The 55974-nt window shown below is 58.5% G+C and carries 59 protein-coding genes and 1 pseudogene (1 of these 60 only partly in view); 28 read left to right on the forward strand and 32 right to left on the reverse strand.

Going from position 1 to position 55974, the window contains the following annotated elements; all coding sequences use genetic code 11:
* Positions 1-1624, forward strand: a pseudogene (locus tag IBX59_RS05095) (IS66 family transposase); the annotation flags it as partial.
* On the opposite strand, the gene IBX59_RS05100 reads toward IBX59_RS05095, so the two are convergent.
* Complete coding sequence (locus IBX59_RS05100) at positions 1551-2024, reverse strand: hypothetical protein (protein ID WP_296373082.1); 474 nt, start codon at positions 2022-2024, stop codon at positions 1551-1553. The pseudogene IBX59_RS05095 and the gene IBX59_RS05100 overlap by 74 nt on opposite strands.
* Positions 1987-2388, reverse strand: a complete 402-nt coding sequence (locus IBX59_RS05105) for a hypothetical protein (protein ID WP_296373084.1) — start codon at positions 2386-2388, stop codon at positions 1987-1989. The genes IBX59_RS05100 and IBX59_RS05105 overlap by 38 nt, the downstream gene beginning before the upstream one ends.
* Positions 2389-2463: 75 nt before the next feature.
* Between IBX59_RS05105 and dusA the strand changes: the two genes are divergently transcribed.
* Together dusA and IBX59_RS05115 are read left to right on the forward strand one after the other, a co-directional pair.
* Positions 2464-3471 (forward strand): tRNA dihydrouridine(20/20a) synthase DusA, encoded by a 1008-nt coding sequence (dusA, locus tag IBX59_RS05110; protein ID WP_296373086.1) that lies wholly within the window; start codon positions 2464-2466, stop codon positions 3469-3471.
* 8 nt (positions 3472-3479) lie between these two features.
* Positions 3480-4298: a sulfite exporter TauE/SafE family protein gene (locus IBX59_RS05115; RefSeq protein WP_296373088.1), complete on the forward strand. Its 819-nt coding sequence runs from the start codon at positions 3480-3482 to the stop codon at positions 4296-4298.
* Here the strand turns inward: IBX59_RS05115 and IBX59_RS05120 are convergent.
* The gene (locus IBX59_RS05120) at positions 4295-4969 is read right to left on the reverse strand and encodes an HTH domain-containing protein (protein ID WP_296373090.1); all 675 of its coding nucleotides are present in this window, start codon (positions 4967-4969) and stop codon (positions 4295-4297) included. The genes IBX59_RS05115 and IBX59_RS05120 overlap by 4 nt on opposite strands.
* Positions 4970-5174: 205 nt before the next feature.
* Here IBX59_RS05120 and IBX59_RS05125 point away from each other — a divergent pair, with 205 nt between their 5' ends.
* The 4 genes from IBX59_RS05125 to IBX59_RS05140 are packed head-to-tail and all read left to right on the forward strand — an operon-like array spanning position 5175 to position 7554.
* Entirely contained in the window at positions 5175-5387 is a 213-nt protein-coding gene (locus IBX59_RS05125) for a twin-arginine translocase TatA/TatE family subunit (RefSeq protein ID WP_296373092.1), read from the forward strand.
* Between the two features lie 27 nt (positions 5388-5414).
* Positions 5415-5849 carry a Sec-independent protein translocase protein TatB gene (gene tatB, locus IBX59_RS05130; RefSeq protein WP_296373094.1) on the forward strand — a complete coding sequence of 145 codons (435 nt, stop codon included), beginning with the start codon at positions 5415-5417 and terminating at the stop codon, positions 5847-5849.
* On the forward strand, positions 5846-6715 hold the full coding sequence (gene tatC, locus IBX59_RS05135) for a twin-arginine translocase subunit TatC (protein WP_296373096.1): 870 nt from the start codon (positions 5846-5848) through the stop codon (positions 6713-6715). Before tatB ends, tatC begins: the two co-directional genes overlap by 4 nt.
* On the forward strand, positions 6712-7554 hold the full coding sequence (locus IBX59_RS05140) for an ATP-binding protein (protein ID WP_296373098.1): 843 nt from the start codon (positions 6712-6714) through the stop codon (positions 7552-7554). The genes tatC and IBX59_RS05140 overlap by 4 nt, the downstream gene beginning before the upstream one ends.
* Positions 7555-7578: 24 nt before the next feature.
* Here the strand turns inward: IBX59_RS05140 and IBX59_RS05145 are convergent, their stop codons facing one another.
* The 14 genes from IBX59_RS05145 to pyrC form a co-directional block, all read right to left on the reverse strand.
* Entirely contained in the window at positions 7579-8805 is a 1227-nt protein-coding gene (locus tag IBX59_RS05145; RefSeq protein WP_367119361.1) for a peptidoglycan DD-metalloendopeptidase family protein, read from the reverse strand.
* Between the two features lie 12 nt (positions 8806-8817).
* Positions 8818-9459 carry a protein-L-isoaspartate(D-aspartate) O-methyltransferase gene (locus IBX59_RS05150; RefSeq protein WP_296373101.1) on the reverse strand — a complete coding sequence of 214 codons (642 nt, stop codon included), beginning with the start codon at positions 9457-9459 and terminating at the stop codon, positions 8818-8820.
* Positions 9456-10241 (reverse strand): 5'/3'-nucleotidase SurE, encoded by a 786-nt coding sequence (gene surE, locus IBX59_RS05155; protein ID WP_296373103.1) that lies wholly within the window; start codon positions 10239-10241, stop codon positions 9456-9458. Before surE ends, IBX59_RS05150 begins: the two co-directional genes overlap by 4 nt.
* 115 nt (positions 10242-10356) lie before the next feature.
* A complete protein-coding gene (locus IBX59_RS05160) occupies positions 10357-11001 on the reverse strand; it encodes an SDR family oxidoreductase (protein WP_296373104.1) in 645 nt (214 codons plus the stop codon).
* Positions 11002-11047: 46 nt separating this feature from the next.
* Positions 11048-11308, reverse strand: a complete 261-nt coding sequence (locus IBX59_RS05165) for a hypothetical protein (protein WP_296373106.1) — start codon at positions 11306-11308, stop codon at positions 11048-11050.
* 92 nt (positions 11309-11400) lie between these two features.
* The gene (arsC, locus tag IBX59_RS05170; RefSeq protein WP_296373108.1) at positions 11401-11826 is read right to left on the reverse strand and encodes an arsenate reductase (glutaredoxin); all 426 of its coding nucleotides are present in this window, start codon (positions 11824-11826) and stop codon (positions 11401-11403) included.
* 3 nt (positions 11827-11829) lie between these two features.
* Positions 11830-13290, reverse strand: coding sequence for an amidophosphoribosyltransferase (purF, locus tag IBX59_RS05175; RefSeq protein WP_296373239.1), 1461 nt, complete (start codon positions 13288-13290; stop codon positions 11830-11832).
* A gap of 130 nt (positions 13291-13420) precedes the next feature.
* A complete protein-coding gene (locus IBX59_RS05180; protein WP_296373113.1) occupies positions 13421-13999 on the reverse strand; it encodes a CvpA family protein in 579 nt (192 codons plus the stop codon).
* 21 nt (positions 14000-14020) lie between these two features.
* Complete coding sequence (gene radA / locus IBX59_RS05185) at positions 14021-15385, reverse strand: DNA repair protein RadA (RefSeq protein ID WP_296373115.1); 1365 nt, start codon at positions 15383-15385, stop codon at positions 14021-14023.
* A gap of 56 nt (positions 15386-15441) precedes the next feature.
* Positions 15442-15879, reverse strand: a complete 438-nt coding sequence (locus IBX59_RS05190; protein ID WP_296373116.1) for a paraquat-inducible protein A — start codon at positions 15877-15879, stop codon at positions 15442-15444.
* The gene (alr, locus tag IBX59_RS05195) at positions 15880-16917 is read right to left on the reverse strand and encodes an alanine racemase (protein WP_296373118.1); all 1038 of its coding nucleotides are present in this window, start codon (positions 16915-16917) and stop codon (positions 15880-15882) included.
* Positions 16918-17008: 91 nt separating this feature from the next.
* Positions 17009-18496 (reverse strand): replicative DNA helicase, encoded by a 1488-nt coding sequence (locus IBX59_RS05200; RefSeq protein WP_296373120.1) that lies wholly within the window; start codon positions 18494-18496, stop codon positions 17009-17011.
* A 225-nt stretch (positions 18497-18721) separates the two neighbouring features.
* Positions 18722-19390: an orotate phosphoribosyltransferase gene (locus IBX59_RS05205; RefSeq protein WP_296373122.1), complete on the reverse strand. Its 669-nt coding sequence runs from the start codon at positions 19388-19390 to the stop codon at positions 18722-18724.
* A gap of 79 nt (positions 19391-19469) precedes the next feature.
* A complete protein-coding gene (gene pyrC / locus IBX59_RS05210; protein ID WP_296373124.1) occupies positions 19470-20522 on the reverse strand; it encodes a dihydroorotase in 1053 nt (350 codons plus the stop codon).
* A 127-nt stretch (positions 20523-20649) separates the two neighbouring features.
* Between pyrC and IBX59_RS05215 the strand changes: the two genes are divergently transcribed.
* Entirely contained in the window at positions 20650-20937 is a 288-nt protein-coding gene (locus IBX59_RS05215) for a hypothetical protein (RefSeq protein ID WP_296373126.1), read from the forward strand.
* A 96-nt stretch (positions 20938-21033) separates the two neighbouring features.
* Positions 21034-21255: a hypothetical protein gene (locus tag IBX59_RS05220; RefSeq protein ID WP_296373128.1), complete on the forward strand. Its 222-nt coding sequence runs from the start codon at positions 21034-21036 to the stop codon at positions 21253-21255.
* Here the strand turns inward: IBX59_RS05220 and IBX59_RS05225 are convergent.
* Together IBX59_RS05225 and IBX59_RS05230 are read right to left on the reverse strand one after the other, a co-directional pair.
* Positions 21252-22181 carry a phosphoadenosine phosphosulfate reductase gene (locus tag IBX59_RS05225; protein ID WP_296373129.1) on the reverse strand — a complete coding sequence of 310 codons (930 nt, stop codon included), beginning with the start codon at positions 22179-22181 and terminating at the stop codon, positions 21252-21254. The two genes, IBX59_RS05220 and IBX59_RS05225, sit on opposite strands and share 4 nt — an antisense overlap.
* Before the next feature lie 109 nt (positions 22182-22290).
* Positions 22291-23514, reverse strand: coding sequence for an acyl-CoA dehydrogenase (locus tag IBX59_RS05230; protein WP_296373131.1), 1224 nt, complete (start codon positions 23512-23514; stop codon positions 22291-22293).
* A gap of 112 nt (positions 23515-23626) precedes the next feature.
* On the opposite strand from IBX59_RS05230, the gene IBX59_RS05235 reads away from it, so the two are divergent.
* From IBX59_RS05235 to IBX59_RS05265, 7 genes are all read left to right on the forward strand, one after another.
* A complete protein-coding gene (locus IBX59_RS05235) occupies positions 23627-24532 on the forward strand; it encodes a MoxR family ATPase (RefSeq protein ID WP_296373133.1) in 906 nt (301 codons plus the stop codon).
* Between the two features lie 69 nt (positions 24533-24601).
* The gene (locus IBX59_RS05240) at positions 24602-25867 is read left to right on the forward strand and encodes a VWA domain-containing protein (RefSeq protein ID WP_296373135.1); all 1266 of its coding nucleotides are present in this window, start codon (positions 24602-24604) and stop codon (positions 25865-25867) included.
* A complete protein-coding gene (locus IBX59_RS05245) occupies positions 25864-26826 on the forward strand; it encodes an XdhC family protein (RefSeq protein WP_296373137.1) in 963 nt (320 codons plus the stop codon). Before IBX59_RS05240 ends, IBX59_RS05245 begins: the two co-directional genes overlap by 4 nt.
* The gene (locus IBX59_RS05250) at positions 26823-27809 is read left to right on the forward strand and encodes a molybdopterin-binding protein (protein WP_296373139.1); all 987 of its coding nucleotides are present in this window, start codon (positions 26823-26825) and stop codon (positions 27807-27809) included. Before IBX59_RS05245 ends, IBX59_RS05250 begins: the two co-directional genes overlap by 4 nt.
* Before the next feature lie 135 nt (positions 27810-27944).
* Entirely contained in the window at positions 27945-28430 is a 486-nt protein-coding gene (locus tag IBX59_RS05255) for a (2Fe-2S)-binding protein (protein ID WP_296373141.1), read from the forward strand.
* 90 nt (positions 28431-28520) lie between these two features.
* Positions 28521-30887 (forward strand): xanthine dehydrogenase family protein molybdopterin-binding subunit, encoded by a 2367-nt coding sequence (locus IBX59_RS05260; protein ID WP_296373144.1) that lies wholly within the window; start codon positions 28521-28523, stop codon positions 30885-30887.
* Positions 30888-30986: 99 nt separating this feature from the next.
* Positions 30987-31775, forward strand: coding sequence for a xanthine dehydrogenase family protein subunit M (locus IBX59_RS05265; protein ID WP_296373146.1), 789 nt, complete (start codon positions 30987-30989; stop codon positions 31773-31775).
* A gap of 93 nt (positions 31776-31868) precedes the next feature.
* Here the strand turns inward: IBX59_RS05265 and infC are convergent, their stop codons facing one another.
* Positions 31869-32414 carry a translation initiation factor IF-3 gene (gene infC / locus IBX59_RS05270; protein WP_296373240.1) on the reverse strand — a complete coding sequence of 182 codons (546 nt, stop codon included), beginning with the start codon at positions 32412-32414 and terminating at the stop codon, positions 31869-31871.
* A 181-nt stretch (positions 32415-32595) separates the two neighbouring features.
* Between infC and IBX59_RS05275 the strand changes: the two genes are divergently transcribed.
* Positions 32596-33273: a hypothetical protein gene (locus IBX59_RS05275; protein ID WP_296373149.1), complete on the forward strand. Its 678-nt coding sequence runs from the start codon at positions 32596-32598 to the stop codon at positions 33271-33273.
* Positions 33274-33329: 56 nt separating this feature from the next.
* Here IBX59_RS05275 and IBX59_RS05280 read toward each other — a convergent pair whose 3' ends face one another.
* The 6 genes from IBX59_RS05280 to cysG form a co-directional block, all read right to left on the reverse strand.
* Positions 33330-34178 (reverse strand): ferredoxin--NADP reductase, encoded by an 849-nt coding sequence (locus IBX59_RS05280; protein WP_296373151.1) that lies wholly within the window; start codon positions 34176-34178, stop codon positions 33330-33332.
* A 71-nt stretch (positions 34179-34249) separates the two neighbouring features.
* A complete protein-coding gene (locus IBX59_RS05285; RefSeq protein WP_296373153.1) occupies positions 34250-34666 on the reverse strand; it encodes a DUF934 domain-containing protein in 417 nt (138 codons plus the stop codon).
* Positions 34667-34712: 46 nt separating this feature from the next.
* Complete coding sequence (locus IBX59_RS05290; protein ID WP_296373155.1) at positions 34713-35435, reverse strand: phosphoadenylyl-sulfate reductase; 723 nt, start codon at positions 35433-35435, stop codon at positions 34713-34715.
* Positions 35425-37095 carry a nitrite/sulfite reductase gene (locus tag IBX59_RS05295; RefSeq protein WP_296373157.1) on the reverse strand — a complete coding sequence of 557 codons (1671 nt, stop codon included), beginning with the start codon at positions 37093-37095 and terminating at the stop codon, positions 35425-35427. Before IBX59_RS05295 ends, IBX59_RS05290 begins: the two co-directional genes overlap by 11 nt.
* A gap of 2 nt (positions 37096-37097) precedes the next feature.
* Complete coding sequence (locus IBX59_RS05300) at positions 37098-37397, reverse strand: DUF2849 domain-containing protein (protein ID WP_296373159.1); 300 nt, start codon at positions 37395-37397, stop codon at positions 37098-37100.
* Positions 37397-38788 (reverse strand): siroheme synthase CysG, encoded by a 1392-nt coding sequence (gene cysG, locus IBX59_RS05305; RefSeq protein ID WP_296373162.1) that lies wholly within the window; start codon positions 38786-38788, stop codon positions 37397-37399. Before cysG ends, IBX59_RS05300 begins: the two co-directional genes overlap by 1 nt.
* A 135-nt stretch (positions 38789-38923) precedes the next feature.
* Here cysG and IBX59_RS05310 point away from each other — a divergent pair, with 135 nt between their 5' ends.
* The gene (locus IBX59_RS05310; RefSeq protein WP_296373164.1) at positions 38924-39385 is read left to right on the forward strand and encodes an Lrp/AsnC family transcriptional regulator; all 462 of its coding nucleotides are present in this window, start codon (positions 38924-38926) and stop codon (positions 39383-39385) included.
* Positions 39386-39424: 39 nt separating this feature from the next.
* The gene (locus IBX59_RS05315; RefSeq protein WP_296373166.1) at positions 39425-40333 is read left to right on the forward strand and encodes an AEC family transporter; all 909 of its coding nucleotides are present in this window, start codon (positions 39425-39427) and stop codon (positions 40331-40333) included.
* On the opposite strand, the gene IBX59_RS05320 is transcribed toward IBX59_RS05315, so the two are convergent.
* On the reverse strand, positions 40317-41486 hold the full coding sequence (locus IBX59_RS05320) for a cytochrome P450 (protein WP_296373168.1): 1170 nt from the start codon (positions 41484-41486) through the stop codon (positions 40317-40319). The two genes, IBX59_RS05315 and IBX59_RS05320, sit on opposite strands and share 17 nt — an antisense overlap.
* 58 nt (positions 41487-41544) lie before the next feature.
* Here IBX59_RS05320 and IBX59_RS05325 point away from each other — a divergent pair, with 58 nt between their 5' ends.
* The 6 genes from IBX59_RS05325 (at position 41545) to IBX59_RS05350 (ending at position 48949) form a co-directional block, all read left to right on the forward strand.
* On the forward strand, positions 41545-43302 hold the full coding sequence (locus IBX59_RS05325; protein ID WP_296373170.1) for an ATP-binding protein: 1758 nt from the start codon (positions 41545-41547) through the stop codon (positions 43300-43302).
* Positions 43299-44525 (forward strand): sigma-54 dependent transcriptional regulator, encoded by a 1227-nt coding sequence (locus tag IBX59_RS05330; RefSeq protein ID WP_296373172.1) that lies wholly within the window; start codon positions 43299-43301, stop codon positions 44523-44525. Before IBX59_RS05325 ends, IBX59_RS05330 begins: the two co-directional genes overlap by 4 nt.
* Before the next feature lie 133 nt (positions 44526-44658).
* A complete protein-coding gene (locus tag IBX59_RS05335) occupies positions 44659-45483 on the forward strand; it encodes a cobalamin-dependent protein (RefSeq protein ID WP_296373174.1) in 825 nt (274 codons plus the stop codon).
* 221 nt (positions 45484-45704) lie between these two features.
* Positions 45705-46715 (forward strand): DctP family TRAP transporter solute-binding subunit, encoded by a 1011-nt coding sequence (locus IBX59_RS05340; protein WP_296373176.1) that lies wholly within the window; start codon positions 45705-45707, stop codon positions 46713-46715.
* Positions 46716-46782: 67 nt separating this feature from the next.
* Positions 46783-47466, forward strand: coding sequence for a TRAP transporter small permease (locus tag IBX59_RS05345; RefSeq protein WP_296373178.1), 684 nt, complete (start codon positions 46783-46785; stop codon positions 47464-47466).
* A gap of 4 nt (positions 47467-47470) precedes the next feature.
* A complete protein-coding gene (locus tag IBX59_RS05350; RefSeq protein ID WP_296373180.1) occupies positions 47471-48949 on the forward strand; it encodes a TRAP transporter large permease in 1479 nt (492 codons plus the stop codon).
* A 29-nt stretch (positions 48950-48978) separates the two neighbouring features.
* On the opposite strand, the gene tpiA is transcribed toward IBX59_RS05350, so the two are convergent.
* The 5 genes from tpiA to rimK all read right to left on the reverse strand — a co-directional run bounded on the left by tpiA (position 48979) and on the right by rimK (position 52968).
* Positions 48979-49716 (reverse strand): triose-phosphate isomerase, encoded by a 738-nt coding sequence (tpiA, locus tag IBX59_RS05355; protein WP_296373182.1) that lies wholly within the window; start codon positions 49714-49716, stop codon positions 48979-48981.
* A gap of 404 nt (positions 49717-50120) precedes the next feature.
* A complete protein-coding gene (locus tag IBX59_RS05360; protein ID WP_296373184.1) occupies positions 50121-50486 on the reverse strand; it encodes an iron-sulfur cluster assembly accessory protein in 366 nt (121 codons plus the stop codon).
* Between the two features lie 75 nt (positions 50487-50561).
* Positions 50562-51083, reverse strand: a complete 522-nt coding sequence (locus tag IBX59_RS05365; protein ID WP_296373241.1) for a sugar O-acetyltransferase — start codon at positions 51081-51083, stop codon at positions 50562-50564.
* Positions 51084-51115: 32 nt separating this feature from the next.
* Positions 51116-51478 carry an SUF system Fe-S cluster assembly protein gene (locus tag IBX59_RS05370; protein ID WP_296373186.1) on the reverse strand — a complete coding sequence of 121 codons (363 nt, stop codon included), beginning with the start codon at positions 51476-51478 and terminating at the stop codon, positions 51116-51118.
* An 89-nt stretch (positions 51479-51567) separates the two neighbouring features.
* The gene (gene rimK, locus IBX59_RS05375; protein WP_296373188.1) at positions 51568-52968 is read right to left on the reverse strand and encodes a 30S ribosomal protein S6--L-glutamate ligase; all 1401 of its coding nucleotides are present in this window, start codon (positions 52966-52968) and stop codon (positions 51568-51570) included.
* A 52-nt stretch (positions 52969-53020) separates the two neighbouring features.
* Between rimK and tgt the strand changes: the two genes are divergently transcribed.
* The 3 genes from tgt to lon form a co-directional block, all read left to right on the forward strand.
* Positions 53021-54154, forward strand: a complete 1134-nt coding sequence (tgt, locus tag IBX59_RS05380; protein ID WP_296373191.1) for a tRNA guanosine(34) transglycosylase Tgt — start codon at positions 53021-53023, stop codon at positions 54152-54154.
* A 55-nt stretch (positions 54155-54209) separates the two neighbouring features.
* Positions 54210-54989: a WcbI family polysaccharide biosynthesis putative acetyltransferase gene (locus tag IBX59_RS05385; protein ID WP_296373193.1), complete on the forward strand. Its 780-nt coding sequence runs from the start codon at positions 54210-54212 to the stop codon at positions 54987-54989.
* 250 nt (positions 54990-55239) lie between these two features.
* Positions 55240-55974, forward strand: the start of a protein-coding gene (lon, locus tag IBX59_RS05390) for an endopeptidase La (RefSeq protein WP_296373195.1). The gene runs 1671 nt beyond the window's last position; 735 of the gene's 2406 nt are visible here — the first part of the coding sequence; it begins with the start codon at positions 55240-55242; its stop codon lies off the right edge, out of view.

Below are 55974 nucleotides of genomic sequence, written 5' to 3' on the forward strand. Positions count from 1 at the left end.
CTGCCGTTCTGAAGGCAATGATCGCGATATTGCAGGCAGAAAACGCCAAGATATCTGCCACGCTGCGGGTTCATGACCAGTTGGTGCAGGCTCTGCGCCTACGGATCGCCAAGCTCCAAAAACTGGCCTTCGGCAAATCCTCGGAAAAAATCGAGCGCGAGATCGAGCAGCTGGAACTGGCGCTGGAAGACCTGTTGGTCGCGGTGGCCGAGGAAGATGACGCACCCATCAACGAAGGGCAGGAAGAACCGTCACCAGATGCTGCCGATGCGCCCGCTTTGCGTCGCAGGCCGCGTGTCGTGGATACGACCCCGCGCGAGCGCCGTGAACTGGACCCCGGTGCCTGCTGCCCGGACTGTGGCGGCGATCTGCGTGTGGTGGGCGAGGATGTCAGCGAACTGCTGGATATGATCGCTGCGCAGATGAAGGTGATCTGTTATCTGGCAGGTGATTGCGCAGCAATCTGCCGAGAAGACAGATCGCTCGGATCAAGAAGTCCTGTCGCCGCTGCGAGCGGATGGTGCAGGAGCCGGCCCCCAGCCGTCCGATCCCGGGCAGCATGGCGGGACCGAACCTGCTGGCGCATGTGTTGGTCTCGAAGTTCGACGATCATTTGCCTTTGTATCGCCAGCATGAGATCTTCGCCCGCATGGGGGCGGACATTCCCGAAAGCACGCTTGTTGGCTGGTGCGGGCGGGCCATGAAGACCCTGCAGCCGCTGATCGAACGGATCGAGGCCGATATTATGGGCAGCGACCTGCTGCACGCGGATGATACACCCATTCGGGTGCTGGATCGCAGCCTGCGCGACAAGGGGCTTGGCAAGGGTGTCAAGCAAGGCCGGATCTGGGCCTATGTGCGCGACCAGCGACCATGGGCGGGGGCATCGCCACCCGGTGCTGTCTATCGCTTTGCGCCAGACTGGAAGGAAGAGCACGTCCTTAGCCATCTGGCCGATGCGCGCGGCATCCTCCAAGCGGATGGTTACAAAGGCTATGCCAAGCTCTATGCGCCTGAACCCGGTGGCAAACCGCGCTTGCGCGAGGCGGCTTGTTGGGCGCATTTGCGGCGCGACTTCCACGACTTTTGGTCCTCAACCAAATCCGAGATCGCCCGCGAGGCGCTCGACCGGATCGGCAAGTTCTATGATATCGAGCGCGATATCAACGGCCAGTCCGCCGACATCCGCTATACGGCGCGCCAAAAGCTCAGCCAGCCCAAGGTGATGGCCTTCTTTGCCTGGTCTGAACAGCAGTTTCTGCGCATCCCCGGAAAAAGCGATCTGGCAAAAGCCTTCCGCTATGGCCTCGCCCGGCAGGAGGCCTTCAGCCTGTTTCTATCCGACGGGCGTGTGGCCATCGACAACAACCCGGCAGAACGTGCCCTGCGCCCGATTGGTATAGGACGGAAAAACTGGCTCTTCGCCGGCACAGATACCGGCGCGGAAACCCTCGCACGTGCGATGACCGTCATTGAAACCGCAAAGCTGAACGGCCTCGACCCGTTGGCCTACCTCGCTGACATCATCGACCGCATCCAAGATCACAAGATCAACAGGTTGGACGAATTACTGCCTTGGAACTGGTCGCAGCTGGCCACTGCAAAGGAAAATCAAGCCGCGTAAACTGCGGTATCAACGGGGCGGTTACCATTTGTCGCATTTTGACCGCGTTGAAATCTTCCCATGTGGTAAGGGTAATCTCTTCCTGTCGGCGGGTCGAAAAGATTGCAAATGCCATGATCTTGTGTATTGGCAAGGTGCGGGAGTCGCGGGCGCTGGCCTCTGCGAAATGGGTCATCAGGGCGTCCATTTCGGCAAGGCTGGGGCGTCGGTCGCGGCTGTTGGATTTGCCAGCCAGATCAAGTTGACGTGCCGCCGTCACACCGTCCGCGACCACATTGAGATCCAGATCATAGCCCCAAGCCGTGCGCCCCATCGACAGGGCGGCACTGAGGTGGCTGAGATAGTTCTGCACTGTTGACGGGCTACGCCCGCCACGGCGAAGGCCGCGGGCAAAGTCCACGATGTGTTTTGGCTGCAAATCTGATGTGTGGATGTCCGAGATCAATCGACCGGAGCACCTGTGTCTTCGTCCGGCTCATCCCACCTTCTTTCTCGCGGATGTAATCCTTGATGACGTCGCCCACCGTACCCACCTTGCGCTTTGCGGCCTCCAGCCCGCCCGGGGAATTCAGTTCTTTCTCACGGCGCTTCATCCATGATTCGGCTGTACTGCGGCGTTCAAAGGTTTCCGAGCTGCGATGGACGATCCGGCCTTTTGACTTTATAATGATCTGAACACGGTAAGCGGTCGTGACATCTGCCCGTTTGCGTTCGATGATTGTGCCCATTTTCGGTATTCCAAACGTGGTTTTTTGGTATTCCATGGCGTACCAGGGTGGATGTATCCGTCCAAATATGCCATTTCAGCCCCAAATGCGACGATGTGAGATCTAGTATATATGCTTGAAAAGCCAATAAAAAAATGGTTTGTCCACAACTCTCGCCTGAGCGTTGCACCGATGATGGATTGGACCGACAGGCATTGCCGATACTTTCATCGCCTGATGTCACAACATACGTTGCTTTACACCGAAATGGTGACAGCGCCGGCGGTGCTGCATGGCGACCGTGATAGGCTTTTGCATTTTGATCCTGCCGAACAGCCCGTGGCGTTGCAGCTTGGCGGATCTGACCCTGCGCAGTTGGCGCAGGCCACGCGCATTGCCGCAGATTTGGGCTATGCCGAGGTGAACCTGAACTGTGGTTGCCCGTCTGATCGGGTGCAATCGGGCAGTTTTGGGGCCGTGTTGATGGAAAACGCGCCATTGGTCGCGGATTGCGTGGCCGCGATGCGGGCCGCAACGGATGTGCCGGTGACGGTGAAATGCCGCATTGGCGTTGATGATCAGGATCCCGCGGTGGTCTTGCCCGATTTCATCGCGCGGGTGTCATCGGCAGGGGTGGACCGGTTATCCATTCATGCCCGCAAGGCGTGGCTGCAAGGGCTCAGCCCCAAGGAAAACCGCGATGTTCCGCCGCTGGATTACGATCTGGTGCTGGCGATGAAGGGGTTGTTTCCGCATCTGCATCTTTCTGTGAACGGCGGGATCACGACGCTGGATCAGGCGGTGGCGTTTCTGGATCGCGGGATGGATGGGGTCATGATTGGCCGCGCCGCCTATCACACGCCTGCCGATATCCTGCTGGATGCGGATGCGCGTATCTTTGGCGGTGGTTTGTCCCGCACGGCCGAAGATGTCGTGCATCTGATGATCCCCTATATCGAAAGCCATCTTGCCGAGGGCGGCAGGTTGGGCCAGATAACGCGGCATATGTTGGGGCTGTTTCAAGGGCGTCCCGGTGCGCGCGGCTGGCGGCGGCACCTGTCCGAACAGGCCCATGCCGATGGTGCAGGCCCGCAAGTGGTGCTGGATGCGCTGGATCACGTGACGCGGCTGGCCGCATAGGAGACTTTATGGATAACCTGTCGATGTTGGTCGCCATGGCGGCAATGCTGCTGGCTGTGGGGGCCTTTTCGGGTGTTCTGGCCGGGCTGCTGGGGGTCGGTGGCGGTATCATTCTTGTGCCTGCGTTTTTCCATGTTTTCAGCACGTTGGGCCATGACGGGCCGCAACTTATGCAGCTTTGCCTTGGCACCTCGCTGGCGACGATCATTGTGACATCGGTCCGGTCGGTGCTGGCGCATCACCGCAAGGGGGCGGTGGAATGGGATATCCTGAAAACATGGGCACCGGGGATCGTGATTGGTGCAGGGCTGGGTGTGTTGACCGCCGCTGCCCTGCGGTCAGAGGTGTTGCAGGTCATTTTCGCGGGGCTGGCGTTTGCGATCGGCATCTATATCACCTTTGGCCGGGCGGATTGGCGGTTGGGTGTGCAAATGCCACGTGGGGGCGTGCGGGCCACTGTGGCGCCGGTCATCGGCTTTCTGTCGGTTTTGCTGGGAATTGGTGGCGGGTCATTCGGGGTGCCGTTGATGACGCTTTACAATGTGCCCATTCACCGGGCCGTCGCCACTGCAGCCGGGTTTGGTGTGACAATTGCCGTGCCGTCGGTGATTGGTTTCATGCTGATTTCAGTCGAAAACGCCCCGCCGTTCAGCATTGGTGCGGTTAATCTGGTGGCCTTTGGGCTGGTGATTGCCATGACACTGATCACAGCCCCTTGGGGGGCTGCACTGGCGCACCGGTTGGACCCAAAGCCGCTCAAGCGGATATTCGGGGTGTTCCTGATCGTTGTGGCGTTGAACATGTTGCGCAAGGTCTTGGGGTATTAACGACCAGCCTGACCCTGCTGACGCGCGTTGAAATCTGTTAGGGATTTTCCTGCCTCGTTCACGAAAAGACTGGGCAGGATCCGCAGAGTGCTGATTGTATCCACGCGGATTTCATCAAAATCGCGGGATTTTTCGCACCAGACAACGCAGGTCCACAGCCGCCCCCAATAATCCAGTTGCAGCGGGCGCACCGTGCGTTCTGCACTGTTCATCGTCAGCGCCAGTTTCTGACGGGTGCGGATCGCCTGCCGCAGGCTGGGCAAGTGCTGAAACCCGCGCGCGGCATCGGCAAAGGGATAGACGGCCAGCCCGTAACCCTGCGGCGCGCGGCTGCGGTTTTCGGGCATCACGGCATCCAGTTTCGCCGACAGGCGCGCTGCGGCGGCTGACAATTCCGCGTCGGCGCCTTCACGCACGGCCAAAAGGCCCAGATGCAGCGCCTCGACCTCTGTCATGGTCAGGTTCAGCGGTGGCAGGGTGATCGCGGCGGTGACACGATAGCCAACGCCGCGTTCGCCTTCGATCGGGACGCCAGACGCGGCCAGCGTTTCCATATCGCGGTAGATTGTGCGCAAGGACACATCGGTCGCCGCGGCAAGGTTGGCTGCCTTGTGCAATGTCCCGTCGCGCAGGATCTGGATCAGTTGCATCAATCGGTCGGCGCGGCGCATATGATTCCTTTCAGGTTGTGACAAGTTTTGCCAATTTTCTGACAACTGACAAGTTATTGACATTTACTATCATAAACCCTTGCAAAAAAGGGTGATTTGAACATGTGTGACTGTGTTTTATATCTTCCCTTGGGGGGGCGGCAGGACTATTTGTCAAAACACAGAATGATAGATGGCGGGCCAATCCCCATCAGAGGAGATAGAAATGCTCAACAATATCGGTCTTCCCGGCCTTCTCTTGATTGCAGTCGTGGTGCTTGTCCTGTTCGGGCGCGGCAAGATTTCCAGCCTGATGGGCGAAGTCGGCAAAGGCATTACCGCGTTCAAAAAAGGCGTGGATGACGGCAAGAAAGAATTGGACGACAGCATGGCTGACGCCCGTGACGTGACACCCGAAAACGAAAAAGACAAAGCCTGAACCGGCGTTTTATAAGGTAATCTGCGGATGTTCGGCCTTGGCATGAGCGAAATGGTGCTGATCGGCATCGTGGCCCTGATCGTGATCGGGCCAAAAGATTTGCCGGGCATGTTCCGCACGATGGGGCAGTTCACTGGCAAGGCCCGTGGCATGGCGCGTGAATTTTCCCGCGCAATGGAATCCGCCGCCGACGAAGCGGGCGTCAAGGATATGGCCAAGACGCTGAAATCAGCAGCGAACCCGCAGAAATTTGGCGTTGATAAGCTGAAAGAGGCCACGGGCATGACCAAAGGCCCGGCGACCCAAGCTCTGTCCGAGGAACGCGAGGCGGCTAAAAAGAAGATGAGCGAAGGCATGGCCAAGGCCGCAACTGACCGCAAGGCCCGCGAGGCCGCCGCCGAAACGGCTGCTTCCGTCCCGGCCGAGGCAACCCCCGAAACGCCGCCCAAAGGTGACGCATGAGTGCCTCTGACGATCTGGAAGACAGCGCCGCGCCGCTGATCGAACATCTGACCGAACTGCGCAGCCGGCTGATCAAGGCCGTGCTGGCATTCATCATCGGGATGGTGATCTGTTTCACCATCTGGAACCCGGTTTTCAACTTTCTGACTTATCCGTTGTGCGATGCGCTGGCGTCGCGCGGGCAAAGCTGTGATTTGCAGTTTATCGCATTGGAAGAAGGTTTCTTTGTCGCGATTTCCATCTCGCTTTTGGGTGGATTGGCGCTGGGTTTTCCGTTTATTTCCTATCAATTGTGGCGTTTCGTGGCACCGGGGCTTTACAAGTCCGAAAAGGGCGCGTTCCTGCCGTTTCTGGTGGCGTCGCCCTTTATGTTCTTTCTGGGCGCGGCATTTGCCTATTACATCATTACGCCGCTGGCCTTTGGGTTCTTCCTTGGGTTCCAACAACCCGGATCGTTGTTTGAGGGCACAGACAGCAGCACGCAGGCGGCGGGGATCCTGTTTCAGGGGTCGGCCAAGGCCTATCTGAATTTGACGATCAAATTCATCGTGGCCTTTGGGCTGTGCTTCCAACTGCCAGTTCTGCTGACCCTGATGGGCAAGGCAGGGCTGGTTTCGGCACGTGGCCTGCGCGGCACGCGTAAATATGCGATGGTCGGCATCCTGATCGTGGCCGCCCTTGCCACGCCGCCCGATGTCATTAGCCAGGTGATCCTGTTCGTTGTGGTTTACGGCCTTTACGAGGTGTCGATCCAACTGGTCGCCCGTGTGGAACGGATCCGCGAGGCAAAACTGCGCGCAGAGGGCCTGTGGGATGATGACCTGCACGGCGACGGCGCGATGGATGACGAGGACCACAAGGCGTGACCAGGAAAACCCTGCGCCGCATCGCCGAGGCGTTAGAGCGGATGAACCCAGCGCCGGCAAAAGCCCCGGATCTTACGGCAGCTTCTGCCTTTATCTGGCATCCTGATCCGGATCGTCTGGTGCCGGTGCAACGGGTCAACCGCGTGAACGTCGATCTGTTGGTGGGCGTGGACCGGTCGCGCGACACGCTGATGGGCAATACCGCACAATTCGCGCGCGGCCTGCCTGCCAATAACGCCCTGCTCTGGGGCGCGCGGGGCATGGGAAAATCAAGCCTTGTCAAGGCAGTGCACGGCGCTTTGCAGGTGGAATATCCGGGCCTGAAAATGGTCGAGGTCCAGCGCGAGGATTTGCCAACTATTGGCCGTTGCCTGAACCTGCTGCGCGGTGCGCCTGAACGCTTTATCCTGTTCTGCGATGATCTGTCTTTCGGCCATGACGATGCGCATTACAAATCGCTCAAGGCCGTGCTGGATGGCGGGATCGAAGGGCGGCCGGATAATGTGGTGCTTTATGCAACGTCGAACCGCCGCCACCTGATGCCCCGTGACATGATCGAAAACGAACGCTCCAACGCCATTTCCCCCGCCGAAGCGGTCGAGGAAAAAGTATCGCTGTCGGATCGTTTCGGGCTTTGGCTTGGCTTTCATCCCTGCGATCAGGATCAGTATCTGGCGATGATCCGCGGGTATTGCGATGCGCACGGCGTGAATATCGACGACGCCACCCTGCGGGCCGAGGCGATCGAATGGCAGGCCACGCGTGGCAGCCGGTCAGGCCGCGTGGCGTGGCAATATTTTACCGATCTGGCAGGCAGGCGGGGAGTGTCGATCGGGTAAGGTGGGTCATGATCCACCCTACATTCAGGGCAGGAAATCCGTCGGATCGACGCTTTGCAGCCCACGGCGCACTTCGAAATGCAGGAATGACGGATCGCTGGCGCGGATCTTGCCAATCGTCTGGCCACGCGAAACCGTGTCACCCCTGTTTACCGTCAACCTGTCGATATTGGTATAGACTGTCAGCAATCCGTCGCTGTGTTTGACCACTACAATCGCCACGCCGCTGGTGTTGGTTGTGACGGCAGCGACTTCGCCTGCATCGGCGGCTTTGACATCGGTGCCGGCAGGGGCCGCGATATCAATTCCTTCGTTCGTGCCGGGGGCGTAACCGCGGAAAATGCTGCCCTGCACCGGTTGGCTGAACCTTGCTGATGATGCGGCACTGGGCGCGCCAAGATCGGGCGCTGGCGGGGTGGCGCTGGCGGGTAGGGGGGCTGACGGCGTTTCATTGGGAAGTGGCGTTGCCGCGCTGGGGGGCACGGGCGTGACCGACCCCGCGCCGGGAGCCTCGATGGGGCGGGGGGGCGGCGCGCCTGTCTGACCCTGCGGGATCAGCAGGAACTGCCCTGTCCGCACTGTGAATTCGCTGTCCAGCCCGTTCCATTCGGCAATCGTGCGCACCGGCACGTTATAAAGCCGCGACAGGGCGAAAACGGTTTCACCGCGCTGCACCTGATGGCGGATCGGCTCTGGTTGTGCCGGTGTTGCGGCGATGGGGGCCGCCGTTGCCGCAATCGGATCAAGCGGCGTGGCTGTGACGACCGTATTGCTGGCACCGGCACGATCAAGGGCACCCGTCGCAACTGCCGCGATATCAAGCGGCTGACCTGTCACGGTGTTTGCAGTCGCAGCGGGGTCGCTCAGCCGGGTTGGCAGGGCAATCACCTCATCCCGCCGCAAGATCACATCGGGTTCGATCCCGTTGTAGGCGGCCAGTTCGTTCACATCCAGCCCAAGCCGAATGGCAATGCCTCGGATCGTGTCATTCTGACGGGCGACGACGACCTGATAGGTTGGATAGGAAATGACACCGCGCGCATCGGGGCGCGGACGGTTGGGCATGTCGCGCACCGCCCCGCTGGTGTCAAAACCGTTGCTTATCCCGCGCAGGTCTGGATCGAAATCCGCACAAGCGCCAAGCGCGATCAGCGCCACACTGGCCAGAAACACTGTCTTTGTCGGTGTCTTTTGCCCTTGGGCCATCTTGCCGCTCCTCTTTTGTAGCCGCCCCTTGTTGGCCGGGGTCATGCTTTTGCCTGTCTAGTCTTGCCCTAACCCTTCTAGCAAGGGCACAAAACGCACCGGGCGTAATTCGTCATAGTCAAAGCCGCCTTCGTGTCGGGTGACGCGGATCAGGCTTTGCACTGTATCCGACTGACCGACTGGCAGCACCATGATACCCCCGATCCGCAATTGCGCCAAGAGGGGGCCTGGCGGGTCTTCTGCGGCGGCGGTCAGCAAAATCCGGTCAAACGGGGCCTGTTCGGCAAACCCATAGCTGCCGTCGGCGGTAAATGCGGTGATATTGGCAATGTTGTCCGCCTCAAAGATCGCGCGTGCCGCATGCACAAGCCTTCGGTAACGGTCCACCGTATAGACGCGGCGGGCCAGTTTACTGAGGATCGCCGCCTGATAGCCTGATCCGGTGCCAATTTCCAGAACCTTGTCGCGCGGCGTGATCTGAAGCGCCTGTGTCATGATCCCGACGATCGAAGGCTGGCTGATCGTCTGCCCGCAGGCGATTGGCAGCGGCATGTCCTCATATGCGCGGTCGGCGAATGTGCCGCGCACGTAATCGGCGCGGTCCACCTGTTCCATCGCAGTCAACACGCGGGCGTCAGTCACGCCCTTGCTGCGCAGCGCGTAAAGGAACTGCATTTTGGTGGCCGCATCATAGGTCAATTCAGTGCATCCTGCAGGATGGCAACCATGTCGTAATCGGTCAGGTCCACGCGCATCGGCGTGATCGAGATATATCCATCCAGATTGGCCGCTGCATCGGTGCCGGGGGCAGTGGGTTCGTGCTGGGGGCCGCCACGCAGCCACAGGAACTTGCGCCCCGTGGGTGATGTCTGTGCCTCGGCGCGGAACCTTGTGTTCAGCCGGAAACCTTGGGTCGTTGCGGCCATACCCTTGACCTGTGCGGCCGGAACCGGCGGAAAATTGACGTTATAGAAAATCTGGTAATCTGCATCATCCCATAATTGATCTTGCAACAAGGCCCGCACAGTGGCCGCACCGTGGATCGTGGCTGCCTCGAACGGGTCATCAAGATCCTTGTTGTCATCGCCAAAGAACTGCGACAACGCAATCGACCGCACGCCTTGCAGCGCGCCTTCGATGCAGGCGCCGACAGTCCCGGAATACAGCGTGTTTTCCGCAGCATTATTGCCCCGGTTCACGCCAGACAGGATCAGGTCGGGGGGCGCATCCTTCATCACGTCATAGATGCCGGCCATCACGCAATCGGCGGGTGATCCTTCGGCAGCAAAGCGCCGCGCGCCCAGTTCGGCGATCATCGTCGGGCGGGCGTAGCTGATGCAGTGGCCAACGCCGGATTGTTCGAACGCGGGGGCCACTGTCCACACTTCGCCATAGGGCCCCGCAATATCCTGTGCGATTGCCGTCAGCACCTTTAGCCCCGGTGCATTGATCCCGTCGTCATTGGTGATGAGAATGCGCATGAAATGCCCTTTTTTGCTAGTTTGTAACTAGGCGAGCTGGCCGTTTGCGGCAAGCCGGCGTGCGCTGGTTCCTGTGGCCTTTTTGCCAATGTGGCGCAAAGGACTCAGAACCGGGCTAGGCCTGCAGGATTTGTGGCAGCAGGCGCGCCGCCTCGGTGGCTGGGTCGGTCAGGGCGCTGCGGTCTTCGCCGGGGTAGAACCGCGCGCGGGTGGCTGTGGGCATCGGGGCCGGTTCCAGAATTGTGACCTTGGGCCCGGTTCGCTGGCTTTCGGCCTGCCAGCTGCGCGCGAGCGCGATCTGCGCGGCTTTGGTGGCCCCATAGGCCCCGAAAAACTGCGCCCCGCCCCGCGGGTCATCAAAAAAGACGGCGTGCCCGCCTTGCCCCAGTAACGGGCCGACATAAGAAATCAGCCGTGCCGTGGCTTCGACATTGATTGCGATAGATTTGGCAAGGTCTTTGGGGCCGATATGTCCGGCAGGGGCCAGGGGGGCCGCATGGACGGCGGTATGCAGCCACAGATCAAGCTTGCCCCAGCGGTCAAAAATCCCCCGGCACAACTGTTGCATTGCGGCATCGACGGTGATGTCCATCGGCGCCAGTGTCGCCTGACCGCCAAGCCCCTGAATGGCGTCATCAAGTTCTTCCAGCGCGCCGACCGTTTTGCCAACAGCGACGATGTGATGCGTCGGCACCAGCGCCTTAGCCAAAGCCGCGCCCAAGCCCCGAGAGGCACCCGTGATCAATGCAATCTGTGTCATACGCGCGCTGATGTGCCGAACCGGAGACAAGGTCAAGAGGGTGTTGTCACTGCCCCGGCACCGCAAGCGCGTGGCTGGTTCCCGTCTGGTCCACCAGCATCACGGTCGCCGCGCTGATCGCTGTGACCGTCACCCCCAGCACCGCAGTCCCCGGTGTGGCACGTGCGATCTGGCCGTTTGATGACCGCAGCAATGCCGCAGGTCCGTCTTGCAAGGTAAAAATCCCGATCAAAGTCAGGCCATTGAGGGGCAGGGCCCCGGGCAAGGTTGCACGTTCGGCGACGCAGGCGGGTGTTGTTTGTGACATGAAATTTAACTGCTCTGCACTGTTCTCAGCGCCTTTGCCAGACCTGACGGCGAAACAAAACCCGCCTTGAATCACCGGGACGTCGATCGGCGTTAATACGCCGGTGGCGCACCGTTGACGTCCAGTATCAGCGTGCCGTCTTCTTCAAAAAGCGGAAGGGTCGGTGGGGTTTCCAAAAGGGCTAGCACGGCCTCGGACGGGCGGCACAGGGCCACGCCTTTGGGGCTACAGACAATGGGGCGGTTTACCAGCACGGGATGGGCCACCATGGCATCCAGCAGCGCATCATCGCTGACCGCGGGGTCCAGCAGGCCCAAATCGGCGGCGGGTGATTTTGATGTCCGCAGGGCGGTCCGCGGTGTCAGTCCGGCTGCGGCGAACAGGCCCAGCAATTGCGGCCGGCTCCAGCCGGTTTGCAGATAGTCAATCACAGTGGGTGCAGCGCCCGTCGATTGGATGATCGCCAAGACATTGCGCGAGGTGCCGCATGCAGGATTATGATAGATGACGGTCGTCAAGGGTTATTCCGCCGCCGTTTTTGCTTGAAACCCTTTTTCGATCATATCCGATGGCGCGACGGGGTATTCACCCGAAAAACACGCATCACAATAGGCCGGTGACTTATTGTTGCGCCCTTCGGCCACGCCGACAGCACGGTAGAGCCCATCGAGCGAGATGAATTTCAGGCTGTCCACCTGCAAGTGATCGCGCATTTCGTCTTCTGTCATGGTTGCGGCCAAAAGCTTTTCACGCTGGGGCGTATCTACCCCGTAAAAACAGGGCCATGCGGTTGGTGGGGACGCGATGCGAAAATGCACCTCTGCGGCACCGGCATCAAGGATCATTTCCTTGATCTTGCGGCTGGTCGTGCCACGCACCACGCTATCGTCAACCAGGATGACGCGCTTGCCCTTGATCAAGGCGCGGTTCACGTTCAGTTTCAGCCGCACACCCATGTTGCGAATGCTTTCCGACGGTTCGATAAAAGTGCGCCCCATATATTGGTTGCGGATGATCCCCATGGCATAAGGAATGCCCGATTGCAGCGAATATCCGATTGCGGCAGGTGTGCCACTATCGGGGACGGGGCACACCAAATCGGCGTCAACCGGCGCTTCCTTTGCCAGTTCCCGGCCGATGTTTTCGCGAGTTTCGTAAACCGACCGCCCACCCAGAATACTGTCAGGGCGACTGAAATAGACGTGTTCAAAGATGCAGAACCGCGAGTTGGCCTTTCGGAACGGAAAGTGGCTTTCGACGCCATCGGCGTTGATCACCACCAGTTCACCGGGTTCGATTTCGCGGATCAGTTCCGCGCCGATGATATCCAGCGCGCAGGTTTCCGAAGCCAGCACCCACCCATCGCCCAAACGGCCCAGCACCAGCGGGCGCACGCCCAGCGGGTCGCGGCAGCCGATCAGTTTCGTGCGGGTCATGGCGACGATGGAAAACGCGCCCTCGACCTTGCGCAATGCCTCTTCCATGCGGTCAACGATGGACCGTCCCATGGACCGCGCCATCAGGTGGATGATGCATTCACTGTCGGATGAAGACTGAAAGATCGACCCGCGCTCGATCAATTCGCGGCGCAACCGCAGGGCGTTGGTCAGATTACCGTTATGCGCAATCGCTGCGCCGCCCATTGAAAATTCGCCAAAAAAAGGCTGCACATCGCGGATTGCGGTTTGCTGGCTTTTGTCGCCGGCCGTGGAATAACGCACATGCCCGATACCGATCGGGCCGGGCAGGCGGGCCATCATGCTGGCTGATGTAAAGTTGTCGCGCACAAGACCCATGCGGCGGGCCTGATGGAACCCGGTCTCCGGGTCATGTGTGACGATGCCGCCCGCCTCTTGCCCGCGATGTTGCAAGGCATGCAGGCCAAGGGCTACAAAGTTCGACGCGTCGGTCACGCCAACCACGCCAAAGACGCCACATTCCTCCCGCAGTTTATCATCGTCGAATGGATGGGCAGGGGGCATGTCTGGGAACAAGGGAAAGCTCCGAATCCGAGGGGTTAAGCTGCCCCCTCCTTAATCCGTCAGAAGCGGCGAGTCACGAAAGGATCAACCCAACCTGGCCAAAACAGGCCCATCGCGCCCGTGACGGGGGTTATTGCAGCACGGGTTGGGCGGCAGGTTCTCCACAGGTGTCAACCAACTGCTGATATTGCTGCGTAATCCAGCCGAGCGCCTGTTCGGGGTCTTGAGCTTCGATCCGCGCTGTCAGTTCGGCAAAAACACTCGCCGAGCGGCTGTTGTCGATCTGCGCCAAAGCCTGACCAGAAAAGACGGTATCATAAACGAAGAAAGCCAAGGCAATTAAAAGGATGCCGCGCAATACGCCGAACATGAAGCCTGCCGCCTGATCCACCCCGCCAAGCGCAGAGCGTTGCACCACCGTCGAAAACAATGGTGTAAAGATCGACACCACGACAAGTGCCACCGCAAAAACAGCAGCAAAGGCAGCGATAATGGCCAATTCGCAGCTATCACCAATAAAATCGCCCAGCACAGGGATCTGGCGCACCAGCGGTTCCACTTGATCAGCTAACAAAAAGGCCACAACCGTCGCGCCGATCCACCCCAGAATGGCCATGGTTTCGCGCACAAAACCCCGACTATAGGCCAGCACGCCCGATATAACGATAATGACCGCGACGCCTGCGTCAACCAGTGTGAAACCGTCCATGGTCTGTCTCCTGCGATGGCGCTAACGGGCGCCAAATAAATCTTCTACAAAACCGGACAGATCCTGCGATTCTCGCAAGTTGATGCCGGTCGCCGCAGGTTTTTTCGCCTGCCGGGGTAACAACGCCGATGTAAAACCAAGTTTTTGGGCTTCTTTCAATCTATTTTCCGTTTGCACCACCGGACGCAACGCCCCCGACAGGCTGATTTCCCCAAATACCACCGCCTCTGACGGCAAGGCTGCGTCTTCGCGCGCTGACACAAGTGCCGCGGCAACGGCGAGGTCGGCTCCGGGTTCACTGATGCGCAACCCCCCTGCAACGTTAAGATAAACATCCAATCCGGTGAAGGGCACACCGCAGCGGGATTCCAGCACCGCAAGGATCATGGCCAACCGCCCACCGTCCCACCCGACGACCGAACGGCGCGGTTGGCTGTGTGGCGAAGGTGCCACAAGTGCCTGTATCTCGCAGAGCATGGGGCGGGTGCCTTCGATGCCGGCGAACACCACTGAACCGGGGGCAGGGGCGCCGCGTTCCGACAAAAACAAGGCCGAGGGATTCTTGACCTCTGCCAGTCCCTTGCCCGTCATTTCAAACACGCCGATTTCATCGGCGGGGCCAAAGCGGTTCTTGACCGATCGCAGGATGCGAAACTGATGCCCGCGTTCGCCTTCGAAATACAGCACCGTATCGACCATATGTTCAACAACGCGGGGGCCAGCGATGGTGCCATCCTTGGTGACATGGCCCACCATGATTACCGACATTCCGTTGCGTTTTGCAAAGGTGGTCAGTTCATGTGCGGATGATCGCACCTGACTGACGCTGCCCGGCGCGCTGTCCACGTTGTCGGCCCACATGGTCTGGATCGAATCGATAATCGCCAGATCTGGTTGTTCCGCCTCTAGCGTGGTCAGGATATCGCGCAGGTTGGTTTCCGCGGCCAGCCGCACCGGGCTTTTCTCCAGCCCCAGACGCCGGGCGCGCATTTGCACCTGTGCGTTTGATTCCTCGCCTGAAATATAGATGACCTTTAGGCCGTTACGGGCGAATCTTGCAGCGGCCTGCAACAGCAAGGTGGATTTTCCGATGCCCGGATCACCCCCCACCAGCAGCGCCGATGCCTTGACCAGCCCGCCCCCCAGCACGCGGTCCAGTTCGCCTACACCGGCCTGCGTGCGGGGTGGTTCGGGTTCTTGCGTGTCAAGGTCGGTCAGGGGGATGGTCTTGCCGCGCATGCCACCCAGCGTCTTGCCTTTGGGGCCGCGCGACAGCGCCTTGTCTTCGGTGATGGAATTCCACGCGCCGCAGGCATCGCACCGCCCCGACCATTTGCCAAACGACGCACCACATTCATTGCAGGAAAAGGAAAGATCTTTCGCCATGTTCACCTTTTGGACCAAATTGTGATCTTGCGCAATGGTGCGTGCAAGCGCGCACCCTACGTCCGCTTTGCCGTCAGGGTTGAAATGACGATGGATGCAAGGATGCACCCCGTGAACAAATAAAGCCCCCAGGCTGTTTCGATCTTCCCCACGCCAATCCCTTTGACAGCCACGATATAAAGCGCGACCAGAAACACATCGGCCATCGCCAGCTTGCCCAGCCACGCCAGCACCGGCAGCACCTTGCGCCGCATCATGTTAAAGTGGATTAACGCCAGACCGATGGTTTTCAGATAAGGCGCAAATAGCGCAAAGAATGTTACGAGAAGCGCAAGCGCCACATCGCTGTCCCACAAGGTCTGAATACCGGAAATCACGCTGATTTCGCGCAGCCCGAACAGCGGCAGAAACCCCGCGCGCAACAAGGGGGCAAACCAGGCGATGGGAAACAGGATCAACAACATCAAGTTGGCGACCCGCAGAACCCGCAGCATCTATTTGCCGTAGGTCTTGCGGGTGTAGCGCGCGCCAAGCTGGGTCAGCACTTCGTAACCAATGGTCTTGGCGGCACTGGCCAGATCGTCCACGCTTTGCTGCGGTCCGATCAAGGTCAGCTTGTCCGGGGTTTCGTCAAGGTCGGTGATGTCGATTGTCAGCAAATCCATCGACACCCGCCCAACCAGCGGACAAGGGGTGTTGCCATGGAATAACGTCGCCTTATCCGACAGGATGCGGAAAATGCCATCGGCATAACCGCCCGACACCGTGGCCAGCCGTGTGGCGCGTTCGGCCTGCCAGCTGTTGGCATAGCCCACCACCTCGCCCGCAGCGACATCGCGAACCTGCACAATAGGCAGGTCGAGTTCGACCACGGGTGTTGCATCGGTAAACGGCAATCCGCCATAAAGCCCGATACCGGGGCGGGTCAGATCGAAATGATATTCCGATCCCAGCAGAATACCGCCCGTCGCGGCCAGCGAACGCGGCACGCTGATCCCGTCTGTCAGTTGTTTGAAAATATCCAGCTGATGCGGATTCATCGGGTGGTCGGGTTCATCGGCGCAGGCCAGATGCGACATCACCAGCGTGGGGTTTTGCGACAACACCAGTTCGGCCACGGCGGCCCATTCCTGCGGTTCCATCCCCAGCCGGTTCATGCCGGTATCAAGCTGGATGCCAAAGGGGTGGCCGGGAAGGGTTTCAAAATGCCGCGTCATCTGTTCGACCGAATTCAGCATCGGTGTCAGGCGTAATTCGCGGATCAGGTCGGTGTCGCCCTTCATATGCCCCGAAAACACATTGATATCCGGTTTGTCGCCCAATTCCGCACGGATCGGCGCCGCTTCTTCCGCGACGGCGATAAAGAACTGCCGCACGCCCGCCTTGAACAGGGCCTTGGCGACATTGGCCGACCCGAGGCCATAGCCATTGGCCTTGACCACGGCTGCCGTCTTGCATGTGGTCATGCCGTCAAGTGCGCGCCAATTGGCGACGACGGCGTCAAGGTCGATGTTCAGGCGTCCGGTGCTCATGGCGCATCTTTTGGCAGGCCGCGCGCATTGCGGCAAGTGCTGAAAACCAACATCGGTCAAATCCGGCAGATCGCGGCCTCGGGCAGCGCCGTCAGAACTGTGAATCTTCGCCTTGCTGCCACGGTTTGATCAGATTGCCAAAGCGGGTAAATTCGGATGTAAACGACAGTTCGACCGTGCCGATCGGGCCGTGGCGCTGTTTGCCGATGATGACCTCGGCCTTGCCATGCAGGCTCGACATCTTGTCTTGCCATGCAGCCATGGCTTCGATGTTGGAATCGTCCGGCTTTTCGCGCTCGACGTAATATTCGCCCCGATAAACGAACATCACGACATCGGAATCCTGCTCGATTGAACCGGATTCGCGCAGGTCCGACAATTGCGGGCGCTTGTCTTCGCGGCTTTCGACCTGCCGTGACAACTGTGACAAGGCAATCACAGGAATGTTGAGTTCTTTGGCAATGGCCTTCAACCCCATCGAAATTTCGCCAATTTCCTGGACCCGGTTGTCGGATGTGCCGCGCACCAGTTGCAGGTAATCCACGATCAGCAGATCCAGCCCATGCGTCCGTTTCAGCCGCCTTGCCCTTGCAGCAAGCTGCGAAATCGGGATCGCTGCGGTGTCATCGATGAACAGCGGACATGATTCCAACTTTTTGGCGGCATCGACAAAACGGCGGAATTCGCCTTCGGTCATATCGCCCTGCCGGATCTTGTGCGAGGAAATTTCAGAGGCTTCCGCCAAAATCCGCCCGGCCAGCTGTTCGGCGCTCATTTCCAGTGAAAAGAACCCTACCACGCCACCGTCTACAGCACCTTCGGTGCCATCAGCCAGCCTCCCGCGCTGATACGCCTTGGCGACATTATACGCAATATTGGTGGCCAGCGATGTTTTCCCCATTGAGGGCCGCCCGGCCAGAATCAACAGATCGGATTTGTGCAAACCACCCAGTTTCTTGTCGATGTCGACAAGGCCGGTGGAAATACCCGCCAGCCCCCCCTCACGCTGATAAGCAGAGTTGGCAACATTCACCGCTTCTGTCACAGCGCGCAGAAAGCTTTGAAAGCCCTGATCGGTGGTGCCCTGTTCGGCCAGCGCATAAAGCGCCTGTTCCGCCTCGACGATCTGTTCCTTTGGTTCGCTGTCGATGTCGACTTTTGCGGCCTTGTCTGCGATATTTCGCCCCAGCTGGATCAACTCGCGGCGCGTCGCCAGATCATAAATCATCTGCGCATAGTCGCGTGCGGCAAACGCAGAAATCGCAGCCCCCGCCAGACGCGCCAGATAGGGCGGTCCGCCCAGTTCCTTCAGCCCCTCGTCGTCTTCCAAAAAGGTCTTGAGCGTCACCGGGCTGGCCAGCATGTTTTTGGCAATGCGGCTGGCGGCGGTTTCAAAGATGCGTGCATGCACCGGGTCATAAAAATGCTTGGGGCCAATGATGCTGGCCACCCTGTCGAAAATGTCATTGTTGGTCAGGATTGCGCCCAAAAGCTGCTGTTCCGCCTCGATGGAATGCGGCATCAGGTCCGCTGCGTCCTGCTCAACCCCGGTCGCGTTGAATGTCGTGACTTCGTTCATCATTCTACCTCAACTGCTCTGCCGCGGCTCATAACAGGATCTGCCCGAACAGCACATCTGGAAATGATCGGGGATAACCTGCGGGATAACCGTGTGGATAACATCAGATCATGGAAAACCCTACTGTATTGAGTAGTCGTTTCAGACCGTTCTGCCATATTTAGGCAGGTTATCTGATTCTACCTGAGCTGCCTTCGCAGACCTGTGAAAAAGATTTGTCCGCTCTTACCCCGGTGTCCAGCCTGCCGGATCGCGCAGATAGGTTTCGACCGTGTCCAGCGTGCCCGCATCGAACGCGCCGCGCGCCTTGGCCTCGGCCAGCACATCCCACCATGTGCACAGGTGGATCAGTTGCACGCCGTGATCGGCCAGCGTCTGTTCCACACCGTCGAAAATACCATAGAAAAAGATCACAGCGGTGGCGGAACAGGTCGCCCCTGTCTCGCGGATCGCATCGACAAACGACAGCTTTGATCCCCCGTCGGTGGTCAGATCCTCGACCAGCAGCACCCGCTGCCCTTCGGTCATCACACCCTCGATCCGGGCGTTGCGGCCATAACCCTTGGGCTTTTTGCGCACATAGGTCATGGGCAGCGCCAGACGTTCGGCCACAAGCGCGGCAAAGGGAATGCCTGCCGTTTCACCGCCCGCGACATTGTCAAAGGCTTCGAATCCGGCTTCGCGCATGATGCTGACGGCCATGAAATCCATCAGCGTGGCACGGATACGCGGATAGGAAATCAGCTTGCGGCAATCCACATAGGTGGGCGCCTGCTTGCCCGATGCATGGGTGAATGGCTGGGCTGCGTTGAAATCAATTGCGCCGATCTCGATCAACATGCCAGCGGTCAGACGGGCCATTTCGGCCTTGTCTGGAAAAGAGGTGGGGATCATCGTGCTTACCTATTTCTTATTTGTCGTTCAAATATTCCCGCCGGCGGCCAGATCAAATTTTGCAAAATTTGATCGCCCGTCACGACACCACACGCCAGTGCAGGTCGAAACCGGGGTCAAAGACCGTGACCGGGCCGTCATCGGTGGCGATTTGCGCGGGGTAAACGACAGGGGTGCCTTTTTCCAGTGTGATTGTCGCTTCATTCGGGGGCAAGCCGTAAAATTCCGGCCCGTTCAAAGATGCAAAAGCTTCCAGCTTTTTCAACTTTCCCGCGACTTCGAATACTTCAGCCAGACAGGACATAGTATTGGGCGCAGTAAAAATTCCCGCACAACCGCAGCGTTGCAGCTTGGCCGGGTCGGTGTGCGGCGCGCTGTCGGTGCCAAGAAAAAACCGCTTATCCCCCGATATGGCCGCCTGCACCAGCGCGATGCGGTGGGTTTCGCGTTTGGCGACCGGCAGGCAGTAATAATGCGGTTTGATCCCGCCGGCCAGAATATGATTCCGGTTGATGATCAGGTGATGGGTCGTGATCGTCGCGGCAAGGTTCTTGTGACTGTCGCGAACATAATCCACTGCATTCTGCGTGGTGACATGTTCCATCACGATCTTCAGATCAGGCACTTTTTTGCGAAGTGGTTTCAGCACCTTGTCAATAAAAACGGCCTCGCGGTCAAAAATGTCGATGCTGCTGTCTGTGACCTCGCCATGCACACATAGCGGCATGCCGATCTCTGCCATTGCCTCTAGCACCGGGCGCACCTTGTCAAAGTCGCGCACACCGGATGCCGAATTTGTCGTCGCCCCCGCCGGATAAAGTTTCACCGCCGTGGCAATGCCATCGGCATGGGCACGCCGCACATCGGCAGGGTCGGTGTCTTCGGTCAAATACAGCGTCATGAGTGGGGTGAAATCCGCGCCCGCTGGCAATGCGGCCAGAATCCGGTTGCGATAGGCCCGCGCATGTTCGGCGGTCACCACGGGTGGCACGAGGTTTGGCATGATGATGGCGCGCCCGAAATGCCGGGTGGTTTCAGGCAAGACCGCTCGTAACATTGCGCCATCGCGCAGATGCAAGTGCCAGTCATCGGGGCGCCGGAGTGTCAGGCTGGTGATATCTTTGTCGATCATGCACGATGAATTACACTGTCGGGCGCTGCGTGGCCATAGTGTCTTGGCATTGTCCTTGCAGATCGTTGGTTCAGCACCAATATCATCGGCAGAACCACTGCTTGTCCCTTTGAACCGGAGCCAGCCGATGCTTGGATTTTTCGTTGCCGTCATCGCGGGTTATATGACGCCCCAGATCACTGAAAAACTGGCCGATCCGGTCATCAGGACAGTGGCGCGCTACATCACCATCGCGCCAGCCGAACGCCCGTTGGTGGGTTGGTTTCTTGCCCTGCTGGCGGCCGGGGTTGCGGCCGAACTGTTGGAAAGCGGGTCGCCCTTCTGGGTGGTTTTTGGCGGTGTGCTGGGCTATTTTGGCAAACGCATCGTTGCGGCTGCGCAGAAGTTTATCAACACAGGATCCAATAAATATTAGCCATGCATTCGCCGCATCGCGGGAATGCAGCATTGGCGGTTTTTAGGTCAGTTTATATGACTTATCCTGCGGATACAGGATTACAGGAGTTGACCCATGGCCATCGTCACCACGCCGACCACAACAACAGCACTGACTGGTATTCTATCCGCTTTCGCCACGCGTCTGATCGGGTGGTGCGATCGTGTGATGGCGGCGCAATGCCGAACAGATATTGTGACACGACTGCAAAACAGCAGCGATGCGGACCTGGCCCGTTTGGGTATTACGCGTTCGGATATCGTTCGAGACGTTTATCGCGACAGATTTTACATTTAGAGGGGCGGAATATCCGATAAATCCCGTAACTTTTGTGCGAAAAACGGGTTCTGCCCGCGTTGGAGCATATATTCGCAGAGCAATCGTGCCAGATCGTGATGATTGGTGTTGATCAACTGCGTGACCAGCGCCCGCGCATAGGTCTGATCATAGCGGCGCGCACGCAGCAATTGGCTAAAACGTCGGGGGTCCAGCCCGCCCTGCATCGCAAGTTTGATGATGACGTCATGAATGCCGAACCGGTCGAGCGCGACATCCGGCTGCGCGCCCAAAAGCGGAGCTGGCAGCATGGCCACATGCGGCTTTCTGAATAAAGCGGCATGTGCGGCATCCAACCGTTGAAGCGGGTCAAAAATCACGAAAACAGCCTTGGCGGCATCAATCATCTCGGGGGCATAACCGAAACGGTCGTTGAAATCGGTCATCCGCTGCGCCTTATAGCGCGGATCCCACCCGGCGACCTGCGCGTCCAGCGTGGCTTGGGGGCGAATTGCAATCACCGATGCACCGGGGGCAGCCACACTATAGGCTGCGGCCGCATAGCCGCCGCCATCGGCCCCATGAAAGATGACATTTTCGAAATCCTCAAAAAAGGCGTCATCAATCATGCGGTCAAAAAAGTCATAGATGGCCCGATCCCGGAACCAGCTTTCTTCAAGAGAGATCAACGCGAGATGCGACCACCCTTCTTCGCGGGCATAGGAAAAGCCGCGCGGCTCGGCATTGGCGTTGTGTGCACGAATGCGCTGCGCGTTTTCAAATGTCACCAGCAATTTGTTGCCAGATTCAATGAAACCCGCAAAATGCGTGGTGCCTAATTGTTCAAAAAAACCAAGTTCGTCGCACAGCTCGTCGATTTCGCCAAGCCAAGCGTTCGTTTCAAGGTCAATCAGATTCGACTTAATCGCTAACAGCAGATCTTGCATAACTCGTTACTCCGGCCGGAAAAACACACACTTCCGGATTTTTAACGTAGATAGACAAGATTTATGGCAAAATTTGGGTCATTTAGCCCTGTATTGTTACATTATACGATCAAAAGAACGCCTGAAGCCCGGTTTGTGCACGCCCAAGAATAAGTGCATGTACATCATGCGTGCCTTCATAGGTATTCACCGTTTCCAGATTAACCATGTGCCGCATGATCTGGAAATCTTCGCTGATTCCATTGCCGCCGTGCATGTCGCGCGATGCGCGCGCAATGTCCAGCGCCTTGCCACAATTGTTACGCTTGAGCAGGCTGATCATTTCAGGGGCGGCGCGCCCTGCCTCCATCAGGCGGCCAAGCTGCAAAACGCTTTGGGTGCCAAGCGCAATCTCTGTCTGCATATCTGCCAGTTTTTTCTGGAATAACTGCGTTTGCGCCAAGGGCTTGCCAAATTGCTTGCGGTCCAGTCCATAGGTGCGCGCGGCGTGCCAGCACGCCTCTGCCGCGCCCATGACCCCCCATGCAATGCCGTAACGTGCCCGGTTCAAACAACCAAACGGCCCTTTCAGCCCCTGCACGCCGGGCAGCAGCGCGTCTTCGCCCACGGCGACACCATCCATGACGATTTCACCGGTGACCGAGGCGCGCAACGACAGTTTTCCACCGATTTTCGGCGCGCTTAGCCCCGCCATGCCTTTTTCCAGCACAAAGCCGCGGATCTTGCCGCCGTGCGCTTCGGATTTGGCCCAGACCACAAAGACATCGGCGATGGGCGCATTGCTGATCCACATTTTCGATCCGTTCAGCACATAGCCGTCAGTGGTCTTTTTCGCGGTGGTTTTCATGCCGGCGGGGTCACTGCCTGCATCCGGCTCGGTCAATCCGAAACAGCCGATCAACTTGCCCGCCGCCAGCCCGGGCAGATATTTCGCACGCTGCGCGTCAGATCCGTAAGCATTGATCGGATACATTACCAGCGACGATTGCACCGACATCATCGACCGGTATCCACTGTCAACGCGCTCGATCTCGCGCGCGACAAGGCCGTAGGTGACATAACCGGCCCCCAGCCCGCCGAATTTTTCAGGTACCGTGATGCCAAGCAACCCGGCTTCGCCCATTTGTGCAAAAATTGAAGGGTCAACGATGGCGTCGCGGTATGCATCCTTGATCTTGGGTTGCAACACATCTTGTGCGAATGTGCGTGCCGCATCGCGCAGCATGCGTTCATCTTCGGTCAGCTGGTCCTCTAAGCGCAGGGGATCGGCCCAATCGAATGGCCCCAGATCAGGACCAAAACCCGTGGCTGTGTGTGGTGTTGAATCAGTCATTGCGCACCCTTCGTCATTTTCTCGGCACGCTAGGGCTTTGCGTGTGAAGTGGCAATGCACGGCTTGACGTCGCGCGCTCAGGATGCAGCTATGCAAACCAAGGGAGGCAGATATGGCATTTGCAGACATCGACGATGTGCAGGCGGCGTTGGCCGCGCAGAACTATGTATGTAGCCGGGCGCTGGCAACGGTGGTTTTCCTCAGTTTGCGTCTGGGGCGTCCGCTGTTTCTTGAAGGCGAAGCGGGCACTGGCAAAACAGAAATTGCCAAGGCGATTGCCGCAGCGTTGGGGCGGCGGCTGATCCGGCTGCAATGCTACGAAGGTCTGGATTCGGCCAGTGCTGTCTATGAATGGAACTTCGCCGAACAAATGATCGCGATTCGCACTGCAGAGGCGGCAGGTGGCGCCGATCGTGACGTGTTGAAAACCGAACTTTTCACCGAAGAATACCTGATCGAACGCCCGCTGCTGCAAGCCATGCGCCCGCAATCCGGTGGCGCGCCCGTGTTGCTGATCGACGAGGTGGACCGCACCGATGCCCCGTTCGAGGCTTTCCTGCTGGAAGCCTTATCTGATTTTCAGGTCACGATCCCGGAACTGGGCACCATCAAGGCCCCCACGCCACCTATCGTGATCCTGACGTCAAACCGCACACGCGAGGTGCATGACGCGCTCAAACGCCGTTGTTTGTATCACTGGGTCGATTATCCCGATTTTGCCCGGGAAATAGAAATTCTGCGCGCCCGCGCACCCGAAGCATCCGAGGCGCTGTCGCGTGAAATCGTAGCTTTTGTGCAAAAAATGCGCGGTGAAGATCTGTTCAAAAAACCAGGCGTTGCCGAAACCATCGACTGGGCCAAATGCCTGCTGGCGCTGGATGTGATCCATCTTTCCCCCGAGGTGATTGCCGATACTTTGGGCGCCATCCTGAAATATCAGGATGACATCCAGAAACTCGAAGGCTCCGAAGCCAAACGCATCCTTGATGAAGCCAAGGCCGGTCTGGACACGGCGTGATGCTTCTTTTGTTCAAAAATACCTCACAGGGGTCCGGGGATGTGAAATCCCCGGTCAGACGGGGCAATGATGGCTGACATGCCGCCACTGGCACTGCCGGATAACCCTCAATTGGCGCAAAACATCGTGCATTTTGCGCGGGCGTTACGCCGTGCCGGTCTGCCAATTGGCCCGGGGCGGGTGATTGATGCCATTCGTGCGGTGCAGGCTGCGGGTTTCACCCATAGGGCCGATTTTTACTGGACGCTGCACACTTGTTTCGTGTCAAAACCCGAAGAACGGCTGCTGTTTGGGCAATTGTTCCGGCTTTACTGGCGCGATCCGCGCTATCTGGAACAGATGATGTCGTTGCTGTCCCCCATGGTGCGCGGCACACAAGAGGAACGATTGGCGCAACCGGCTGAAAAACGCGCAGCCCAGGCGCTGCTGGATGACCAGTTGCCCGATCTTCCGGCATCGGCTGATACCGATCAGCAAACCGAGATCGAAATCGACGCCGCGCGGACGATGTCCACGCAAGAACGGTTACGGACACTTGATTTCGAACAGATGAGCCTGGCCGAAATGGCCGTGGCAAAACGGATGCTGGCCGCGTTGCACCTGCCGGTTCCGCCGATCGTCAGCCGCCGTACGCAAGCGCGCGCGGGCGATTTGCCCGACTGGCGCGGCACCATGCGCGCGGCCATGCGGCGTGGTGGCGAAGTCACGGATTTTGCAACCAAACGCCGCCGCATCCGGTATCCGAACCTTGTCATCCTTTGTGATATTTCCGGGTCTATGTCACAGTATTCGCGCGCTGTGCTGCATTTTGTGCACAGTGTCGCCAACCGCGAAGGTCAAGGCTGGGCGCAGGTGCATGCCTTTACTTTTGGCACCCGCTTGACAAACATCACGCGGCATTTGCGCACCCGCGACGTTGATGCCGCCCTTGCCGCTGCGGGGGCCGAGGCGCAGGATTGGGAAGGTGGCACCCGGATTGCTGCCTGCCTGCATGATTTCAACCGCGACTGGTCGCGCCGTGTCATGGGGCAGGGGGCGGTTGTGCTACTGATTACCGATGGACTGGACCGGGACAAGGATGCTGATCTGGGGCGCGAAATGGAAAGGCTGAAACTGTCGGCGCGGCAACTGATCTGGCTGAACCCGCTGTTGCGCTGGGACGGGTTTGCACCCAAGGCGCGCGGCATCATGCAGATGTTGCCCCATTGCAGCAGTTTTCGTGCGGGGCATAATATTGCATCGCTGGAAGGCTTGGCGCAGGCATTGGCGCGCCCTGACGACAGCGGACAAAAGGCGCGATTGATGGCAATGATGAGCCAGGAGAGCAAACAATGACGGATATCCCGGAACTGGCGCTTGCGTGGCATCATGCCGGCAGAAAGGTCGCGCTGGCCACTGTTGTGCAGACATGGGGATCGGCGCCGCGCCCTGTGGGCAGCCAATTGGTCATCGACAGTGATGGCACGATGCAAGGGTCGGTGTCGGGCGGCTGTGTCGAAGGGGCCGTGATCATGGAGGCGCTTGACGCGCTGGAAGACGGCAAGCCGCGCGTGCTTGCGTTTGGCGTCAGCGACGACACGGCTTTTGCCGTGGGTCTTGCCTGCGGGGGGCAGATCAAAGTGCTGGTTGAACCGGTCGGCAGTGCCCTGCCTGCGTCTGTTTTGGCGCAGCTTGTTGCGGCACGCGGCAGGGCAGAACCTGTGGCCTATGTCACCGATCTGGAAACCGGCGGCCCGCATCTGGCCACGGCTGACAACTATCCAGAGCGTTTCCGCCTTGACCAGTCGGGGATCGCAGAGGACGGGCGGACCTTCGTCGCCGTGCATAATCCACCCTTGCGCATGATCATCGTGGGGGCGGTGCATATCGCGCAGCCATTGGTCGCCATTGCGCGCGCCTGTGGCTACGCGCCCACGCTGATCGACCCGCGCGCCGCTTTTGGATCGCAAGACCGCTTTCCTGGTGAAACGATCCTGGGCGATTGGCCCGATGCCGCTTTGGCCACGCTGAAACCGGATGCCCGAACAGCCGTCGTGACGCTGACGCATGACCCTAAACTTGATGATCCCGCCATCATGGCGGCCTTGCGGTCTGAAATGTTTTATCTGGGCTGTCTGGGATCAAAGCGGACTCATGCCAAAAGGGTGGCGCGGTTGCAGGCCGCGGGGTTCTCGGATGCAGAGATTGCGCGGATTCATGCGCCCGTGGGGTTGGATATTGGCGGGCGCCATCCGGCCGAAATTGCCGTCAGCATCATGGCGCAGGTGACCCAGACCCTGCGCAAACACATATGAAATTCGGGCCTGTTCCTGTCGCCGAAGCGCTGGGCGCGGTGTTGGCGCATTCCGTTCAGGTGGCGGATGGCCGTTTGCGCAAGGGGGTCACAATCGGCCCAAAGGAATTGGCGCGCTTGATGGTCAGCGGACATGCGCAGGTCATCGTGGCGCGGTTGGAACCGGGTGATCTGCACGAAAACGACGCGGCAGCGCAACTGGCCAAGGCCGTGGCCGGGCCGGGGTTGCGGTTGACAAAGGCGGCAACGGGGCGGGTCAATATCATTGCGACCGGTCCCGGCATCGCGTGCATCGCCGTCGAGGCGATCAATGCGGTGAATGCTGTCAACCCGATGATCACTGTCGCCACCGTGCCGCCGCACCACAGGGTTGATTGCGGCGGCATGGTCGCAACGATCAAGATCATCTCATATGCCGTGCCCGCCGATGACCTGCAAAAGGCTTGCGCTATCGGGTCTGACCTGCTGGCGCTGGCCTGTCCCATCCATCGCAGCGCCACATTGATCGAAACACGGCTGGCGCCTATGCCTGCGGCCAAGGGCCGCGCCGCGATTCAGGCTAGGCTTGACCGGTTGGGCCTCAGCTTGACGCCGCCGGTGATCGTCGATCACACTGCCAGCGCACTGGCGCGCGCCATCACCGACAGCCCCGGCGACCTGGTGTTGATCCTGACGGCATCGGCGACATCCGACTCTGATGATGTCGGGCCAGCCGCGTTGCGGATGGCGGGTGGCAGGCTGGTTCAGTTTGGCATGCCTGTCGACCCGGGAAACCTTCTTTTCTTGGGGAAAGCGGGGCATCGTCCGGTCATTGGCCTGCCCGGCTGTGCCCGCTCCGCGGCGCTCAATGGTGCCGATTGGGTGATGGAGCGGGTAATCTGCGGGATCGATTTGTCACCTGCGGACTTTGCGGTGATGGGGGTGGGCGGTTTGCTAAAGGAAATTCCCCAACGACCGCAACCACGCAGCAGCATTGGCGACTGACCTTCATCGCGCGGGCGGCGGCCCGGACCCTGCAGAAAACCGGTTATGCTGCGACTGCAGCGAAAGTTTGCTGTTCTCATGGGGAAAAAGCCGTGATTTACTCTGACCGAAGAAGCGCGCTTTCGGGAGGAATGCATGACAAAGGTAACGATGACGGTGAACGGAAAAGCAGTGTCCGGTGATGTCGAAGGACGGACGCTGCTGGTGGATTTTCTGCGCAGCGATCTGCGGCTGACGGGCACCCATGTGGGGTGCGATACCAGCCAATGCGGCGCCTGCGTGGTGCATGTTGATGGAAAGGCCGTGAAATCCTGCACGATGTTCGCAATAGAGGCGGACGGGGCCGAGGTGGCGACCATCGAAGGCCAGGCGAATGCAGACGGGTCGCTGAATGTCATCCAGCAGGCGTTTCAAGACCATCACGGGTTGCAGTGCGGTTTTTGCACGCCGGGCATGGTGATGTCTGCGGCGGCCTTGCTCAAAGAGAATCCCACCCCCTCTGAGGCTGAAATCAGAGAGTATCTGGAGGGTAATATCTGCCGTTGCACGGGCTATCACAACATTGTCAAGGCGATCATGGCAGCATCTGGTCAGGATGTTGAGGTTATCGCCGCCGAGTGATTTTGCTGGCTGCAAGTTGGGGCAAACCGCGGCTTGCACATCCGTTACAAGACAAGGTGGGCCTGTCCCGCCGCCAAGGGAGGAAATTCAATGCCGAAAGATACAGGAATAGGTGCCAGCACCAAGCGCCGTGAGGATGTGCGCTTTTTGACTGGCCGCGGAAAATACACAGACGATATCCAGACCTATGGGGAATGTGCGGCGGTATTTGCGCGTTCGACAGTCGCCAACGGGGTGATCAAATCCATCGACACCAGCGCCGCCGCTGCAATGCCGGGTGTTCTGGCCGTGTTCACGGGTGAAGATTTTGCCGACGTGGGGGGCAACCCCGCAGGCTGGCTGATCAACAGCCGCAATGGCGAACCGATGAAAGAACCCAAGCGCCCGGTTCTGGCACATGGCAAGGTGCGCCATGTCGGTGACGCTTATGCCGCCGTGATCGCCGAAACAGTGCAACAGGCACGAGATGCGGTCGAGGCGATCACAGTTGACATTGAAGAATTGCCAGCCCTCATCAACATGAAAGACGCGCTGGCTGCTGATCATTATGTGCATGATGAAATCGGGACAAACCAGTGTTTTGACTGGGGCTGGATCGAAGACAACCGCGCCGCCACTGATGAAGCGATCAGGAACGCGCATCACGTCACCACGCTGGAACTGGTCAACAACCGTCTGGTGCCCAATGCTATGGAACCGCGTTGTTCGATCGGGCATTACAACCCCGGCACCGATGAATACATGTTGCACACCACCAGCCAAAACCCGCATTTGACGCGCCTGCTGATCAGCGCCTTCGTGATGGGGATTCCCGAAAACAAACTGACGGTGATCGCCCCCGATGTGGGCGGTGGTTTCGGATCAAAAATCTATCACTATGGCGAAGAGGCACTGGTGCTTGCTGCGGCGAAAAAGCTGGGGCGCAGCGTCAAATGGACGGCCGAGCGGACGGAATCGTTCCTGACCGATGCGCACGGCCGCGATCATGTCACGAAGATCGAACTCGCGCTGGACGCAGACGGCAAGTTTTTGGCGTTTCGCACTGAAACACTGGCCAATGTCGGCGCATATCTTTCGAATTTTTCGACAGCAACGCCGACCTTCCTGCATGGCACGCTGATGGCGGGGAACTATACGGTTCCGCTGGTCTATGTGAACGTCAAAGCGGTGTTTACCAACACCGCGCCGGTTGATGCCTATCGCGGGGCTGGGCGGCCCGAGGCAACGTATTCCATCGAACGCGTCATCGACAAGGCCGCCCGCGAACTGGGGATGGATCCGATTGCGCTACGGCGGAAGAATTTTGTCAAACCGGACCAGTATCCTTTCACCTCGGCAGCGGGGCTGGAATATGACAGCGGCAACTATGATGCGCTGATGGACCAGATGGAAAAGATTGCAGATGTGGCAGGCTTTGCGGAACGTCGCAAAGCATCAGAGGCCAAGGGCCTGCTGCGCGGCTTTGGCGTGAATGCCTATATCGAAGCCTGCGGCATCGCGCCGTCAAATCTTGTTGGGGTGCTGGGCAGCCGGGTTGGCCTTTATGATGCGGCGACAGTGCGCGTGAACGCCACCGGCAACCTGTCTGTCATGGTTGGCGCGCATAGCCATGGTCAGGGGCATGAAACGGTGTTTCCACAGGTTGTCGCGGAAATGCTGGGAATTGATCCGCAAAGCATCGACATCGTGCATGGCGATACGTCAAAAATTCCCTTTGGCATGGGCACCTATGGATCGCGGTCATTGGCGGTTTGCGGATCAGCCGTGGTGCGTGCAACCGAAAAGATCATCGCCAAAGCCAAGAAAATTGCCGCGCATATGCTGGAAGCCGCCGACACGGATATCGAATTGAAAGACGGGGTGTTCAGCGTTGCTGGCACCGATAAATCCGTCAGTTTCGGCGAAGTTGCGTTAAAGGCCTACATCCCGCACAATTTCCCCCTGGAGGACCTGGAGCCAGGATTGGAGGAAACCGCCTTTTATGACCCAGCCAATTTCACCTATCCGTCCGGGGCCTATTGCTGCGAGGTCGAAGTGGACCCCGAAACCGGCAAAGTCCGCGTTGACCGGATGACGGCCGTTGATGATTTTGGCAATGTCATCAACCCGATGGTAGTCACTGGGCAGGTCCATGGTGGCTTGGGTCAGGGGATTGGTCAGGCCTTGGTGGAAAGCACGACCTATGATGAAAACGGTCAGCTCTTGTCTGCCAGTTACATGGATTACACCATGCCACGGGCGGATGATCTTCCGTTTTATACGGTTGATCACAGCAAGGGAAACCCCTGCACGCATAACCCGTTGGGTGTGAAAGGTTGCGGCGAGGCCGGTGCGATCGGGTCACCACCCACGGTTGTGAACGCGGTGATCGACGCGCTGCAATCGGGTGGCATGAACGTCACGCATATTGACATGCCAATGACCCCGCACCGCGTCTGGTCTGCGATGCAGGGCTGATTTGAGCCGGCGGGACCGGGGGCCAGCCCCCGGACCCCCGAGGTATTTTTGAACAAAAGAAGGGCCAAGGTGCCTCTTTTGTCGAAGGAAGGACAAACGATGTATGCTTTCGAGATTGAACGACCCGCCACGATTGCCGACGCTGTGGCCGCTTTGCAAGGCGACGATGCGCAGGCGCTGGGCGGCGGGCAAACGCTGATACCCACGCTGAAAGCGCGGCTGGCCATGCCGGCGAAACTGGTCAGCCTGTCCGGGATTGGCGAAATGCAGGGGGTTTGCCATAGCGATGATGGTGCGCTTTGCATTGGCGGGGCGACCACGCATGCGACAGTGGCAACCGAAGCGGCGGCGCATTATCCCGCTTTGGCGGCACTGGCGGCGCATATCGGCGATCCTGCAGTGCGCAACCGTGGCACGATCGGCGGATCGCTTGCAAACAATGATCCGTCTGCCTGTTATCCGGCTGCGGCGCTTGGGTCGGGTGCGGTCATCATCACCAATACACGCAGCATTCCGGCAGATGATTATTTTCAAGGTATGTTCACCACTGCACTAGAGGACGGCGAAGTCATCACCGAGGTGCGTTTGCCTGTGCCAGAGACCGCCAACTATCAAAAATTTGTCCAGCCGGCGTCTCGTTTTGCCTTGGTGGGGGTCTTTGTTGCCAAATTCCCGGATGGTGTCCGTGTGGCGGTGACCGGTGCCTCTGAAAATGGCGTGTTCCGCTGGACCGAGGCAGAGGCGGCGCTGTCAGCTGATTTTTCTGCGGGGGCACTTGCAGGGTTGGGCGTTAGCCCAGACGGGATGATCGCGGATTTACACGGGTCGTCTGCCTATCGTGCGCATCTTGTCGCTGTCATGACAAAGCGGGCGGTGAACGCCTGTTAGCCATAAAAAAGGCCCTCACGCGCAGTGGGGGCCTTTATGATTCCAAAGCTGATTTTGTCACGGTGGACGGGGCAGGTGGCCGATCGGCGCGGGTTACTTTGGCACAGGTCCGATCAGCATGACCATCTGCCTTCCTTCCATCTTTGGAAAGTTTTCCACGCGTCCTGTTTCTTTGGTGTCCTCTGCGACCCGTTCAAGCAATTGCCGCCCCAGTTCCTGGTGCGCCATTTCGCGACCGCGGAAACGCAAGGTGATTTTTACCTTGTCGCCGTTTTCCAAAAATTTGAAAACATTGCGCATCTTGACTTCGTAATCATGCTGATCTGTGTTCGGGCGGAACTTGATCTCCTTGATTTCGATGATCTTTTGCTTTTTGCGCGCTTCGGCTTCTTTTTTCTGGGTCTCGTATTTGAACTTGCCGTAGTCCATGATCTTGCAGACAGGCGGCGTCGCGTTGGGCGAAATTTCGACAAGATCCAGCCCTGCCTCTTCTGCCATCACGAGGGCGCGTTCAGGCGTGACAACACCGACGTTTTCCCCGTCGGCCCCAATCAGCCTGATCTCGCTGCCGCGGATACGCTCGTTGATCCGGGGGCCAGTTTCGCGCTGCGGTGGCGCGTTGTGCGGTCTGCGTCCTATGGTCTTTATCCTTGCGTTGTTCCATTTCTGTAAGGGGCAAGTTATCTCTACCGCGCGTTCTCTTCAACCGGAAAAGGGGCGGTTTTCTGCCAATCCGGTGTGTCCTGTAGCTTTCCTCAAGCGGGTGTTTCTGACATAGAAGCACGCAGGTCGTTGTGGTCATTTTGAAAGGATGAAACCAATGAGAGCAATTATCATTATCATTGTCGTCGCTGTTTTAGGGTTTTTTGGCTATCAGTATGCTGCTAATGGCCGTGGCCCGGCGGATGCCATTGCGGTTTTGACGGGTGAAGCCGCAAGGCAGCAAGCCGAGGCTGAAGCCGCCGCTGCGCAGGCCGCTGCTGATGCACAAGCTGCCGCCGAAGTTGAAGCCGCCGCTGCTGCTGCTGCTGCCGAAGAAGCTGCCGCCGCGCTTGAGGCAGCCGAACAGGCCGCACTGCAAGACGCCGAAGAGGCCGCCGCTGCGGCGCAAGCTGCCATCGTGGCCGCCGCTGACGAAGCCGCTGCAGCAGCACAAGCCGCCGCAGATGAGGCGGCTGCCGTGCTGGAGGCCGCGAACGACGCCATTGATGCTGTTACGAACGATGCAGCGCAGGCTGTGGAAAGCACAACAGATGCGGTTCAGGATGCTGTATCTGAAACGGGTGGAACTGCGGGCGCAGGTGACATTACGCCAAATCTGGATGATTTGCTGACGCAAGAAGGCTTTGATGCGGATCAGTTGATGACACTGATCGACAATGCCGATATTTCCGATTTCCAGAAAACGACATTGAAAGATACTGTCGGATCACTGCGCGATAACCCCATGCTGATGCAGCCGGTGCTGGACCAGATCAGGCAGGTTTTGGGGCAATAATGCAAAAGGGCCCGCGTTGTCGTCACGCGGGCCCATGTTGAATTGTGGGGCGCAATTTATCCAACAAAAGCCTTTTCGATCACGAATTGGCCCGGCTCTGAATTGGCACCCTCGTTTAGGCCCGCGTTTTCCAACAGCGCCTTGATGTCATGGTTAAAGGCCAGCGACCCACAGACCATCGCGCGGTCGGTTTGCGGGTTCAATGATGGAACACCAAGATCAGCAAATAGTTCGCCGTTTTCGATCAATGTGGTGATGCGCCCCATCTTGGGGCTTTTTTCGCGGGTTGTCGTGGGGAAATAGCGGATCTTGTCCAGATTTTCCGCGCCCAAAAGCTCATGCATCATTGCGTCGGTTTTCAGGTTTTCGATCAGATCACGCCCGTAGGTCAGTTCATCAACATCCCGGCAAGTATGCGTAATGATGACTTCTTCAAATTTTTCATAGGTTTCGGGTTCGCGCAGTAGCGATGCGAAGGGCGCGAAACCGGTGCCCGTGGCAAAGAAATAAAGCCGCTTGCCCGGCAGCAGCGCGTCATGCACCAATGTGCCGACGGGCTTGGGGCGCAAAATGATCTGGTCGCCGGGCTGAATATGTTGCAGCCGCGATGTCAACGGCCCGTCGGGCACCTTGATCGAATAGAATTCCAGTTCCTCGTCCCAAGATGGCGATGCGATGGAATAGGCGCGCAAAAGCGGCTTTTGCTTGCCGGTTTTCGGGTCAGGGTCACCCATCAGCCCGATCATGACAAATTCACCCGATCGGAACCGCAGGCTGGCCGGACGCGTCACGCGAAAGGAAAACAGCCGGTCAGTGTAGTGTTTTACCTGCGTCACGGTTTGCGCGTCGGGCAGGGTGGGCACGGGCTTGGCAGTGTTTAGGGTCACGGGTGTCTGCTCTGTCATTGGTATCATGGCAGCTTTTTAGGGCCACCCTCCGTTTAGTCGTTGATGTTGATCAGGGAAAGGGGGGCGTCTTATTTTTGCGCGCGCAACCGTGCCTGATAGTTGTGGTTTTGCCAATCGGCGCGGGCCAACCACTGATCTTGCGGCTGGCGTGCGGCAAGGGTATCGTCGATTTCCACCTCGTCAAACCCCGCGCGGCGCGCCATCGCGTATTGATCAGCCAGCACGTGACCGCGCGCGCGCAACCGCCCCGCAAATCCCGCCCGCCGCAACATCGCCGCCAGCGTAAAGCCGCGCCCGTCGGCGCTTGTTGGAAAATCAATGCGGATCATCGCAGCGTTGGTGAAACGCGTCAAAGCAGCAGGATCGGTGTCAGAAGGTAGATCGACCCCATCACCACAGTCATTGGCGGCCATTTCACGCGCCTGCCGAAAGCTGCCGGTCCAATCGTCAACGCCGAATCCAGCATCAGTTACAATCACTGTCATTGGATCACACAAGAGCCACGCTCCCCCTTCATCTTGGTAAAAAAACTCATTGCGCGGCCAATACACGCATTGCGCCCCGACCGGGGGCGATATGGATGCCACATTCGGTCTTTTCCATGTCACGCCAGCGCCCCGCACGCGGGTCTTCGTGATCGCCAACACGGGTGGTGCAGGGCATGCAGCCGATGGAAGGATAGCCCTTTGCAACCAGCGGATGCCGGGGCAGGCCCTGGTCTGCGATATAGGCTTTCAGGTCGTCAGCGGCCCAGTTGGCCAACGGGTTGATCTTGATCTTGCGACCTTCTTTTTCGAACAGCGGCAAGACGGCGCGCTGCCCGCCCTGATACCGTTTGCGCCCGGTAATCCAGCCGTCAAAACCTGCTAATGCCTGTTCCAATGGGCGGGTCTTGCGCAAGTCACAGCAGGCGTCGGGTTCCGCCTGATGCAACAACCCATCCACATCCTCGGTCAGCACCGCGTTGCGGCTGGGCGTGATCACGCGCACATCTGTCAGCCCCAGCATTTGCGCCACCTTGCGCTGGTAATCCAGCGTTTCGGGAAACAGCATTTCGGTATCCAGAAAGATGACTGGAACGTCAGGGCGGATCTGTGCGGCCATATGCAGCAGCACCACGCTTTCCGCGCCAAAGGATGACACCAGCGCGATCTGGCCGATTTCGGCGTCGTTCAGCGCGTGGCGCAGAACGGATTGTGCGTCAGATTTCCGGTGCAGCATGTTGCGGCGTTCAACAAGTTCCTTAAGCGGCATTGGCTTTCTCCTCGCGCGGGTAAAGAATGTCTTTGAACGGGGCCGCGCCAAGGCGGCGGTAGGCCTGAAGAAATGTTTCGTCAGCATCGCGGCGCAGGTTCAGATACCCCAGCACCAGCCGTTCGATCGCGGGTATGATATCATCGGCGCTGAAACCGGGGCCGGCGCGTTCGCCGATGGTTGTCGTTTCGGTGCCATCCCCGCCCAGCGTGATCTGGTAATTTTCAACACCGGCACGATCAAGTCCAAGGATGCCGATATGCCCCACATGGTGATGCCCGCATGCATTGATGCAACCGGAAATCTTGATCTTTAGCGGGCCGATATCGTGTTCGATCTTCAGGTCATCAAAGCGTGTTGCGATCTGCTGCGCGATAGGGATCGACCGGGCCGTCGCCAGCGCGCAGTAGTCCATGCCGGGGCAGGCGATAATATCAGACGCCAGCCCGATATTGGCGGTGGCAAGGTCCGCATCGCGCAGGGCGGCATAAACGGCAGGCAGGTCAGATTTGTGGACATGCGGCAGGATCACGTTCTGTTCGTGGCTGATCCGCAACTCGCCATGTCCGTATTTTTCCGCAATATCCGCCATGGCCCGCATCTGGCCGGATGTTGCATCGCCCGGCGTGGCCCCGTGTTTCTTGATGCTGATCGACACGATGGCATAGCCCGGTGCCTTATGCGGGGCCAGATTGGTATCGGTCCATGACCGAAAGGCGGGGTTGGCCAGGCGCGCGGCCTCATAGCCGTCGGTAGATTTGGTGGCAAAGGCGGGTGGGGTGAATGCGGATTCAATCTCGGCCAGCAGTGTTTGATCATGCCCCGTAAAATCGGGGCGGATCGCGGCAAAGCGTTCCTCGACCAGCTCTTGAATTTTCTCCAGCCCGTTTTCATGAACGGTAATCTTGATCCGCGCCTTGAATTTATTGTCGCGGCGGCCCAGCAGGTTGTAAACGCTGACGATCGCCTCGCAATACGCCAGCAGATCGGGCTTGGCCACGAAATCGCGCAGCACCTTGCCCACCATCGGCGTGCGCCCAAGACCCCCGCCGACGATCACCTTATACCCCAGATCGCCCGCATCATTGCGCACCGTCACCAGCCCGATGTCATGGGCGCGGGTGACAGCGCGGTCAGCGGCGGCGCCGGTTACGGCAATCTTGAACTTGCGCGGCAGAAACTGGAATTCGGGGTGGTCGGTGGACCACTGGCGCAGCAATTCGGCAATCGGGCGCGGGTCTTCGATCTCGTCGGCCGCAGCGCCAGCGAAATGGTCGGCGGTCACGTTGCGGATGGTGTTGCCGCTGGTCTGGATCGCGTGCATGCCCACATCGGCCAATGCGTCCAGCATATCAGGCACATCACGCAGCGCGGGCCAGTTATACTGGATGTTCTGGCGCGTGGTGAAATGGCCATAGCCCTTGTCCCACTTATCCGCGATGAACGCCAACTGCCGCATCTGTGCAGTGTTCAGCGTGCCATATGGCACCGCGACCCGCAGCATATAGGCGTGCAGTTGCAGATAAAGCCCGTTCATCAGGCGCAGCGGCTTGAATTCATCTTCGGTCAGCGATCCGTTGATACGGCGTTCCACCTGCCCACGAAACTGGGCCACGCGGTTGCGCACAAAGGCTGCGTCAAAGTCATTGTAAACATACATGATTAAAGCCCTGCCTGTTTACCGTGGGCATAGTTTGATGGGCCGCGGGTGCGGAACGCCTCTCGGAAATGGGTGGGTTCGGGGCCGTTGTCGCCCGGTTTCGCATCCGCCAGATAGGCGCCTGCGATTTCAGCCACCCGCGATTGCGCTTCAAGCAAGCGCAGAGTTGCGTGGGCTTCGTCGGTGATCAATTCCGCCTGCGATATGTCGCGGGTCCAGCGGTCATCGTCGGTCAGCCATACGGCGTCACCTTCCAGCAGCGCGTTGGCGGTCACGACCTTGGGGGTGAAATTGCGGGGCATTATGCGAACTCCCTGAGTTTCAGCGATTGGGTGGCGGCATCGCGCGGTGCAAGGCCGTAAAAGGTGATCGCGGGGCCGGTCAGATTGGCCTGCGTCATGGTTGGTTCCATCTCGGCCAGCGTGGTGGCGATGATACGCTGATCGGCGCGGCTGACGTTTTCGATGATCGTCACCGGGGTCGCCGGATCGGCCCCATGCATCAGCAATCGGCCTTGAATGAAACGCGCGGATTTCTTGCCCATGTAAATCGCCGCAACCTCGCCCGGCTGGGCCAACGCGCGCCAATCGTGATCGGCATAGCCGCGCGTGTCATGGCCGGTGATCAGCCGCACGGCAGAATTGCGCCCGCGTTTGGTCAGGCTTTGGCCGATGGTGGCAACCGCAGCGGATGCGGCGGTGATGCCGGGAATGATGGCATAGGGAATACCTGCGGTTTCCAGCGCCGCGATTTCCTCATCCAGCCGCCCGAATACAGTGGGGTCGCCCGCCTTGAGCCGCACAACATGCGCCCCGCGCGCCGCGTGTTCCACGATCAGCGCGTCGATATCGGCCTGCGCCATTGACGCGCCGAACCCTTCCTTGCCGGCGTCGATAATCACCGCTTCGCGGCGGGCCAGTTCAAGGATTTCAGGCGTGACCAGTCGGTCGTGAATAACCACGTCGGCCTTGTCCAGCGCGCGGCGCGCCTTAAGCGTGAGCAGCTCTGGGTCGCCCGGCCCTGCGCCAACAAGATCGACGTGGCCGGCGGTGCGCGTGGCCGTGGCATGGGTGTCGATCAGGGTTTCAAGTGCGGGCAGCACGCCCGCTGCGCCCTTGTCGTCAAACGCCTTGGGGCCAGCGTTGAAATAGAAATCGGCCCAGAAATCGCGCCGTTTGCGGCCCATCGGCAGCACCTCTGCTGCGCGGCGAAAGGTTTTGCCAATGCGTGCAAGGACGCCCAGCGATTGCGGCAGGCGCGTTTCCAGATCGGCCTTGATCGCGCGGGCCAGCACGGGGGCGGCGCCTTCGGTGCCGATGGCGATGGTCACCGGGTCGCGGTCCACGATGGCGGGGGTGATGAACTGGCTGTCGGCCAGATTATCCACGATGTTGACCAGCGCGCCTTCGGCATGGGCGATTGCGGCAACGCGGGCATCTTCGGCGGCATCCTCATTTGCAGCGTAAAACAGTGCTGCGCAAATCGCATCGCCGTGGTCCATCGCGCGGGGGATCACGCGCAGCTTGCCTGCCGCGGCCCAGCGGTGAATTTCTGGCGCGATCTGGGCGGCGATGACGGTCAGATGCGCCTCTGTCTTCATCAACAGGCGCAGCTTGGCCATAGCGGCGTCGCCACCGCCCGAAAGAACGATGCGCCGGCCTGCGACGGCCATGAAGATCGGAAAGTGTTGCATGGCGAACCTCTGATTTCTTCCCTTCTATATAGAATAATGTTCTGCTATTTGCTTCCCCTGTGGCCCAGATAAGGAAACATGTTCCGGGTTCGTGCGAAATTGGACGGCTTGTCCTGCAAAATCGGAGAAAGTGGAATGTCTGTGCGGATAGATGCGACAGATCGGAAAATTCTGGCAGCCCTTCAGGCGGATGCGGCGCAGTCATTGGACGATATTGCCAAGACTGTGGGGTCATCCAAAACGCCTGTCTGGAATCGCATCCGCAAAATGCGCGAAGCGGGAATCATCGGCCAGCAGACCGTGCTACTGGACGCAGAGGCGCTGGGGTTCGAGGCGTGTTTTTTCGTGCTGATCCGCACGTCAGAACATGATGCAGACTGGCAGGCGCGGTTCCTGCGCGCGCTGAAATCCCGCCCCGAGGTACAAGAGGCGCACAGGCTGGCGGGCGATATCGACTATATTCTCAAGGTCCGGGTCAAAAATGCACGCGCCTATGACACATTCTATCAGGCGCTGATTTCCGAAGTGAAGGTGCATAACGTCACTGCACTTTTGTCGATGGAAGAAATCAAATCGACGGTTGCGCTGCCGCTGTAGGATGGGTGATATCACCCATCTTATGCGAAGGCTTCTGACATGATATTCATCACGATCTGGCCGCTTTTTGCGCTGATCTGTCTTGGCTTTGTAATGGCGCGCGGTGGCTTTCCCGGATCAGGGTTCTGGCCTGCGGCGGAACGGGTGAATTATTTCATCCTGTTTCCCGCGCTGCTGGTGTCCAGCCTTGCCAGTGCGCCGGTGCGTGATCCGGCGCTGTTGCGGATGGGGCTGGCTGTGATCGTGACGATCTGTCTGGCCGCCGCAGCACTGGGCCTAGTGCGCCGGTTCAAGCCGATGCCAGCGGCGCGGTTTGGCGCGTCGATGCAGGGGGTGGTGCGGCTGAATACCTATCTGGGCCTCGCGATCACCGCCAGTCTGGCCGGGGCAGACGGGCTGGAACGCGCGGCGGTGTTGCTGGCGGTTGCGGTGCCGCTGGTCAATGTGCTGTCGATCGTCGCGCTAACCGATAGCGGCGCAGCGCGGCACCCGCGCGCGCTGTTGCGGATGGTGCTGCGCAACCCGCTGATACTGGCGTGCCTTGCGGGGATCGTGATTGCGCTGGCGGGGTTCGGCCTGCCGTTTGGCGTGGGGCAGTTTGTGGCGGTGCTGGCGCAAGGGAGCCTGCCGCTGGGGTTGTTGTGCGTTGGCGCGGCACTGCGGCCTGCGATGATGCGGCAGGATGTGGCGGCACTTGCCGGCAACGGGGCGGCGCGCCTGTTGGGGATGCCGCTGCTGGCATTTCTGGTTGGCCACGCCTTTGGTCTGGACGGGGTCGAGGCATTGGTGCTGGTGATTTTCAGCGCCATTCCCACGGCCCCCACAGCCTATGTGCTGACGCGGCAGTTTGGCGGCGATGGCACCTATATGGCGGGGCTGGTGACGGCGCAGACGATGGCGGCGGTCGTCACGATCCCGCTGGTGCTGCTGGTCATGGGGTTTGGCTGACCATCAGCCGTTCCAGCCCGTGAAAATGATAGACATCGCCATAGGTGGGCGGCGCTGACAGTGCAAGTTCAGGGCAACGCGCGAACAGTGTTTCCAACGCGATGCGCAGTTCCAGCCGCGCCAGCGGGGCGCCGACGCAGAAATGGATGCCGCCGCCAAAGCTGGTGTTTTGCGGCCCCTTGCGGGCGGGGTCAAAGGTGTCGGGCCCTGCGTAAGCCGTAGGGTCGCGGTTGGCGGCACCCAGCAAACAGGCGATCTGGTCGCCGCGTTTGAAATGGTGATCGCTGATCTGCACATCCTCATAGACCCAGCGGGTGAACATGTGCAGCGGTGGATCAAAGCGGATGATCTCTTCTACGCAAGTATCTGTAATATTGCGGATATTATGTTCCAACAGGGTTTTGACACCGTTGCCCAGCGTATGCACCGTCGCCTCGTGTCCTGCGTTCAACAGCAGAATGCAGGTGGTGATCAGTTCGTCGGTTGTCAGCTTTTCGCCGTTTTGTTCCGCCGCGATCAGGGTCGAGATCAAGTCGCCGGTGGGTGTTTCGCGCCGCTGGGCGATATAGCCGCGCATGAAGTCCACGAAATCATTGGTGGCGGCAATGGCGGCGGTTTCGATTTCCGGCGTGCGGCGGGCCTGATACATCGCGACCATCGCGTTGGACCAGCGCAGCAGATCATCGGCGCGGTATTCGGGCACACCCAAAAGGCGCGAGATGATGACAACGGGAACGGGCTGGGCATAGGCGGTCAGCAAATCGAACGGTTCCGCCGGAAACCGGTCGATCAGGTCATGACACAACTGGCGGATATCCGGTTCCAGCGCCGCAATCGTCCGGCTGGTAAAGGCACGCAGCACCAGTGACCGCAGGCGCGTGTGGCGGGGCGGTTCCAGTTCCAGCATCGAATGCGCCTCGACCTGATAAAACGGGCGCAGCGCGTCAGGAATGGCGGGGGCGAGTTCGGGCGGGCATTCGCGGCCCATGCGCCTGTCGCGCAGCACGGCATGCACGGCCTTGTGGGACACAGCGCAGGCCATGTCGTAATCATCCCACCAGAAAAAATCGCCCGAAGTGCGCGCGCGTTCATAGAATGGGTAGGGGTTCTGCACAAATGCGGGTTCGGTCGGGGATTGGGTGAAATGTTCCATCGGTTTTCCTTGCCTTGACTCTCTGGTCAATGCAAGTGGGGGCGGATATGTTGGCGGCATGGAACGGTTTTTGTGGCCCCGACTGGTTGTGTTTTCTGCTTATCTGGCCGCGGTCGGCGTCTTTGCCGCAGGGATCTGGTGGTATGGCTATGTCGCCGCGTTGGGACAACTGGAACAGCGGGCGCGGTCTGATCTGGCACTGGCGTCCGACAGTCTGACAGGCGAATTGCGGCGGTTCCGGGAATTGGCGGTGCTGACTGCGGATCATCCACAATTGCGGCCTGTGATGGCTGGTCTGACACCCGCCGCCTTGGTGCGCCCAGTGCTGCAACGGATCGCGGACAAGACCGGTGCGCTGGACATCATGTTGGTCGATCCGCAGGGCCGGTCGATTCTGGCGACCGAAGGCGCAGCACAAATCAACCATGCAGGGCAGCCCTATTTCACACGCGCCATGCAGGGCGCATTGGGTGCGGGGCATCTTTACGGCGGGGCAAGTCCGGGGCGCGCCTTTGTGATTGCGGCACCGATCTTTTCCGCAGCCGGGCCGGTCAACGGTGCTTTGGTTGTTTTTGCCAATGTCGAAGCCGTGGAATCAGCGTGGCGTGGTGCGCGTCCGGTGGTGTTTTTCACGGATGATCAGGGTGTGATATTCCTGTCCAACCGGTCGGAGCTGATTTTTCGAACACGGCAGGCCGGCGCTAACCCGTCTGGCGCGGGCATGTCGCCGTTCGTGCATTATACGCAGGACCTGGTCGGCGATTTCGAGGTGTGGGATGTCGATGGTGGCCGCTATCTGCCCGCACGCGCCTTGCACCTGACACTTGATCTGCCGGTGATTGACATGGTTGGCGAGGTGCTGGTCGATGTTGGACCGGCGCGCCAACTGGCCAACCTGCAAGCTGCGGTTGCTGCTGCGGTGTGTCTTGCGTTTGGCCTTTTGTTGCTGGTGGCCACTCAGCGTCGGCGCACTTTGGCGGCGCTCAACCAGCGACTGGAACAGCGGGTGCGTGACCGGACGGCGGAATTGTCTGCGCTGAACATGGACCTGATCCGCGAGGTGGCAGAGCGGACCGCAGCCGAGGCGCGCCTGGAAAAGGCACAGGATGATCTGCTGCAGGCGGCCAAGCTGTCGGCCTTGGGGCAGATGTCGGCAGGGATCAGTCACGAGTTGAACCAGCCGTTGACCGCGATCCGGTCATTTGCCGAAAATGCCCAGAGCTATCTTGAGCGTGGCAAGCCCGATATTGCCGCCCAGAACCTTGGGCGCATTTCAGAAGTGGCGCGCCGCATGGGCCGGATCATTCGCAACCTGCGCGCCTTTGCCCGGCAAGAGGACGAGCCTGCCAAGGATGTGGATATCGTCGCTGTCATCGACGCCGTGCTTGAAATTGTTGGCCCTCAGGCGGCAAAGAGCGGCGTTACCCTGACGTGGGTTCGCCCCTCTGGCCCGATCATCGTGCGCGGTGGCGAAGTGCGGTTGCAGCAGGTCGTCCTCAATCTTGTGTCAAACGGTATGGATGCGATGGCAGACAGTGCCATAAAAGAGGTGCGCATCGCCGTTGATCAATCCGGCGCACGCACCCGCATGACCGTGCGTGATACCGGGCCAGGCATCGCCGAACCAGAAAAGATATTCGAACCTTTTTATACGACCAAGGCCGTGGGCGGTGGTGACGGCATGGGGCTGGGCCTGTCGATTTCGTATGGTCTGGTGCAAAGCTTTGGCGGTGCGATTCAGGGGCGCAACCATCCTGATGGCGGGGCGATTTTTACGGTCGAGCTGGATAGCGTCGCGCAACAGGTTGCCGCATGATCCGCCAGGTTTTGCTTGTCGATGATGATCGCGATGTCCGCGAGGCGCTGACCCAGACCCTTGAACTGGCGCATCTGGATCCAGTGGTCGCTGGATCTTTTGTAGAGGCAAAAGACCACCTGCGCACTGATTTCCCCGGTGTCGTGATCACGGACATCCGTATGCCTGGCAGAGACGGCTTTTATCTGCTGGACCATGTGCGCAATCTGGATCCGGAATTGCCGGTAATTCTGTTGACAGGCGAGGCTGACATCCCCATCGCGGTGCGGGCCATGTCGGCGGGGGCTTATGATTTTCTAGAAAAGCCTTGTGCGCCGCAAAATCTGGTGGCGGTGCTGGATCGCGCATTAAAGGCACGGGCATTGGTTTTGGAAAATCGCCGTTTGAAAAAGGAACTTCAAAAAGGCGATGCAGCGTCGCGGATGCTGTTTGGCCAATCGCAATTGGCCGAAGAGCTGCGCAGCCAGGCGCGTGCCGTGGCCCGTGCCGGAACGGATGCATTGATCGTGGGCGAACCGGGGTCGGGGACATCGAAGATCGCGGAAGTCATTCACCTTTTGTCGCCGATGGCGTCACGCCCCTTTATCAAGCGCGCGGCGGCATCACTGGCTGCGGCAGACATGAAGGCAGCCTTTGCCGACGTCATGGACGGCACGCTTTATATTGATGAAATCACCGCGCTGGATCCGGCTGTGCAGCTTTTGCTGTTGGACATTCTGGAGGACAGAGGGGCAGCGCGCGTGCTGGCGGGCAGCACGCGCGACATTCAGGCGGTTGTAGATGCCGGCCGTCTTAGCGCGGAATTGTTTTACCGGCTGGATCTCATGCGTGTGCGCGTCCCGCCCCTGCGCGAACGGCCAGAGGATATTCCTGTTTTGTTTCGGCATTACGTGGCGCAGGCCTGTGAACAGGCCAACCTGATGCAACCGCCGATCACGGCTGATCTGACGGCACGTCTGATTGCCCAAGACTGGCCCGGCAATGCGCGTGCGCTGATGAATGTCGCGATGCGGTTTGCCCTTGGTCTGGACGAAACTGAAACGCAGCCCGGTCTGGGACTGGCGGCCCAAATGGTGCAGGTGGAAAGGTCGTTTCTGATTGCTGCACTTCAGCGGCATAAGGGCCGCGCGACCGATGTGGCGCGCGACCTGCAACTGCCGCGTAAGACCTTTTATGACAAGCTTAAAAAACATGGATTGAGGCCAGAAGATTATCGCAATTAGAAACGTAACCCGCGACGTTCTGACACACCCAAAGCCATCTTATCCGTGCTAGCTTGTATTCCATCGTACACGATAAACCGGCCGTCCAGAGTAAATAAACCGTGTTTCAACATTCAACAGGGGAGGGGCGTGCATGGTAAATGCGCGGTTGAACGAGGACATTTTTGACCGTTCGGAATATGAACGTGCAGGAAAACAATTGCGTTTTGTGGAACGCACACTTCCGCCTGATTCTGTTTCGCTACTGGCGCAGGAAGTTGTCAAACGGCTCGCATTTCGGATGCCAAAATCTGCCAGGTCCGATCGTCTGACAAGGCCCGAAGACATTGACGTGTTTTGTAACGCCTTGCTGTCATCCGATGAAGATGCGGGCGCGCGAATTGTGGCACTGGCGCAGCGCAGCGGAGTAAACACGCAAGAGATTTACCTTGATTATATCGTCTGCGCCGCCCGCCGTCTGGGCGAAATGTGGGAAGACGATACAGCATCCTTCATTGAAGTGACACTTGCCACGGGGCGACTATACCGCATTGTGCGTGGCTTGCGCCATCTGCTGGCGGCCGACATTACGAAAGACCGGGATGATTGCCCTGTATTTTTTACGTTGGTGCCGGGTGACTCGCATACGTTGGGCATAGAAATCGCAACTGATTTGTTTCGCCGTGACGGGTTTGAAATCGATCTGGCGGTGGACATGTCGCATGACGAGCTGGTCGCCCGCAGCGAAAGCCGCAATTACCAGGTGATCATGCTTGTGGCCAATTCAGACGGGATGTTGCCCGCGCTGACCCGCCTGATCGTGGCCTTGCGTATCACGCAACCCCTTGCACATGTGGTGGTTGCAGGTCAGATCCTGACACATCATCCACGCATCGCCGATATCACTGGCGTTGATGCGGTTATCCATAGGATGGATACGGCCGCAGCGACAATCAAGGGTCTGATGGCAGCAGAGTGAATCTGTGTGGTAATCCACACTGTTTGCGCTGCCGCCTGTGCGGATTATCGCGCATTATGTTTGCGTGTTTTTTGGTAAATCCGGAAAAGTAACTTTTAATCAATATGTTGCGACGTCTTTTTCAGCGGCTGTAAAAGCGCTTGCTACCTGGTCTGACTGATTGTCATTTTAGGTTGTCCGCCCCCATCGGGCGACACGTTATTCCCAAGGGAGGAAATAAAATGACATTTCTGAAAGCGGCAGCCGCAATGGCTGCAATCTCGATCACGGCGAGCATGGCGCATGCAGACCCTACCGGATGTGATGCCGGTGAAATCGTCGTCAAGTTCAGCCACGTCACCAACACAGACCGTCACCCCAAAGGTATTGCTGCGAACCTGCTGAAAGATCGCGTCAATGCCGAGATGGACGGCACCATGTGTATGGAGGTTTTCCCCAACTCGACACTTTACACCGACGAACAGGTGATCGAGGCGATGTTGCGCGGCGATGTGCAAATGGCAGCCCCTTCGCTTTCACTGTTTGAATCGATCACCAAGGCCTATCGCCTGTTCGACCTGCCGTTCATGTTCAAAAACATCGAAGCGGTTGACGCGTTCCAAGCGTCTGAAACCGGCCAAGACATGCTGAACGCGATGCAACGCCGTGGCATTCAAGGGCTGGGGTATTGGCACAACGGCATGAAACAGATCAGCGCCAACAAGCCGTTGATACATCCCTCTGATGCCAATGGGCTGAAATTCCGTGTGCAGCCATCCGACGTGCTGGTCGCGCAGATGCAGGCGCTGGGCGCATCACCGCAGCCCATGGCCTTTGCCGAAGTTTACGGCGCGCTGCAAACCGGCGTTGTGGACGGGCAGGAAAACTCATGGTCGAATATCTATGGCCAAAAGTTTTTCGAAGTGCAGGACGGCATCACCGAAACCAACCACGGGATCATCGATTATATGGTCGTGTCCTCGGTCGATTTTCTGGACAGCCTTGATGCCGCAGTGCGCGATCAGTTCCTGACAATCGTGCACGAGGTGACGACATCGCGCAACGCAGCCGTGCTGGAAGTTGACCTTGCAGCCCGTCAGGCCATTCTGGATGCTGGCGGCAAGATCGTGCAACTGACACCTGAACAGCGTGAAGTCTGGGTCGAAACGATGAAGCCCGTCTGGGAACAGTTCGCCGACGAAGTCGGTCAGGAAAACATCGACGCGGCACAGGCTATCAACGCATCCATGTAAGATGCAGGAAACGGGCGGCCCGGGGCTGGTTTCCGGGCCGTTTGTTGTGCACGCTGGGGAGGGAAAGATGAGCAGCAAATACGCACCCAAAGGTCCGGTCGGCCGTGCGGTTCACGGTCTGGAAGAAAACGCAATCGCGCTTCTGTTGGGTTTGATGACCTTGCTGACCTTTGTGAATGTGATCCTGCGCTATGTCTTTAACAGTTCCATCATCTGGAGCATTGAAGTCGTGCTGGTTCTGTTTGCATGGCTTGTTCTGTTCGGCGTTTCCTACGGGTTCAAGGTGACAGCGCATCTGGGTGTTGATGCCCTTACCAACCTTCTTCCCCCTCGACCGCGCAAGGTGGTTGCACTGATTGCAGGCACTTTGACAATTTTTTACGCGATGCTGCTGTTGAAAGGCGCTTGGGACCAATGGGCGCCCTTTGCCGATTTGCCGCCCACGACGGGCAGGTGGTTTCCGACCGGCTTTGAAAGCGGGGGACGCACGCGCAGCTTTTTTGAAACCGACCAGATCCCGATGCCACAATGGCTTCGCTTCCTGGAGGACTTGATTAATGACGGCGACCGCTACAGCAAGATGCCGCGCATGATCCCCTATACGATTCTGCCGATTGCTGCCGTGCTGATCCTGTTCCGGGTCTGTCAGGCTGTCTGGCGTATCTGGACCGATCAAAGCGACAGCCTGATCGTGAGCCACGAAGCCGAAGATGCGGTCAAAGAAGCCGCCAAGCTGAACAAGGAGGCTTGACCCGATGGAAGTCGCGTTGCTTTTTATGATGATCATCGGCCAGTTGCTGATCGGCGTGCCGATTGCCGTCGCACTTGGGATCAGTTCGATCATTTTTCAACTGGCGTTTTCGGAAACGTCGTTGGCCGCCGTGGCACAGACGCTTTATCTGGCGATGGCGGGGCATTACACCCTTCTGGCTATTCCATTTTTTGTATTGGCGTCATCGTTCATGTCAACGGGCGGCGTGGCGAAACGGATCATCCGCTTTGCCATTGCCTGTGTTGGGCATTTGCAGGGCGGGCTGGCGATTGCGGGGGTTTTCGCCTGCATGATGTTTGCGGCCCTGTCGGGATCATCACCGGCCACTGTGGTGGCTATCGGGTCGATCGTGATCGCGGCGATGACGCAGGTCGGCTATACCAAGGAATTTGCCGCCGGTGTCATTTGTAATGCAGGCACATTGGGCATTCTGATCCCGCCTTCTATTGTGATGGTGGTCTATGCGTCCGCCACAGATGTGTCGGTGGGGCGGATGTTTCTTGCAGGTGTGATCCCGGGGCTGATGGCTGGCGGGATGTTGATGATCACGATTTACGTGATCGCGCGGATCAAGAACATGCCCAAGGGCGAATGGGCGGGCTGGGGCGAAATTGGAGCGAGCTTCCGCGACGCAATTTGGGGGCTGATGCTGATCATGATCATCATGGGCGGCATCTATGGCCACCCTTGGGTCCGGTTCGAGGAAGGGGTCAGCTTTCTTTATTGGAAATCGGGGGCGTTTACCCCGACCGAGGCTGCTGCCGTTGCTGCCGTTTATGCTTTTGTCGTGGCGACCTTCATCTATCGCGACATGGGGCCGCTGGCCGCCCGTGATGCCGATGGCAATATTTATCAAGGTGTCGCTGTCAGCCTGTCGGCCGCAGCAGTGCCACAAAAATCAAACCTGCTGCAAAAGCCGTGGGCGCTCATCACCGCGTTTTTTCACAAGGATACCCGCGAAACCCTGTTCGAGGGCGCCAAGCTGACCATCACGCTGATGTTCATTATCGCCAATGCGCTGTTGCTGAAACATGTGCTGACGGATGAACAGATCCCGCAGCATGTTGCAGGTTTGATGCTGGATGCGGGTTTTGGACCGATCATGTTCCTGATCATGGTCAACGTGGTCTTGCTGATCGGCGGGCAGTTCATGGAACCGTCGGGTTTGATCGTGATCGTTGCACCGCTGGTGTTTCCGATTGCCATCGAACTTGGGATCGATCCGATTCATCTTGGGATCATCATGGTCGTGAATATGGAAATCGGGATGATCACGCCACCCGTGGGGCTGAACCTGTTCGTCACATCTGGCGTGGCGGGGATGCCGATGATGTCTGTGGTGCGGGCGGCGCTGCCATTCCTGGCTGTTCTGTTCGTCTTTCTGATCATGGTGACGTATATCCCCGCCATCTCGACCTATTTGCCAACGCTCTTTATGGGGCCGGAAATTGTGGTGAAATGATGGGGCAGAACAAATTTCGCGAAATTTGTTTACGCGGCACTGGCTTCAAGCGCGGAAATGATTTGTGAAAAATCATCCGCCTTGAGGCTGGCACCCCCGACAAGGGCACCATCTACATCCGCAACGGCAAAGATTTCTGCTGCATTGCTGCCCTTGACCGACCCGCCATACAAGATGCGCATATCAGCGGCATCATCAAAGCGTGCGGCAAGGCGTGCGCGGATATGGCCGTGAACCTGGCCGATTTGGTCCAGTGTTGGCACCTTGCCCGTGCCAATGGCCCAGACCGGTTCATAGGCAATGACCGTGTTATAGGCCGTCGCGCCTGCGGGCACGGACCCTGACAGTTGCGAGTCAACCACGTCCAGCGTGGTGGCTGATTCGCGCTGTTCAAGCGTTTCACCAATGCAGATCACCGCTGTCAGTCCGGCTGTATGGGCCGCATGCGATTTTGCTGCGATGATGACATCTGTTTCGCCATGGTCCGCACGCCGTTCAGAATGCCCGGTAATCACATGCGTCGCCCCCGCATCTGCCAGCATCTGCGCGCTGATATCGCCGGTATGCGCACCAGAGATCTGGTGATGACAATCCTGCCCGCCAATGCCGAACGGCAGATCGCGACATTGGTTGATCAGGGTCGCAGGCGGGCAAATCAGGATATCGACTGATGCGTCTGCATGCCGTCTGAAGAGGGTTTCAATCTCTGTCAGATCAACGCGCAGCCCGTTCATTTTCCAGTTTCCGGCGACAAGTTTGCGGCGCATGACGTATCCTTTTTGCTGACGATAGCCTAAGTGGTAGCAAGCTGGCGGATGATGTAAAAGGGTTATGCTGGGCCTGTTGATACCGCCGATCACGTAACCGGCGGGCGGAAGGTGACAATGATCCCGGGAATTGATCCAAAATCCTTGTTCGCTGGCAGACCTGATGCCGATGCCGCAGCCCGGATCCGGGCGACGGATGTGGGGTTTCCGACAACTTATAATACGCTGGTTTCAAAGGCTGATATCCAGAAGGTGCTTGCGATTTATCGGGCTTTTTTTGCCTTGCCAACGGCCCTTAAAGCACCGTTTGACATGGCGCGCATGTCGCACCAGTTGGCGCGCCGCTCATCCTGGCGGTTGGTCATCTGCAAAAGCGGTTCAGCGAAACCTATGTCCACCTGGCTTCAAGCCGTTGACCCTAGCTTTTCATTGAACTTGATCGATTCACCACACCCGCAGGCATCAACCACATTTGGGTTGCGAAATTTGAAGCCTGATTCCAGCAGCGATGTTTCGTAGTCGATTTCGGTGCCGAACAAAAACATTTGCGCCATCGGGGCAATCATGACCTGTGCGCCGTCTTGCGTGACAATTTCATCCAGCGGGTCAATTTCTGTCACGTAATCCATGGTATATTCCATGCCAGCGCAGCCCCCTTTTTTTACGCCTATGCGCAAACCTTGATGGCCGTCTTTGGCCATAAGCTTGGCGATTTGGGCGGCAGCCCTTGGGGTGATCATGACAGCTTGCTTTCCGGGGATACCGAACATGGCGTGCGCTCCTTTGGTCCTAGGGGAAATGTAGGGGATTTGGCCAGCGATTCCAAGGTGGATGGTGCAATTGGGTCAGATCGGACGGGCCGGGTTTCCTGCAACGGTGTCGCCTGCCGCCACATCCCGCGTGACGACAGCACCGGCACCGATCACCGCGTCATCGCCAATGGTGACGCCGGGCAGCAACAGCGCACCGCCTCCGATCCATACATTTGCACCAATCGTGATGGCGCGCCCCATTTCAAGGCCCTGCGCACGCACAGCAGGGTCACGCGGGTGATCAGCCGTCAGAATCTGCACAGCTGGGCCAATCTGGGTGTTGTCGCCGATGAAAATGGGACAAACATCAAGCAGCACGCATCCGTAGTTCAGAAAGACGCCCCGCCCCAGATGGATGTTGCTGCCATAGTCCACGTAAAATGGCGGCCGGATCACGGCGCCGCCATCACTGCCCAACAAATCGCCAAGGATCTTGCGGCGCGCGTCATCGTCGCCATAGACCGTTTTGTTGTAGTCGCGCATCAATCGCTGCGCCTGTTTGCGCGCGGCAACCAGTTCAGGGTCGCTGGCATGATAAAGTTCACCGGCGATCATCCGGGCTTTCTGGTTGGGGCCGATCACGGTGTTTACATGAACCCCAGTTCAAGCCGTGCTTCGTCAGACATCATGTCCATGCCCCACTGCGGTTCAAACGTCATGTCCACGTCAACTTGTTTCACACCGGGCAGGGGGGCCACGGCATCGGCAACCCAACCGGGCATTTCACCGGCTACCGGACAACCCGGAGCGGTGAGCGTCATGATGATATTCACCGCACCTTCATCTGAAATATCAATCGTGTAGATCAGACCAAGGTCATAGATGTTGACCGGAATTTCCGGGTCATAGACCGACCGGCAGGCCTGCACGATATCGTCATACAGCGGATGGTCTGTGGATGATGGCGCAATCATTGGCGCGCCCTGCAATTGGGTATTGGTATCAGTCATGCCGCCTGTCCCTTATTCCTGAGCAAAGATATAGGGTTTATACCGCAGGTCGTAAAGACCCCCGGCTTTCGCAGAAATAAAAGTTATGCCTATTTTCCCGATCGCATTGGCGCGCGCAATTGCACACGATTTTCGATTTCGGCAAACAGATCAGCGGCAATGTTGCGCCCTGTCGCTTTTTCGATGCCTTCAAGGCCGGGGGATGAATTCACCTCCAGCACCTTGGGCCCGTCATCACCGCGCAGCATATCGACCCCGGCGAAATTCAGATGCAGCGCCTTGGCAGCGCGCAATGCTGTGTCGCGTTCTTCTTTCGTGATCCGCACCCTGGACGCGGCCCCCCCCTGATGCAGGTTGGACCGAAATTCGCCCTCGGCGGCCTTGCGTTTGATCGCGCCCACAACTTTGCCGCCGATCACCATGCAGCGAATATCCTCGCCGTTGGCCTCTTTCACGAATTGTTGCACCAGAAAATTGGCTTGCAGGTTGCGAAAGGCCGAAATAACGCTGTCGGCTGCTTTCTTGGTTTCGGCCAGCACGACGCCTTTGCCCTGGGTGCTTTCCAGCAGCTTCACGATCAGCGGCGCGCCGCCGACCAGCCCGATCAGGTTGCCGGTGTCCTTGGGTGATGACGCAAAGGCAGTGGCTGGCATGCCGATGCGGTTACGCGCCAGCACCTGATGCGCGGCCAGTTTATCGCGCGAGGTGCCGATACCATCGCTGGCGTTCACGCAATAGGTGCCGATGGTTTCAAACTGCCGCACCACCGCCGTGCCGTAAGATGTGATCGACGCGCCGATTCGCGGAATCACTGCATCGAACCGGGGCAGGCGTTTGCCGTCATAATAAATCGCCGGGTCATTCTGGTTGATCGCCATATAGCACCGGGTGGTGTCGATCACCTCGACCACGTGATCGCGCGCATGGCCTTCCTCGATCAGGCGGCGGGTAGAATAATTGTCTTCGCGCGACAGCACCGCAACCCGCAGGCTGCGCTTGGGCACCTTGCGCCGGCGTTTGCGCAAGTAGACATCATAATCCAATTCCGGTTGAAAAAACCGGTCACTGGGATGCACGATGACCTCTGGGCCAAGCGCCTGCCGCCCCAGCAACATGCGCGAATTCATTGTGCGGCGGTCGGTCAGTGTCACTTCGATCGGCCAAGACCGGCCTGCGACTTCGATCTGGGTTTCGATCACAAAGCGGTTTTCAACCTCACCGTTGGAACTGGTGACTTCGCGTTGGTCGATCAAAGAGGCCGAACAGGAGACTTCAACATCGTCACGCCCCGCGATCGGGTGGACGGAAAAGCGCACCAGCGGTTTGTCTGCAGGGCCAAAGGGCTCAATCTCAAAGGCATGCAGGGCGGATGTGCGCGCGCCGGTATCCACCTTGGCCTTCAGCGCAGGCAGGCCCAGCATCGGCAGGGAGACCCATTCTTCCCAGCCAAATGTCATGTCGTCCGCGGTCTGGTTGTCGTCGTCGTGCATGGTGTATATCCAAAGGTTCTGCCATGACGGCTAGAACATGGAGCGCGCGCAGATGACAACCAAAAGATTTTCCTTTTCGCTGAATGCGACCGACGGCAAGGCCCGCACCGGCGTCATCAGCACCCCGCGCGGCGATATCCGCACACCTGCCTTTATGCCCGTGGGCACGGCGGGCACCGTCAAGGGCATGTTGCCCGAAAACGTGGCCGCGACAGGGGCGGATATTTTGCTGGGCAATACCTATCACCTGATGCTGCGTCCCACGGCAGAACGGATTGACCGGCTAGGTGGGCTGCACAAGTTCATGAACTGGGATAAACCGATCCTGACCGACAGTGGCGGGTTTCAGGTGATGTCGCTGGCGGACCTGCGCAAGATGACCGAAAAGGGCGTGACCTTCAAAAGCCACATCGACGGGTCGAAACACGAATTGACCCCGGAACGGTCGATGGAAATCCAGCGCCTGCTGGGGTCTGACATCGTGATGTGTTTTGATGAATGTCCGGCGCTGCCAGCGGATCGTGCGCGGATCGCCGAAAGCATGGCACTGTCGATGCGCTGGGCGCAGCGGTCGCGCGATGCCTTTGGCGACAGGCCCGGTCATGCGCTTTTCGGCATCCAGCAGGGCGGGCTGGAACAAGACTTGCGTGAACAAAGCGCCAAGGCGCTGACCGAAATCGGGTTCGAAGGTTACGCCATCGGCGGTCTGGCCGTGGGCGAGGGGCAGGCGGCAATGTTCAGCGCGCTTGATTACGCCCCGGATCAGCTGCCCGTGGACAAGCCGCGTTACCTGATGGGCGTGGGCAAGCCCGATGACATCGTGGGGGCTGTCAAACGCGGCATCGACATGATGGATTGTGTTCTGCCCAGCCGGTCAGGGCGGACCGGTCAGGCTTGGACCCGCCGCGGGGTAGTAAACATCAAGAACGCCCGCCACGCCGACGACCCGCGCCCCCTGGATGAACACTGCACATGCCCGGCGTGCCAAGGGTATTCCCGTGCCTATCTGCACCATGTCTACCGGTCGCAGGAAATGATTTCAGGCATGTTGCTGACATGGCATAACCTGCATTATTTTCAGGAAATCATGCAAGGGATGCGCGATGCGATCACCGCAGGTCAATTTGCAGCTTGGGAGGCCGCGTTTCACGCTGGATGTGCGCAGGGCGATATTGAAATTCTTTGAATTGCAGCCTTTTCGAAAAATGCGATTCGTCGATGTTGATCTAAAGGAACCGTCAGTGAAGGTCTTTATCCTTGGTAATTGTCAGGCAAATGCGATGCGCGGTCTGTGCCGCGAGATGTTTCCCAACGTTGACGTTTCCTTTCTATCAATAACGCCTTTTTGGGGTGCTTTTGACGAAGAAAAAGCACGTGATCTGCTTGCGGGTGCGGATCTGATTATTTGTCAGGCAATTACCAATCCAGACGCAACGTTCAATGTAGATGACATCAGGCGATCGACACATGGAGAGATCGTTTTCATTCCTTACGTCTATCTCGACGGCATTGCGTCGCTTGAGATCGTCGCTTCGAAAGGTAAATCTGTGATTCGTGGCATGCAAGAGTTGATGCACGATCAGGAAGCCCGCAAGCCAATCCGCATTTTTGAGGACTACTGTTCTGGCAGAATCGACATGAAATCCGAGCAGCGGATTTTTTCATCTCTTGAAAAGATGGCAGCCAAGGAAAGCGCACATTGTAGTATCGTTATTTCAGATTACCTTGCCGAAACTTGGCGCAAACAGCCAACGCTCTATGGTATCAACCATCCAACGCAGCACGTTATTTTCGAAATGTTCCGGCGTATTTGCGAACGTGTAGGTTGGAAATACGACCCCAACCACAAGAATGATCCAATCGTCTGGGGCCGTCGGGCGCTTCCAAGTGGAACAAGGTCTTTGACGCCTTTTGATGCGAAACGCCTTCGGTTGGGCTATCAGGCTGATCCACATTGGTATGGTCAGGCTTACAAGCTGGTCAATCTCGCTGTCAAAGCTTGTGACACGGGGCGTGCCTGACCCAATCTTTCGCCTTTTTGCATACTGACGCCAAAAGAGGTGCCTGTTCGGTGCCTTGTGATCCGAAAACATCGGGTAAATGGTTTTGAATGGTTGCAGACCCCCTGCGTTTAAGGGCACCTTGTTATGAATTTGAGGCATGTGCTTGGTTGAAGATCGGATCACCAACCCCACATATTACGCTGAAGAGGAGACGCACCATGTTGCCGCATAGCCGGGGCGGGGCGTCTTGCCAAAAGAGGAAACGAGTATGCAAGAACCAATGAGTTCATCCTATCCAGTTCTGCCGCTGCGCGACATTGTGGTTTTCCCCCACATGATTGTGCCGTTGTTTGTAGGCCGCGAAAAATCGGTCCGCGCACTGGAAGAGGTGATGCAGGACGACAAACAAATCCTGTTGTCCAGCCAGATCGACCCCGGCGAAGATGACCCCGCCAAAGAGGATATATATAATGTAGGTGTGTTGGCTAATGTGCTGCAACTGCTGAAGCTGCCCGACGGCACCGTCAAGGTGCTGGTCGAAGGGGTCAGTCGTGTGCGCATCACGCAATTCATCGAAAACGACAGTTTTTTTGAGGCGTCGGCAGAATATCTGACCGAAATCCCCGGCGAAGAGATCGAGGTCGAGGCGTTGGTGCGCAATGTTGCCGCTGAATTTGAACGCTATGCCAAGATCAAGAAAAACATCCCCGAAGAAGCGATGGTCGCTGTCGGCGAAACAACCGAGCCTGCCAAACTGGCCGATCTGGTTGCCGGGCATCTGGGGATCGAGGTTGATCAGAAACAGGGCCTTTTGGAAACGCTGTCGGTGTCTGAACGGCTGGAAAAGGTCTATGGCCTGATGCAGGGCGAAATGTCTGTCTTGCAGGTCGAGAAAAAGATCAAGACGCGTGTCAAATCCCAGATGGAGCGGACCCAACGCGAATACTATCTGAATGAGCAGATGAAAGCGATTCAGAAGGAATTGGGCGATGGAGAGGATGGC

Source organism: Yoonia sp. (genome assembly GCF_014859355.1).
GTDB lineage: Bacteria > Pseudomonadota > Alphaproteobacteria > Rhodobacterales > Rhodobacteraceae > Yoonia.

What these genes read in the sequence shown, in the direction of transcription:
- IBX59_RS05205 (WP_296373122.1), bottom strand. Translation starts at nt 19,390, where the DNA reads ATGATCCCCACCTCTTTTCCAGACAAGGCCGAAATGGCCCGTCTGACC.
- IBX59_RS05105 (WP_296373084.1), bottom strand. Translation starts at nt 2,388, where the DNA reads ATGGAATACCAAAAAACCACGTTTGGAATACCGAAAATGGGCACAATC.
- surE (WP_296373103.1), bottom strand. Translation starts at nt 10,241, where the DNA reads ATGCGCATTCTCATCACCAATGACGACGGGATCAATGCACCGGGGCTA.
- tgt (WP_296373191.1), top strand. Translation starts at nt 53,021, where the DNA reads ATGACAACCAAAAGATTTTCCTTTTCGCTGAATGCGACCGACGGCAAG.
- purF (WP_296373239.1), bottom strand. Translation starts at nt 13,290, where the DNA reads ATGCCCCCTGCCCATCCATTCGACGATGATAAACTGCGGGAGGAATGT.
- IBX59_RS05230 (WP_296373131.1), bottom strand. Translation starts at nt 23,514, where the DNA reads ATGACTGATTCAACACCACACACAGCCACGGGTTTTGGTCCTGATCTG.
- tpiA (WP_296373182.1), bottom strand. Translation starts at nt 49,716, where the DNA reads ATGCGCCGCAAACTTGTCGCCGGAAACTGGAAAATGAACGGGCTGCGC.
- IBX59_RS05360 (WP_296373184.1), bottom strand. Translation starts at nt 50,486, where the DNA reads ATGTTCGGTATCCCCGGAAAGCAAGCTGTCATGATCACCCCAAGGGCT.
- IBX59_RS05215 (WP_296373126.1), top strand. Translation starts at nt 20,650, where the DNA reads ATGCTTGGATTTTTCGTTGCCGTCATCGCGGGTTATATGACGCCCCAG.
- cysG (WP_296373162.1), bottom strand. Translation starts at nt 38,788, where the DNA reads ATGCAACACTTTCCGATCTTCATGGCCGTCGCAGGCCGGCGCATCGTT.
- IBX59_RS05330 (WP_296373172.1), top strand. Translation starts at nt 43,299, where the DNA reads ATGATCCGCCAGGTTTTGCTTGTCGATGATGATCGCGATGTCCGCGAG.
- pyrC (WP_296373124.1), bottom strand. Translation starts at nt 20,522, where the DNA reads ATGATCGACAAAGATATCACCAGCCTGACACTCCGGCGCCCCGATGAC.
- rimK (WP_296373188.1), bottom strand. Translation starts at nt 52,968, where the DNA reads ATGCACGACGACGACAACCAGACCGCGGACGACATGACATTTGGCTGG.
- IBX59_RS05190 (WP_296373116.1), bottom strand. Translation starts at nt 15,879, where the DNA reads ATGCTGCGGGTTCTGCGGGTCGCCAACTTGATGTTGTTGATCCTGTTT.
- IBX59_RS05325 (WP_296373170.1), top strand. Translation starts at nt 41,545, where the DNA reads ATGGAACGGTTTTTGTGGCCCCGACTGGTTGTGTTTTCTGCTTATCTG.
- IBX59_RS05340 (WP_296373176.1), top strand. Translation starts at nt 45,705, where the DNA reads ATGACATTTCTGAAAGCGGCAGCCGCAATGGCTGCAATCTCGATCACG.
- IBX59_RS05295 (WP_296373157.1), bottom strand. Translation starts at nt 37,095, where the DNA reads ATGTATGTTTACAATGACTTTGACGCAGCCTTTGTGCGCAACCGCGTG.
- IBX59_RS05160 (WP_296373104.1), bottom strand. Translation starts at nt 11,001, where the DNA reads ATGACACAGATTGCATTGATCACGGGTGCCTCTCGGGGCTTGGGCGCG.
- IBX59_RS05120 (WP_296373090.1), bottom strand. Translation starts at nt 4,969, where the DNA reads ATGCGCCGCGCCGACCGATTGATGCAACTGATCCAGATCCTGCGCGAC.
- IBX59_RS05245 (WP_296373137.1), top strand. Translation starts at nt 25,864, where the DNA reads ATGACGGATATCCCGGAACTGGCGCTTGCGTGGCATCATGCCGGCAGA.
- IBX59_RS05370 (WP_296373186.1), bottom strand. Translation starts at nt 51,478, where the DNA reads ATGACTGATACCAATACCCAATTGCAGGGCGCGCCAATGATTGCGCCA.
- tatC (WP_296373096.1), top strand. Translation starts at nt 5,846, where the DNA reads ATGAGTGCCTCTGACGATCTGGAAGACAGCGCCGCGCCGCTGATCGAA.
- IBX59_RS05365 (WP_296373241.1), bottom strand. Translation starts at nt 51,083, where the DNA reads ATGATCGCCGGTGAACTTTATCATGCCAGCGACCCTGAACTGGTTGCC.
- IBX59_RS05265 (WP_296373146.1), top strand. Translation starts at nt 30,987, where the DNA reads ATGTATGCTTTCGAGATTGAACGACCCGCCACGATTGCCGACGCTGTG.
- IBX59_RS05255 (WP_296373141.1), top strand. Translation starts at nt 27,945, where the DNA reads ATGACAAAGGTAACGATGACGGTGAACGGAAAAGCAGTGTCCGGTGAT.
- IBX59_RS05115 (WP_296373088.1), top strand. Translation starts at nt 3,480, where the DNA reads ATGGATAACCTGTCGATGTTGGTCGCCATGGCGGCAATGCTGCTGGCT.
- IBX59_RS05250 (WP_296373139.1), top strand. Translation starts at nt 26,823, where the DNA reads ATGAAATTCGGGCCTGTTCCTGTCGCCGAAGCGCTGGGCGCGGTGTTG.
- IBX59_RS05275 (WP_296373149.1), top strand. Translation starts at nt 32,596, where the DNA reads ATGAGAGCAATTATCATTATCATTGTCGTCGCTGTTTTAGGGTTTTTT.
- dusA (WP_296373086.1), top strand. Translation starts at nt 2,464, where the DNA reads ATGCTTGAAAAGCCAATAAAAAAATGGTTTGTCCACAACTCTCGCCTG.
- IBX59_RS05335 (WP_296373174.1), top strand. Translation starts at nt 44,659, where the DNA reads ATGGTAAATGCGCGGTTGAACGAGGACATTTTTGACCGTTCGGAATAT.
- IBX59_RS05260 (WP_296373144.1), top strand. Translation starts at nt 28,521, where the DNA reads ATGCCGAAAGATACAGGAATAGGTGCCAGCACCAAGCGCCGTGAGGAT.
- IBX59_RS05235 (WP_296373133.1), top strand. Translation starts at nt 23,627, where the DNA reads ATGGCATTTGCAGACATCGACGATGTGCAGGCGGCGTTGGCCGCGCAG.
- tatB (WP_296373094.1), top strand. Translation starts at nt 5,415, where the DNA reads ATGTTCGGCCTTGGCATGAGCGAAATGGTGCTGATCGGCATCGTGGCC.
- IBX59_RS05165 (WP_296373106.1), bottom strand. Translation starts at nt 11,308, where the DNA reads ATGTCACAAACAACACCCGCCTGCGTCGCCGAACGTGCAACCTTGCCC.
- IBX59_RS05125 (WP_296373092.1), top strand. Translation starts at nt 5,175, where the DNA reads ATGCTCAACAATATCGGTCTTCCCGGCCTTCTCTTGATTGCAGTCGTG.
- radA (WP_296373115.1), bottom strand. Translation starts at nt 15,385, where the DNA reads ATGGCGAAAGATCTTTCCTTTTCCTGCAATGAATGTGGTGCGTCGTTT.
- IBX59_RS05200 (WP_296373120.1), bottom strand. Translation starts at nt 18,496, where the DNA reads ATGAACGAAGTCACGACATTCAACGCGACCGGGGTTGAGCAGGACGCA.
- IBX59_RS05315 (WP_296373166.1), top strand. Translation starts at nt 39,425, where the DNA reads ATGATATTCATCACGATCTGGCCGCTTTTTGCGCTGATCTGTCTTGGC.
- IBX59_RS05220 (WP_296373128.1), top strand. Translation starts at nt 21,034, where the DNA reads ATGGCCATCGTCACCACGCCGACCACAACAACAGCACTGACTGGTATT.
- IBX59_RS05290 (WP_296373155.1), bottom strand. Translation starts at nt 35,435, where the DNA reads ATGCCGCTTAAGGAACTTGTTGAACGCCGCAACATGCTGCACCGGAAA.
- IBX59_RS05280 (WP_296373151.1), bottom strand. Translation starts at nt 34,178, where the DNA reads ATGACAGAGCAGACACCCGTGACCCTAAACACTGCCAAGCCCGTGCCC.
- IBX59_RS05285 (WP_296373153.1), bottom strand. Translation starts at nt 34,666, where the DNA reads ATGACAGTGATTGTAACTGATGCTGGATTCGGCGTTGACGATTGGACC.
- IBX59_RS05345 (WP_296373178.1), top strand. Translation starts at nt 46,783, where the DNA reads ATGAGCAGCAAATACGCACCCAAAGGTCCGGTCGGCCGTGCGGTTCAC.
- IBX59_RS05310 (WP_296373164.1), top strand. Translation starts at nt 38,924, where the DNA reads ATGTCTGTGCGGATAGATGCGACAGATCGGAAAATTCTGGCAGCCCTT.
- alr (WP_296373118.1), bottom strand. Translation starts at nt 16,917, where the DNA reads ATGAGCACCGGACGCCTGAACATCGACCTTGACGCCGTCGTCGCCAAT.
- IBX59_RS05225 (WP_296373129.1), bottom strand. Translation starts at nt 22,181, where the DNA reads ATGCAAGATCTGCTGTTAGCGATTAAGTCGAATCTGATTGACCTTGAA.
- IBX59_RS05350 (WP_296373180.1), top strand. Translation starts at nt 47,471, where the DNA reads ATGGAAGTCGCGTTGCTTTTTATGATGATCATCGGCCAGTTGCTGATC.
- IBX59_RS05240 (WP_296373135.1), top strand. Translation starts at nt 24,602, where the DNA reads ATGGCTGACATGCCGCCACTGGCACTGCCGGATAACCCTCAATTGGCG.
- IBX59_RS05320 (WP_296373168.1), bottom strand. Translation starts at nt 41,486, where the DNA reads ATGGAACATTTCACCCAATCCCCGACCGAACCCGCATTTGTGCAGAAC.
- IBX59_RS05300 (WP_296373159.1), bottom strand. Translation starts at nt 37,397, where the DNA reads ATGCCCCGCAATTTCACCCCCAAGGTCGTGACCGCCAACGCGCTGCTG.
- IBX59_RS05180 (WP_296373113.1), bottom strand. Translation starts at nt 13,999, where the DNA reads ATGGACGGTTTCACACTGGTTGACGCAGGCGTCGCGGTCATTATCGTT.
- IBX59_RS05145 (WP_367119361.1), bottom strand. Translation starts at nt 8,805, where the DNA reads ATGACCCCGGCCAACAAGGGGCGGCTACAAAAGAGGAGCGGCAAGATG.